Raw genomic sequence first — 56169 nt, forward strand, 5'->3', positions numbered from 1 at the left:
CTGGCGGCGTCTCAACCCTTGGGGGGATCGAATAGTCTTGGATGCGGACATAGAACCATATGAAATATATCGCCGCTCCGGCAAGCAAGACCGCGACAGTCGCAACGCCGAAAAGCGCCTTTCGGATCATTCGGCCCGTGCGCCTCTCAAACGCACGATGAATTCGATCAGATACGCCGTTACGAGGCTAAAAAGTATCAAGCCGTTCGCCGCGATAATGCCCGACAGCAGCCGCCAGTCTTTGCCGATCACGACATCGCCGAACCCGAGTGTGGTGAAGGACACTACCGAGAAATAGACAGCTTCTTCAAGCGTCTCGAATTGACCGAGCACAAGGAACGCGCCCGCCCAAACCCACACCGAGATCGACAAGGCCGCGAGCAGCCATAGGACAATCCCGGAAAGCGAGACCATAAGCCGCACGAAGGGATTACCGGAGATTAGCCACTGCCCGTTTCTGGTCAGCGTAGCGCTGGCGATGGCGATAAAGCCAACGGTTATAAAGATGGTTAGGCAGACCAGCGCCGAACCCAAGACTAGCTGAGCAAACATTTGTCGTAGACCTCTAGGACACGTCCGGAAGTGACTTCCTGATATGGGTTTGACTCATATGCATGAACGGTGTTAGATAACAGCGCTTAGATGTGTTGATGGGGATCGTCAGCGAATGAATGGGATACGGCCAAGCACAACTTGGCGCAGCTTTGTTGTTGCATTGTGCGTTGTTTTGTCAGGATGCGGCGCATCCGACATTGAAGAGCCAGAGATTATTCGCCCGGCCAAGCTGTTCACCGTTGAAGCAGCGAATAAGCGGCTGGATGTCAGCTTTCCGGCAATCATCGAGGCGCGCAGTTCCTCAACGCTAACGTTTCAAGTTGGAGGCCTGCTGGAAAGCTTCCCGATTTCCGAAGGTCAGCCGGTGCGCAAGGGGCAAGTGCTCGGACGATTGGATCAGCGTCGATACGCGAACGCTGTTTCCTCGGCTCAGGCACAGTTCGACAACGCCAAGAGCGAGTATGAGAGCGCGGCGGCTCTGCTTGAGCAAAACGCCATCGCGGCGATTACAGTCCAACAGCGAGAGGCGCAGCGCGATGTTGCCGCCGCCACGCTAGACAGCGCTAAGAAAGATCTGGCCGACACAATTCTGCGCGCTCCGTTCAGTGGGATCGTTGCAGCAAAGCTGGCCACGCGGTTTGAAAATATCAGCCCGCAGCAAGAGATCGTTACGCTGCAGTCGCAAGGCGCAGCTGAAGCGGTTGTGAGCGTGCCCGCCAGCCTCGTTGCTCGCTTTGCGGGGCGCGAGCCGACCAACGAATATGTCGTTCTTTCTTCCGCGCCTGATGTGCAGATCCCAGGGCGCTTTCTTTCCGCTCGAACGCAGGCGGATACGCAGTCCCAAACCTTTCGCGTGAAGTTTGCCTTCAGTCCGCCTCCCGGCGTCACGGTCCTGCCCGGCATGACCGCGACCGTTTATGTCGGGCGCGAACTGCTTGACGATGAGCTTGCTGGAGATGGCATTACAGTGCCCGTTGGTGCAATCCAGTCAGACGGCAAGAAGCGGTATGTCTGGATCGTTGATCGCAAGACCATGACCGTTTCGAAACGAGCCGTCACCGTTGCCAAAAGCGTGGGCGAAGAAATCGCCATTACCGATGGGCTTAAGACCGGCGAAACAATCGTTGGTGCCGGAGCTGCCTACCTTCATGATGGGATGAAAATTCGTCCCTACGACAGCTGAGGTCTGATCCGATGGGACCGGCTGAGTTTTCGATCAAGAACCGCTTGATCATGTTCATCATCATTGCGCTGGTAATGGTGGGAGGATGGTACAGCTATCAGAACATTGCGCGGTTCGAGGACCCTGAGTTCACGATCCGAACCGCGCAAGTGGTGACCCAATATCCCGGCGCAACGCCCGAAGAGGTCGCGAACGAAGTCACAGAGACACTCGAAAGCGCGATCCAGCAATTGGGGGAAGTCGACGAGGTGCGATCCGTATCCTCCGCAGGTCGGTCGGAAATCAGTGTCGATATTCTCTACAGCGCGTCCCCGAGCAAAGAGAGCCTGCAACAAATCTGGAGCAAGCTGCGCAACAAGGTGACCGATGCGACCGGGCAGCTCCCGCCCGGTGCCAGCACGCCCTATGTCGCTGATGATTTTGGCGACGTTTATGGCCTGTCTTACCTTGTAACCGGAGACGGGTATTCGTCCGCTGAAGTGTATGAATATGTCCGGTCGCTCAGGACAGACCTGCTTGAGGTTGATGATGTTGCCAAGGTCCAGCTGTTCGGCGCGCAACAAGAGGCAATTTATGTCGAGGTCTCGCGCGAAAGGGCCAACGCTCTTGGCCTATCAGTAGAGCAGATTTACGCTGACCTGGATCAGCAAAACTCGGTTGCATCGGCAGGAGACGTGCAGTTCGGTGATCGCCGAACCCGACTTCAGATCACCGGTGAAATCGCCTCGGTTGAAGCTATTCGCAACCTCGTGATTTCGACCGCGACGTCAGGGCAAATCGTGACCCTTCGCGACGTGGCAGACGTCACCAGAGGCTATATCGATCCGCCTGCGAACATCGTTCGCTGGAATGGCAAACCCGCTATCGCCATCGGCGTCTCGAACGTTTCGGGCGCCAATGTCTCGAAGATGGGCGAAGCGATCGATGCCAAGCTTGATCAGACCAAATCCTTGCGGCCACTCGGTATCGAAGTTCATGAGTTCTATCATCAGGGCAAAGTGACGACGGAGGCGGTCTCGAACTTCGCCGTCAATGTGGTCGCTGCGCTGGTGATCGTCTTGGTCACGCTGTTCTTCTTCATGGGCCTGCGGTCAGCGATCATCATTGGAGCAACGTTGATCGTGACGATTGCCGCCACGCTCGCCGTGATGTTCGTCTGGGGCATTCCGATGCACCGCATTTCACTGGGTGCGCTGATTATTGCGCTTGGCATGTTGGTAGATAATGCGATCGTGGTCACAGAGGGCATTCTTGTCGGCACGCAGCAAGGCCGCAAGAAGCTCGAGATTGCCAAGGAAATCGTAGAGCGCACGATTTGGCCGTTGCTCGGCGGTACACTGGTGGGCATCATCGCGTTTGCGCCGATCGGCTTTGCACCAGGGTCTACGGCTGAGTTTACCGGCGATCTCTTCTGGGTGGTGATGATTTCGCTGCTGTTTAGTTGGGTGTTTGCGATCACCGCGGTCCCGCTCTTCGCCGACCTTTTGTTCAAGGAAAGCGATGGGCCGGTCGAGGAAAAGCCCGAGCATCCGTTTTTCAAACGCTACCGGTCTTTGATGCGCGGAGTGTTGGCGCGCTCCAATTTGGCGATCCTCGCTGTTGTCGGGATGTTTGTTGCAGCGATTTTCGCGTTCAACTTCGTCAAATCCGGGTTTTTCCCGCCATCGACCAGCCCGCAGATCGTCGTCGATTTCTCGATGCCCGAAGGTACGGACATTTCGGTAACCGATGCGAAAATGCGAGAGCTGGAAGGCTTTCTGGATGGGATGGAAGGTATCAAAGGCGTCCAAACTCTCGTGGGTCAGGGCACCTTGCGGTACATGCTCGTCTATTCTCCGGAATCGCCAACATCGTCTTACGGGCAATTCCTGATCCGTACGGTATCATACGACGCGATTGCGGGTCTTCTCCCGCAGATACAACAGCACATCGATGTCAACTTCCCTAACGCTCAGGCAAAGGTGTGGCAATTCCAGCTTGGGCCGGGCGGTGGTTCTAAGATTGAGGCTGAGTTCTCAGGGCGCGATATTACGGTCCTTCGCGAACTGGCTGATAAGGCCAAGGCGATCATGGCCGCCGATGGCCGGGCGATATCGATCAAGGATGACTGGCGACAACCCGTCAGCGTGGTCGAGGTCATTTACGATGCCGACAGCGGCCGCCGTTTAGGCATTTCGCGCGAAGACCTCGCCAATGCTCTTCGCACCAATTTCTCCGGTCGAGACGTTGGGGTCTATCGCGAGGCTGATCAGCTCATCCGCATAATCTCGCGCGCACCTGAACGCGAACGGATCGATGAGGCGGCGCTTCAAGGGGTTCAGATTTTCAGCCAGACCAGCGGATCGGCTGTACCGATCCTCGAGGTCGTCGATGGTTTCGAAACGGTTTGGCAAAACGCGAAATTGCGCCGTGTCGACCGTGTTTGGACCATCAACGCTCAGGCCGATCCCTTGCCCGGAGAGCTCGCATCAACTCTTTTCGAACGCCTACGCCCTCAGATTGAGGAGATCGCACTGCCTGAAGGGTATGAGCTTAAATGGAACGGCGAGTTCGGCGACAGCGCTGAGGCGAATGAGAGCCTGGCTAGCACGCTACCGTTAGGCTTCCTTGCAATGGTTCTTGTCGTTGTGGTGCTGTTCAACGCGCTTAAACAGCCGCTCGTGATCTGGCTGATTGTACCTTTGGCCCTAATTGGCGTGGTCATCGGCCTGCTGGCCACCGACACCGCAATGGAGTTCATGGCGATCCTCGGCTTGCTCTCGCTATCGGGCTTGCTGATCAAGAACGCCATTGTTCTGGTTGATCAGATGGATCTGGAGATACGCGAGGGCAAACCTCGCTTCGATGCGGTGCTCGATTCCGCAGCAAGCCGCGTGAGGCCGGTGATGATGGGCTCTTTGACCACAGTGCTTGGCGTCATTCCCCTTTTCCTTGATGCGTTTTTCAAATCGATGGCGGTTGTTTTGGTCTTCGGGCTGACCTTTGCGACCTTGCTGACCCTCATCATTCTTCCGGTGTTCTACGCTAAGGCGTTTGGCATCACGCCCGATGAAACGGCGGACACTTCATCCAAAGGAGCGGTCGCATGAGCAAACAGCTTGCGCGCTTGGCGACCATTGCGCTGGCAGGAACACTCATCTCTGCCTGCACATCCGTGCGACCCGTAAACGATGCGCGTTCGGCGGAACTGACAGCTGGGAGTGTGCCTCCCAAACCCGACCAATGGACATCCGTCCGAGCACGGGTTGGTGAGGTGCAAGTAGGGTGGATTGCCGCCTTCAACGATCCAGTGCTGATCAAACTGGTTGAAGAAGCGCAGGTCAATAACCGCAACCTTCAGGCCGCCGCCGCAAATGTACGCCGCGCAAAGGCTGTCGTGCGGCAAGCGGGTGCGCCCTTGCTGCCTTTCGTCGATGGGAGCGCAGGAGCCTCTCGCCAAGAGACTTTGGACGGCGCAACCGGCCTTAACGCTGCACAGGCTCAGCAACGAGCCTTGCAGGGCATTGGCAATTTCACAAACTACAATGCGGGCCTTCAGGTTTCCTACGAAGTTGATCTCTGGAACAGGATCGAGGCGGGTCAGGCTGCTACGATAGCGAGCGCTCAAGCTGCTGAAGCCGATTACCGGTTCGCCCAGTATTCCATTGCCGCTTCTGTTGCACAGACATATTTCCTGATCATCGAAACCCGTCAGCAGGTCGAGGTCGCACAGGGTATTGTTGATGCGCTGACAGAGATTGTGCGGATCGTTGAATTGCGCTTCCAATATGGTTTTGCCTCGGAATATGATGTCTCGCTGGCGCAATCCGACTTGGCCTCCGCGCGGGACAGTCTCGCCACGGCTCAGAATGGTGAAATCGAAGCCCGCCGTGCTTTGGAAGCGCTTGTAGGTCGTTATCCAGCTGGTCTTTTGGAGACGGCCAGTGCTTTGCCCGCTCAACCGGCAGCGCCAGGGGCTGGACTGCCCTCAGAGTTGCTGGAGCGAAGGCCAGACGTGATCGCAGCCGAGCGCGATGTGGCGGCTGCGCTGAACGCATCGACACAAGCGCGCGCCGCTCGCCTGCCAAGCCTAACTCTGTCCAGTTCACTCGGGGGCGCTTCGTCTGAGCTGGAAAATGTCCTTGACCCGGCGAACGTCGTTTGGACGTTGGCGGGCAATCTGCTCGCCCCGATTTTCCGAGGCGGTGCGCTCGATGCTGCTGTCGATATCGCGGATGCCGACGTGGAGGCAGCGACCGCAATCTACGCTAACACAGCGATCAACGCCTTCACTGAGGTTGAATCCGCGCTGGATCGCGGCGTGTTTCTCAGGACGCGGCGATTGGCTTTGGAAGTGTCAGCCGATCGCTCGCGCAACGCGCTTAGGCTCTCCAATCTGCAGTACGGACAAGGCGAAATCGACCTGTTCGATGTTCTTGGCGTTCAGCAGCGGGTGTTCGGTGCAGAAAGCAGCCTTCTTGCGCTCAGGCGGGCGCAGCTCAACCAGTACATTGAGCTCAGCCTGGCCCTTGGTGGCGACTGGAGAGACGCAAGCCAGCAACCCTCAGGCGCAAGCGAATAACGCGCCATGGAAATGCTCAACGGTGTCCTTCAGCTTGACGACTTCGTTACGCTAACGCTCGGTATCATCGTTCTTTTTGTTGGTATCACTGTCACGAGCCGAATCGAGTTTCTCAAGAAATACAACATCCCGGAGCCTGTGACCGGCGGGATGGTGGCCTCAATCCTAGGCCTCGTTGCCTACCTTGTCTTTGGCCTTGAGATTGAATTCAGCCTCTACGCCCGAGACGTATTCCTGATCTACTTCTTCACGACTATCGGCATCAACGCCCGCTTCGCGCAGCTTTTGGCAGGGGGGAAACCGCTTCTCATTCTGCTGGGCCTGACGCTGGGCTATCTCGCGCTCCAAGATGTTGTCGGATTCGCAGCCGCCGCCGCGATGGGGCAACCCAGTGGGGTTGGCGTGCTCGTGGGTTCGGCATCGCTTGCGGGTGGCCATGGAACCGCGATTGCATGGGCGCCGACAATTTCTGATCAGCAAGGCGTGGGCAACGCGTTGGAAATCGGCGTGGCTGCGGCAACAATCGGGCTTGTGATCGCAAGCCTTTTGGGCGGACCAATCGCGAAATTCCTACTTACGCGTTTTGACCTCACCACCGATCACGAAGGGGACCTGGTGGTGGGTATCGAGCGCGACAAACAAGACGAAACTTCAATTACGCACCTAAATCTGATGGGAGCGATCCTGATCATTCACATTGCGATGATTTTGGGGTTTGTCCTGAATGAGATCATCGCGGGGCTAGGGCTTAAGCTGCCGCTGTTTGTCAGCTGCATGATGGTCGCCATCGCCATGACCAACACGATCCCATTGCTTTTCAAGCGCGTGGCGTGGCCCACTGGATCAAAGGCCCTCGCGCTGATTTCCGATTTCTCGCTCGGACTGTTTATCGCGATGTCGTTGATGGGAATGCAGCTTTGGGAAGTCGCGGGGCTGGCTGGGCCGCTGTTCGGTATTCTGGCGGCTCAGGTGTTGGTCGCGGTGCTTTTCATCCTGTTTGTGGTGTTCCCCTTGATGGGTAAGAACTACTTCGCAGCTGTGCTCTCCGCTGGCTTTGCTGGCTTCTGCCTTGGTGCAACGCCGACGGCGATTGCGAATATGTCCGCTGTGACCAAAACGCATGGGCCTGCACCCACGGCCTTTATCATTGTGCCACTGGTCGGAGCCTTCTTCGTCGATGTCGCAAACGCTTTCCTCATCCAGTTCTTTTTGACGCTGTAACACTCACATTCGGGAGTAAACGACATGACGCTACGCACGGTTCTCACTTTGGCGGCCGCTTTGTCCCTGGCCGGTTGCGCAACCAGCGGCCGGATTTTCTCCGACTATGATCAGACCCAGAGTTTTGCCGATTACAAGACTTTTGCATGGGCTGGCGAGGCTCCGATGGTCTCTGTGGACAATCGCGCTATTCCGCCAATGGTCACGCAAGAAGTCGCCGAGGCCATCAAGAGCGATCTGACCGCGCGGGGTTACGTATTTACGCAGGATGTGGCGCGGGCTGACTTTGCGGTGTCGTTCACGATTGGTACTCGTGATGGCGTCAACTCGATACAGGTCCCTGACTATTTCATGCAGTCACGTGCAGCATGGACGTGGGGGACACCCTATTGGCCGCGTATTCCGACCATGCCCGCAACCCGCACCGAATTGCGCGAGTACACCGAAGGCACCCTTGCGATCGACATTTACGATGTGGGACGCAAAGCGCCAGTTTGGCATGGCACGGGCCAACGAAATTTGACGCGGGCCGAGTTGCGAGGAGAGAGCAATACGGCAGCGCAAGATGTAAAGCTGATCCTTGCGGAATTCCCGCCTAGCTGAACCGATGAGCGAGCACTCCAAAGAGCAGACCTTTGCGCTTCTTAAGGATAGCCTTGATGAAGCGCAGATATCGGTCAGGGCGTATGACACCAAGGCGCAATTCGTCGGCGTGGGCTATATATTCGCTCTGAATGTGATCGGCGATATTGGGCGTATGGCCAATGATCCGGGCTCCGGGGATATAGTGACCATTGTGATCGCCTGGCTGCTGGTGATCCTGCCGATCGCGCTGTTTGGCTATGTGCTCTATCCGATGCGGAAATCGGCGAAGGAGCAAACCTCTGATGGCCGGTCACACATCTTCTATCTGCACCCAGACCGTCATGGATCGTCAGAGGCTTTGATCGCCGCAGCGGAAAGCTGCGATCCTGTCGACGAGATCGCCCATGAGCTGCTGCAAATCTCAATACTCAGGGAGAGCAAAAGAAAGCGCTTTGTCACCGCACTGGCAAGCGCCGGCGTCACATTCTCAGTGCTGTTCGCCAGTCAGTTGTTAGCAAGCGCCGGAACGCTCTAAGAACGGATGTGCGTTTTGAGCACGTCCAAGACCTTTGCGTCGGGCTTATCAACGCATTCCTGCATCGTGTTGACGACGGCGACCTGAACATCGCGAGGGGACATGGCTGAAACGCCTTTCTCGCCACGAGCGTAGCCGTAAAGCAGGACCATCGCGAAGCCTCGATCATCTTCATTAAGGGTAACAACATCCCAGCACCGAAGATCAGCCAGATCGAGCTTTTCGTCCGATTCAAGTCCGAGTGACGGCGCAGAGGTCTCAGCTTGCGTCTCTTGCGCAGAAGCCGCGCTCAACGTGATCAAGCTCCCTGCGAGGACCGCTCCAGCCAATAGTTTAGTCAGTTTCATCTCGTCCTCCTAGCGTCCGCCACGCATACACGCATCAAGCTCAAGCCGGTAAACCCGAGCTTTGCGTTTTTGTTCTTTCTTCGCTTCACTTCGCCGAGCAGCGCCAACGATCGCACCGATGATCGCACCGCGCCGCTCCGCTTTCTTTCGCTCTTTTTTGTTTTTTCCAGACAGCAAAGCACCCAGAGCCGAGAGGCCAGAGCCCTTGGCTGCTCCATCAAGGGCACCACCAGGTAAATAGCGATCGGGGACTCGGCCATCGTAGCCAGAAAAGGCACGCGCGCGCTCCTGACAGTAATCATATCGGGATTCGAGGTAACGCCCGTCGCGAGACTGTGCGGTTGCTGGCGACGCAAGCAAACCAATGATACAGGCCAAGCCCAGACCGGCTTTCAACATTCCACGATCCCCAAACTCCCGACTGTCAGGTTAGACTTCGTATGGCTCTGCGTTCATCTGCTTAGCGGTACGAGCTTCTACCCATCCTTCTCGATGGATCGTAGACGAAACGATGGCAAAGGCTATGTCCTGTAGGTCCACGACATGCGGTAACGACAATACAAAAAGGTGCATGAATGCGGGCGATAAAGACCGGCCAGATAATCAGCGATGAGATTGCAGTAGCGTTTCAGGAAGATGTGCGCGAATGTGAACGTGTAGCGAGGCTCAATGTGGTTTGCTTGCGATTTGCGTCGCTTCTTGGGGCTAAGGCCCTTGCCTATCATCACTTGCCCGCTATCGGCTCATCGGACCCCATCGGGCTCAATGTCATCTGCGTTGGCTTTCCGGCCGAGCTTGTAAGCCATTTTGAAGACAATCGGATGATCCGGATCGAACCGACCATTCATGAGGTGTTGTCGGGCGGCCAGGCCAAATGGTGGGACGACACCCCGCGCCCAACAAAATTGAGCAAGGCTGAGCGTGACTATCTGGAATTTGCGGCCAGCAAAGTTGGCGTTGGTATTCACGTCCCCGCATACGGCCCGAACGGACGGGAAGGGTATATCTCCATCGGCTTTGGGAAGTATCGACCCGACTTCGACAATAAGGCGATGATCACCATTCAGCTTTGCTGTCAGGTCGCGCATCAACGCTACTGCCAGCTCTTGTACAAGCCACTTCCCCAAAATGTGCGTCTATCCCCGCGCGAAAGGGAAATTCTGTCGTGGGTTGCAGAGGGCAAGAGCAACGGTGTCATCGCGGAAATCCTGCACATCACAGAAAGCAGTGTAATCACTTATCTGGAGCGGGCCTTTAGAAAACTGGACGTTGGAAACCGCGTGACTGCAACGCTGCGTGCCTCGACCCTTGGTGAATTGCGGCATAGGTAGCACGAGTGGCGCCACTTAGTGCATTGCTCTTTCGAAAGTACGCTTTCACTCCCAGCCCTTGTCGCAAAAGTGGTGCAGCAGCGAAGCTGCAAGCGGTCACTCAGAATTTCTGAGCAACCGCCTGAACGTCAGATCTCGGTCTTCTCTGCGAGAGACAGCGCATCTTCAATGTCGACCCCCAGATACCGGACTGTATTCTCAATTTTCGAATGCCCGAGCAGAATTTGGATTGCCCGGATATTGCCAGTTGCCTTGTAGATGATCGATGCTTTGGTTCTCCGAAGCGAGTGGGTACCGTATTCCTCAGGTCGCAGTCCGATCGCTTCGACCCACTCATCAACGAGCCGAGCATATTGGCGGGTGCTGAGATGGCGTGCATGGTTCACCCGGCTTGGGAACACAAAGTCCTCAACAGCACCGCCTCGAAGTTCGAGCCATGAAAACAGACTTTCTCGGGCGTCCTTGGCTATCTCAAATTGGACTGGCCGCCCTGTTTTGCGCTGAGTGATCGTTGCTCTCGTCCTGACTTCCGGCCCGCTAACCAGATCGCCAATCTTTAACTCGGCAAGGTCACACCCTCTGAGTTTGCTATCGATCGCTAGATCGAAGAGCGCTCGATCCCGAATGCGTTTCTCGCGATCTAGAAAGAAGCGGATCGCCCATATCTGCTTCTGATTGAACGGACGCTTGGGTCCGATCTTGGCACCGAAATTCCACGGCACTCTGCTTTGTGACGCCGGATCAAATCGTGAGTTAGTCATTGTCATTCTCCTTGGCCGGAATGGCCGCAGAGACTGTCCGCTTTCGGGCGCTAAGAATTCGGAACCTTGCGTCTTGGATTGGGGCGCTTTGCAGACATAGCATTCTCGCGGAAGCTCCAAAAAAATGAAGCGAAGTCGGGCGAAAGGGGCGCTACCCTTAGCACGGTGTCAATCGTTGAAACAAAGCAGCTTGTATGGCTCCTCCCATGCACTCCATGTCATAAGATGCGCATACGATTGTAGAATGAACTCCCGTAGCATTCTCGCGCAAGACTTTGTGCAGCGCCGAACCACTGATATCTTCCATCTCGATGCTTTTAGACGATCTCCTTCAGCGCTATTTCGCAACGCATGCTTGTCCTCGGTAAACCCTGACGTTTTGGCACATGGCCTTGAGCACTGCCGGGTGAATTTCTGACTGGAGCAGGATCGCGGCAAACGCTTCGCGTGTTGGTCGTTTCTGCATATGCTGGGAGCTACACCTGGCCTTGATGTAGCGTTCGAAGACGAGGATGATTGCGAGACGGTACGTAACTTCTTGGACCTTCTCGCAGCATCGCAAGAGGCGGAAGAGAATTGACCCGATCGGTCAACCACGAACTCCCTCCATCTTGTGCCCGAAACCAATCCGGCTTTTGTCGCGAACAGTCCTGAACAGCTCAGCTGAGGCCGGCAACGCGCGCTCGCGAAGGGCCGTGTTGGCAGCTGGGCTGCCTGCCCGCACCACCCCTTGCGAGCGGCGTTTCCCTTCGGTCTTTCAGACCTTCGGTGCCGTCCTCCCATGACCTGTTTCTTTCGGATGTCCGCAAGCCGGAGATGGTCTCCGGTCAAGCGCAAAAGGAGCATCATCATGACCAACATCGCAATCCTCACAGGCCGCCTCGCACGCGATCCTGAAACCCGTCAAACCAGTGGTGGAACAAGCATCACGGCGATCACCGTTGTCACCGATCGCCCGGCCCGAAACGCCGAGGGCAAGACTTACAAAGATGAGAACGGATACACCGCCAAGGAAAGCGAATTTCACCGCGTGACATGCTTCAACGGCCTGTCAAAAACCGTCGCCGAACACTGCACCAAAGGTCAGCTCATTTCGGTACAGGGCCGGATCCATTACACGCAGTGGGACGATGCCGATGGCGTGACCCGATACGGCACCGAAATTCTTGCAGACAAGGTTGAATTTCTGTCACGCGGGAAGGGTCCAAGCGAAGACTGACCCGTCCAAAACCCGATTACAATCCGAGGCTCTGCCACATGGTGGCAGGGCCTCTTTTTGTGCCTCTTTCTGAGCCGAATATTGCTCCTAAGGATCATGCCTCACCCCCGTGTTTTGCACGAGCAGTTTGGGGGCTTATGGTGGCCATACGTGTCCCCACGCGACACATAAGCAGAACATTGGGCCCAATTAACAAAACCGCTCAAGGCCGTCCGGCCAAGCGCCTTCCCATTTAAACGCCAAGAATCAGGCTGATAGATCGATTGCATTGTGCGGGGAGGGCGGGTACTTCAGTCCCTGCGTGGTATGCACACCGAACACGGCTGAGCCGTAGGTTGCTGCAGCGAGTTTATCATTTGCAAATAATGACTTAGCCGGAAGCTTCTGCTTGTTCTTTCACCTGCAGCGGACTGCAGTTTTTTGGCCAGTGTCTCACACTCATTGAAAATCAGTAAGTTAGCGCTGCAGCCGACTGCAGCCGCAAAACGGCTTCCAATGAAGATTATTCGCGCTATACTGTCCCGGCGATACCCAGACCATGCACAACCTTGAAGGTTATGTATGGTTACCAAATTACAAAGTGTCGGGGTTACTCTCAGCCCACACATCGTTGATCAGATCGACGAGCTTGCAAAGGCGCGCGGGGTTTCCCGCTCCGAAGCCATCCGAATTTCCGTTGATATCGGCTTACCGCTCCTGAAGCTTGGTATGGCTCTCAATACGGAACGCGCGCTCACGATCCTCGAACACACGCAGCTTGCGCTTTCTCTTCTGGTTGAGCGGCAATACCCCGAGGACGTCAACGAGCTTATCAATCAGGCGTTGTCCAACGTGCGTGAATATCATGCGTGAGGACATCCGCTTCAGCAAGAACGCAGCCACGCTTACGCACGATTCTGCGCGGGGACGAGTGAAGCGAAACGCGACCAATTTTACGCGCGGATCACAGCTCTTTCATCACGAAATCCTGATGACCTGGGCGGGGGTACGACTGCCCCTGATTATTTGGGCTGCAACGGCAATTATTCTGCTTTGTGGCCTCGGATTTTTCACCTTCAAGAACCATGAAGTGCAGCTCGTCCTGATGCGCCTCATGGCAGTCACCTGGAATTGGATGTCACTCGACCCAACCAAGGCTGTCAATCTTACCCTACCATCAGGTGATGTGGTTCGCGGGACGATGCAAATGGTGCCTTATCACCCTGCGGTTGAAGCCGCATGGGCGCGGGCAATTCAGGTGACAGTGTCAGCGCTCATTGGGGCATCGTTCATCTGTGTTCCTCTGACCATTTGGTTTGTCGATTTTTCCAATCGGCGCGGCTCTGATATTCTTACGGAACGCCACGAACGCGGCTCCGTCCTGGTTAACGACAGACAAACACTGGCGGATGCCATTGCGCGCCATAATTGGGCCCAGCACAGTCAGGAATGTCACGAACGCGACCCTTCCGAAGACCCTCGAAAAGTGCTTGAGGAAGACCTTAAAAGTCGTATCCGGCGCGGCTTTCACCAGCCCTATAAAATGGCCGGACTTCCGGTGCCGTGGCGCCTTGAGCAAAGCCACGCCATGTTCGTCGGAACAACCGGCGCTGGTAAGACAACCGAAATCAAGAAAATCATCGTCCAAGCGCGGGAGCGCGGGCATCGCTGCGTGGTGTTCGACCTCACGGGCGGGCTCGTCGAAAGCTTCTTCAATAGGGACACAGACGTAATCCTGAATCCCATGGATCAACGCTGTGAGCCTTGGTCGATTTTCAACGATTGCGACAATTACGCTGAGTTCATGAGCGCAGCCGCCGCGCTCGTTCCCAGTGGCCATAACGCTGAGGACGATTTCTGGCAGAAGGCCGCTCGCACGCTGTTCGTCGAAATGTGCATGAAAATGACCAAGATGGGCGTGCGCTCGAACGGTGGTCTCGCCTACTTTCTTATGCATTCAGACCTCAAGACAATCAGCCGACAGCTTGAAGGAACGATTGCAGGCCCGCTCATGTCTCCGTCGGCCGCCAAGATGGCTGAATCAATCCGCGCCACCTTCAACGCGAACGCCAACGTCTTCCGCTTTCTGCCCGAGCCTCCCAAGGGTGAAAAGGGATTCTCGATCAACAAGTGGATGACCGAGGACGTGAAGGAGGGCTCGATCCTTTTCATCACATCCAGCCATCCCGATCTTGTCCTCAATCGTCCTCTATTGACGCTTTGGATGGACCTCGCGGTCAACGCGCTCTTCCGCATGGGCCGCACCCGTAATCTTCGCACATGGTTTCTGATTGATGAGGTCCATGCGCTGCACCGTCTCCCTGCCATCGAGCATGGGCTTCAAACGGCTAGGGCCGTCGGCGGAGCTTTCGTTCTTGGGATGCACTCCTTTGGCGCTCTGAAGGACACCTATGGCGAAAACGGCGCTACCCATCTGACCTCGCTTGCAGGCACCAAGCTCATCCTCAAACTGGCCGATCACGAAACCGCAGAGCAATGCTCTGAATTCATCGGCCGACGTGAAGTTCGCCAGATGGATGAAGCCTATTCCTACGGGTACAATAACAGCCGCGATGCATCGACGATCACACCGCGAAAACAGATCGAAGAACTGGTTATGGCGGAAGACATAAAGGATCTCCCGAGCCTGCACGGCTTTATTAAATTCCCCGATGGTTTTCCCGCTGCGCGCATCAAACTGCGTTGGCGCGACTATGAGACGGTCGCCGAAGGCTTTCAGCGCGTGCGCGAGATGCGCGCCGCCGACTACAAACCAAGCGACAATGAGGCCGCGGAAATGGGAGTCGATGGGCGTGAGGGTGGCGGTCCGGACGACAAGCCCAAAAAGGTGATCGAAGCAGATGTTGAGCGAAGCGATGCCGAGCTTGCGGCGGAGCAGCTGCGCAAGGAAGTCGAAGGGTCTTTGGGACATGCGGTCGACGAGGCTGAGCGCGAGATTGCGAAACATGAGGACGGCCGCATCGATCCGGATGGCGCTAAGAACGCTGATGAGCACGTCGACCAATTCAGGTTCAAGAAAACGGGCGAAAAGGACTATCGAGAGCGTCAGAAACAGGTCCAGCGCGATAGCGAGGAACGATCCAACGCAAAGGACAAAACGGCACATTCGCGTGACCTGCACAGCCGTCAAGACAGGCAGGAAAGCGAACTGGCCAAGGAGAATTTGCGAGGCTTCGGCTCCGAGCGGAAAGACCGCGACGACTTCGGCATCGAAGACGATGACCAGGAGATTGGGCGGTGAACCAACCTCAACGCAGCAAGGACAATTCGTCAAACTTTAGAGCGGGTCTGGGAAGACGAATTCGCTCCGCCAGGGTTGCCCTCGGTCAAACGCAAGAGACACTCGCCAAACACCTCGGGATCGCACGTCAGACGCTCATCACCTACGAGAATGGCCAGACAGAGACGCCTAGCAGCATCCTGAAACGACTGTGCGACGACTTCGCTCTGGACGCGGCGTGGCTTCTCTTGGGCGATGTCTCACGCCCCATGTTCGCGCACGACGAAGCCAGGGTGGCTTGAGATGTTGTCGGTTGCTTCCGTGTCATCTGCCGGCGGCGCAGCGAACTATTTCGCAAAGGACGATTACTACGTTGGCGATGGACCGGCAGAGCTGAGCGAGTGGGGAGGGAAGGGTGCTGAGGCACTTGGACTATTAGGACCGGTGTCAAAGGAAGACTTCGAGAAGGTCCTCGACGGAAAGCTCCCGGATGGAACGATTGTCAACGCAAGTGAAAAACGGCGCGCGGGGATCGATCTGACATTCTCAATGCCCAAGTCAGCGAGCCTCATGGCTCAATTGGGCGGCGACAAGAGGGTGCTCGGAGCTCAACACGCGGCTGTTAAATCCGTGATGAGCTACCTCGAAAAGCACTTTGCAGAAGCGAGAGACTATTCGCGCAATCCGAAAGGGGAACCGATCAAAACCGGGAAGCTGCTCTACGCTCTTTTCCAACACGATACGAGCCGCAAGCTCGATCCTCAGAACCACACCCACGCCGTGATCGCGGCGATGACGCAAGACAAAGACGGCAACTGGAGAGCACTTTGGAACACAGAAATCTGGAAAAACAATTCCGTGCTCGGATCGATTTACAACGCGGCTCTCAGGACAAATTTGGAAAGGCTGGGATACCAGACCGAAATCACCGGGAAACACGGCCAGTTCGAAATCAAAGGCGTCTCGCGCGAGGTCATCGAAGCCTTTAGCCAGCGGCGCCAGGACATTCTCGCCGAAGCTGAGAAACAGGGGAAAGCGAAAAATGACCCAGAGGCCCTTCGAAGAATCACGAAAATGACCCGCGACCCAAAGCTAAATGCTGACGACAAGCAGCTGTTGCGCACCGAATGGAAAGAGCGCGCAGAAGCGCTGGGCTTCAATGCAAAAGAGCTTGTCGCGGCAGCAAAAGCCAGAGCGCCCAGTGCGGGGGAGAGACCGCTGGGTTCACCCGCGAACGTCCAGACCCTTATCAAGACAATCCGCGAGACAGCGAAAATATACACCCGCCCAGCGGACGAGTTGACAACCAACGGCCTTAAAAGGACGCTGCTCACCCCCACACAGTTGCGAACTGAGATGGCGACGGCGTCCGCCGTTCGGATCATCGGGGAGCGTGAAACCTCCTGGACCCAAGGCGAGCTGGTCAAGACGGCGCTCGACGTGGGCCTCAAAGGTGTCACCGCTGACGGTGTCGAGGCGCGCATGCGCAGCCTCATTCATGAAGGCAAGATGCTCGAGGGCGCCACCACGCGGCTCGACAAGGCGATTGAGAAATACACCACGCCCGAACACCAAATGATCGAACGTGCGACGCTTAGCAATGTCGCGGCCGGCAAGGGCGCCAGTCCAGGGATGATCGATGCGTCCGAAGCGCCGGGGCGGCTTAAGGAGGTGTCCGGGAGCCGCGAACTCAATGTTGAGCAGATAGCGGCCGGCACGCTTACGCTATCAAGCGATGACCGCACCGTCGTCATTCAGGGGGTCGCAGGAGCGGGTAAGACGACGCTGATCTCGGCCGTTGCAAGTGTCGCGCATCAGGAAGGCAGGCAGGTAATTGGCCTCTCCTTTGCCAACAAGATGGTCAGCGACCTTCGCAACGACACCGAAATACGCAATCCAGGAGGCGCGGTCGTCGAGGGCGGCATCGAGGCAAGGACCGTTTCGTCCTTCATCAACCAGCATTTGCGCGGTGCGCTTCACGGGTCAGGACCACGATACGAAGCCTCTCGCGAAGCGTTGGAGGGAAAGATACTCGTCCTCGACGAAGCCTCGCTCGTCGCCAACAAGCCAATGAACGATCTCCTCACCATCGCCAACAAACTCGGCGTCGAAAAACTCATCATGATAGGGGACAGAGCCCAGCTGCAGCCGATCGAGGCGGGCAAATCATTCTCGCTCATCCAAGCCGATAATCCGGCGATGGCGCGCCTCGATACAAGCCTGCGGCAGCGCACAGAGCATATGAAGGAAGCTGCAGGGCTCGCCCGCGCCGGAAACTTCAAAGAGAGCTTCGAGAGGCTTGGAGAGAGGGTTGTCGAGGCGGGCAAAGACCACCTTGAAGTGACCGCCAAGACATGGCTCGATCTTTCACCGGAAGACCGCGATCGCACCGCAATCTATTCGTCGGGTCGCGACGCGCGGTCACTCCTGAATCGAATGGTGCAAGACGGGCTGAGGGCAGAAGGCAAGGTCACCGGTGAGGGGCTTAGACTGACCACGCTTCTCCCAGCCCATGCCACCCACGAAGAGTTGCGCTATCCCGGAACTTACCGAGAGGGGCAGCTCCTGGAGGTAATGCGCCATAAGGCTCCGGGCGATCTCCTGCGAGGACGATACGATGTTGAAGGGGTCGATGGACAAGACCGAGTTCTGCTGCGCGACGAAAACGGGAAACTCCAAAGGTTAGACCCGTCCAGCATCGATCCTGCCGACAAGCGAGACGCTTTGCGCTTGTCCGAAAAGCACGAAGAAACAATCTTTGAAGGCGACAAGGTGCGCTGGACCGAGAAGGACGACGCCCGCAAGCTGATGAAGTCCGAAGAAGCCAAGGTGCTCGCAATCAAGGACGGCGTTGTCACCGTCGAAAACCGAAATGGCGACACCGTTGAGCTGAAACAAGACGACCGGATGCTTGAACGCATGGGGCTCGCCTACGCGCTCAATATGCATCAGGCACAAGGCGACACACGCGACATGGCGATCGGCGAGATGCACTCTTCCGCGCGTTACCTATCAAATGAACGGTTGGCGCTGGTGATGATGACCCGTGTGCGCGACGACATCACGATCGTCACAGATGACAAAAAGCGACTGCTCGCCCAGATCGGGCGCAATCCAGGCGACAAGACCAGCGCGCTTGAAACGCTTGGCGAGAAGCAGGTCGAACTGCCCAAAGAGGGCGGACCGGCTCGCGACTTTCATCCGAAGATTCCCGACCATCTGCGGAGCAGCGAAGACAAGCTATCACCGCTACCCAGCGTCGATCGCGACAGTTTGCGCGCCTTACCACAGATCGAGCTTCCCGAACGCAACATCGAACGCAGTCGATAGGAGGACCACGATGAACGACCAATCACAACGCGCGACGCAAGGCGAACCAGAAGGTAGGACCTTCGCCGAGCCGCACGCCAATGAGCCGATACTCTCAAGCATCGTAGAGCACGCCGGTCTGCAGGAAATCGCCTACGCAGTGGAGGGGCAGGATTATGTCGTGTGCGATGCGAGCGTGCATGGCGCCCAAGGATGCGCCGACAAACGAGAAGCCGCATCGCACCAACAGGTGACCGCAGAATGCGCAGCGCTGGGTCTTGCCATCCTCATGGCCGTGATGGTGGGGTCTTTAGCGGTCACCTTCGTCAACCTCATCACGAAACTCGCAGCACCGGTCGAAAAACATCGCGTTTGCGCGGTCTTCCCAAAACATCTCTTGCCAACAATCGAGCCTGAAGGAGAATCAAACCATGGCATTTGACTATGAAGACGCCGGAACATTCGGCAGCGAACGCGAAGCGAAAGACTGGGCGCATCGCAACAAGGTGGACCTGCGAGATCTGCACATCCGGAATCTTGGAGGCGACCGTGTCGAGGTCGGAATCCGAAAGAGCTCATACGACAAGAGCGAAGGTTACGACAATCGATACGGGCAGCGACGCGACGGATTTTGGCGCTGATGGCTGCTCACATCGATCAAGGTCGCAAGACTATCAAAAACAACTACGGCCTTCTGGCAGGAATTATCCAAGGGTGAAGAAATCGATGGCCGCCTCACATTTGCCGACGAGATGATCGCATCGCCGGCAGCAGCGCAAAACTGTTGCAAGATGAGTGCGCTGACGCACGAGTACATTGCGAAAAGCGAACATCCTTTGATCCGCCATCAAAGGAAGAGGTTCGAAATGATGCTATCGCTGCTCACGGACCGCTCAGCGAAACCGCTGCACTAGTGAAGAAACCGGAGGCAGGATTTCTTGAGCAAGGTGCCACGGATAGCCCTCAGATTTGGTCGAACTTTTTGCGCAGGCGTTGCCTAGCTCGGTAAACGCGGGTTTCGATGGCTTTTTCGCTAACCCCAAGCAGGCTGGCAGCTTCGGCCTGACTGCGCCCGTCTATGCTCACCAGTACGAGCGCTTCGCGCAATCGGATCGGTAGACGTTCGATCTCGGCTCGGAGCAAATCTAGCTCTTGTCGGTCCGCGGCTATATGCTCTGGGTTAGGTCTCTCGTCCCCAATGAGCGCGGCACCTTCTGACGATTCAACGCCGAAAAAGCGTTTGGCTTTCCTCGCTCTTAGCCGGTCGCGACATTTGTTGAGCACCGCCGTTGTTAGATATGGTCCAATCGGCCGGTCCGGGTCGAGACGATGCCTTGCGAGCCACACCGATGCTAGGCCATCCTGCACAGCGTCTTCGCCTGAATGCTGGGAATCCACCATCCGCGTAGCAAGCGCTATCAAGCGGCCAAGATGTGGCTCAACCAGCTTGCTGAAGGCTGCTCGGCTCCCCTGCGTTGCCTGCTGCACTAGCTTCGGCGGGCTATTGCCTTCAGTTGAAGACACCGACGATCAGTCGCGTGGACTGCGTGTCAGAGCTTGTGACACTTGCCGGTCGAATAGCTCTTGCTGTTCCGAACTGAGCAACTCGCGCATATCGAAAACGTGACGCACTGTCGCTTTCTGCAGTGCTCCCATCTTTTCGTGCACATCATCGATAGCCGCGCCAACTGCCGGACCGTAATCGTGTTCTGCTTCCATCGCCTTGGCAAGGCGCGCATTAGATGCGCGAAGCGAAGACTCGAGCTCTGCCTTTTGGATTGCATAACCGGATTCGAGTTCATCGAGCTTGGAAGACTGCTCGGCTGAGAGTTCCAATTCATCGTGCACGAATTGGTGCAGACCGCCAGTGCGCTCGTCTGCGTACCACTGGCCTGCTGCAAGCGAACCCAGGCAACCTGCCAATGCGGCAAGCAGTACGGCGAATATTATATGGTGTGTTTTCAAGGTTTAATGCCCGCCTTCGAGAAGCGCTGACGGAGACAACGTGTGACTTGTGTCAAAATCAGATGCAGCAACTTGAGGACTTGAGACGAGACCGTTTGGCCACGCGGTTGTGCCAACGCCGGTACCCAGTCCTATTATAAATAGGCCAGAAAAGAGCGCAGCGCGCCGCCGCCGATCAGCAATCTCTCCAAGCTGCCCGGCTCGTTGCCAGACCCCATCCATGAAGCCTTCGGGATGGCTGACGCTCGTCTCGGCGGCAAGAGAGGCAAGGGCGGAGTCGAATGATGGAGGCTCGATCATGTTACACTCTTAGTAGCTGGATGCCTTTCTATACGCGCTACTGCTCTCAAGCCCTTAGAATTTTTTGAGGGGTAGAACGGGTGCGTGCGTAGAGACGGTATGAGACAAACCTCTCAATTCAGCATCTTTGCCCTTCTGGTCGCGCTTGTTCTTGCCGTGCCGATCAGCGCGCACGAGGCGCATAAGAAGAATATGTCCGATGAAGAGATGGTAATGATGGAAGCTGGTCCGACCGACGTCGGGGACATGCACACCGTCGACCATGATGCATCCCCCGGGGCTGACCCGAATGTTGCCGATCCCGCGCAAACAATGACGCCGGCGCAGGTGATGCAGCAAAGGATCAAGGAAAATCGACTGTCGTCTTTCGGTGATTTGATTTCGAGGCTGCATCCCGCAGTCGTCCATTTTCCAATCGCGCTGCTTCTCCTTGCGGGAATGGCAGAGGTTGCGATGAAATGGTCTCCGAGTGTTAGCCTTCAATCAATTGTCAGACTTCTCCTAGCCTTCGGAACGATCGGAGCAATCATCGCGGTCCTCTTTGGTTGGTTTGCAGGAGGCTGGAGGCTCGACGATCAATCGTCCAATCTCGCAATTCATCGCTGGAATGGGACGGCCATTGCGGTCCTTGGCATTGCGGCTTGGACACTAGCAGTCCGCGATGGCGGTCGTACACGTCTGCGAATTTTGCTGGCGATCATCGCCGCAGCCATTCTCGTCCAAGGCTACTATGGTGGAGAAATGGCCCGTGGCCCCAACCATCTGGGGATCATCGGATGAGCGATTCCGTCAAGTCTGAAGAGGCGCCCACCTTCACACCCGCTTTTGGCAAAGGCTCGCCGACACCATTCTATGGCTCAGCCATCGGTTTGCTGACTCGTGAACAGGCATCTTTTTTGAGGGGCGACACTTATCCTATCGTACTAACCATTAGCGCCCTCTTTTTCCACGAATATGAGTAATGGGGAACACTTTGCCTAAACGCGAGCACCGCGACAAGACTAGCGACAAGCAATCGATAAGCCTTTTGGGCGGCGTTGCGATGGGAACTGGCGTGATGATTGGCGCTGGAATTTTCGCGCTTACAGGCCAGATTGCCGAACTTGCCGGCCCCCTGTTTCCGCTGTCCTTTGTTGCGGGCGCTTTGGTAACGTCGCTCGCGGCCTACAGCTACATCAAGATGTCGAACAAGTGGCCATCTTCTGGCGGGATCGCGATGATCCTTCAGAAGGCATATGGGCCTGGCGTGGTAGCGGCATCGGCGTCTTTGCTGATGGCTCTATCGATGGTTATCAATGAAAGCCTTGTTGCCAGAACCTTCGCCACATACGCGCTCCGTCCGTTTGGCCTCGAAACTACTGGTTGGTTGGTTTCTCTGGCAGCATTGGCACTCATAGTATTCGCCTACCTCGTTAACGCCGCCGGCAACAAATCGGTAAGCGGTTTTTCGGTCGTAATGTCTGCGATCAAGATAGGCGGGATCGTCCTCTTCGCCGTAGCTGCCATATGGGCTAGCGGCTTCTCTTCCGGCGCTTTTTCGCAAACGGTCTCAATGACTGGAGCGGAAGCCCTGCTCGCTTCGGTCGCCTTTTCTATACTGGCCTTCAAGGGCTTCACCACCATCACCAATAGCGGTGGTGAGTTGGTCGATCCGCACAAGAATGTTGGCCGAACGATCATGATTTCGATCGCCGTCTGCATCGTCGTTTATCTTCTTGTCGCGATTGCTGTTGGCTCAAGTCTGAGCATTGAAGACATTGCCAAGGCGCGTGACTATTCGCTGGCAGCCGCTGCGCGGCCCGCTTTGGGCGAGCTGGGCTTCTATTTCACTGTTGCGATCGCTATTGCCGCAACGACATCAGGCGTCATCGCCAGCGTGTTCGCCGTATCGCGCATGCTTACGATGCTGACAAAAATGAAGATGATCCCGCACAGCCACTTTGGCATGTCGGGTGGGATCCGGAGCCATATGCTGGTCTATACGGTCGTGGTCGCCGGAACACTTGCCGTCCTTTTCGACCTCTCGCGGATCGCTTCGCTGGGTGCTTTCTTCTACCTCGTAATGGACATGCTTATCCATTGGGGCGTCTTTCGCAATCTGCGCGAAGAAGTGGGCGCGCGCGCAAGCATCCTTCTCGCTGCATTAGCCGCAGATGCCGTTGTGCTGGCCGCCTTCACGTCGGTGAAATTGAAGAGCGATCCGGCTATCGTAGCTTATGCCGCTTTAGGAATTGCCACAGTCTTCCTTGCCGAGTGGTTCTACTTGTCGCGTAAATCAGAAGACCCCCGAGAAATCACTGGGCAGGGCGCGGCGGACGAATGATCGACGGTCCTGCTAACCCGTCCGTTCGTCTGCGGGCCTCCTGTCTTTCGTGAAACCAATTCGCAGCTACCCTGTAATCCTTAGGCACTCAAAACACCGCAACCGAGGCATTTCATGACGACAAAAACAGCTCAGGTCTATCGGATGGTTATGGAGGACCATGTCTGTCCCTATGGCATCAAGACGATTGATCTTCTCAAGCGACAGGGCTTCAAGGTGGAAGACAACCACCTGACCACCAGGAAGGAAACCGACGCCTTCAAGGAAAAACACAGCGTAGAGACGACGCCTCAGACATTTATCGATGAGAAGCGGATCGGCGGATATGACGACGTCCGTGAGCATTTCGGGAAAAGCCGCACGCAGCCCAAGGAAGGCGAGACCAGCTACCAGCCCGTTATAGCCATTTTTGCGGTGGCACTTTTACTAGCGCTCGGTTTGAGTTGGTCGTTCCTCGACACACCTTTCACCCTTCGCGCTGGCGAATGGTTCGTAAGCCTTTCGATGACTTTGCTCGCGCTCCAGAAGCTTCAGGACGTGCGCAGCTTCTCCACAATGTTTCTCAATTACGACCTGCTCGCTCAACGCTGGGTGCCCTACTCGTTTGTCTATCCGTTTGGCGAGGCAGCGGCAGGTCTCTTGATGACCGCTGGCGCTCTTGTCTGGCTGTCTGCGCCGCTGGCGCTGTTCATCGGCACAGTTGGTGCAGTCAGTGTGTTCAAAGCAGTCTACATCGATAAGCGCGAACTCAAATGCGCTTGTGTCGGCGGCAGCAGTAACGTGCCGCTTGGCTTCGTATCGCTGACTGAGAACCTGTTCATGATCGGAATGGGCTTGTGGATGGGGGCGAAGGCGCTGGGTTGGATCAGTGTCTGATCGTTCCGAAACTTCCCACACCGAGATTGCGGAAGATACTACCGCTTGGCGCGAAACCTACGACGCCAAAGCACGCTTCTACTCGCTCATGGCAGCTGGCTTTCGTGTCACCGGTGTTGTCCGGCAACGCCGCCGCATGATCGACGCACTCCGGTTGAATGAAGGCGACACCGTTGTCGATCTGTGCTGCGGATCGGGACAAAATTTCGCAGATCTCCAAAAGCGCGTTGGTGCGACCGGTCGGATCATTGGGATAGATATCTCTCGCAACATGCTCGCGATCAGTCGGGAACTGATCGACAGGCACGGTTGGCAAAACGTCGAGCTGATCGAGGCTGATGTGGCCGATTACGATCCACCCTTGACGATGAGCGCGGCGATTTCGACTTTCGGTCTTGATATCGTGCCAGGTGCGGAGCGCATCGTCGAAGATTTTTCTAACAAGATGCCTATGGGTACACGTCTGGGCCTTCTCGGTTCTCAGGAACCCGAGAACTGGCCCGACTGGCTCGTGCGCCTCGGCATCTGGATTAACAAGCCATGCGATATTGAGCGAAAACACCTCGCAATTCGGCCCGATAAAGCGGCGGCGCAGGCACTTGAGCAAGATCGGCGGCAGGACTTTTGGCTAGGGATCTTCTACTGGTCAGTCTGTCGCAAGATTAGCCGGGAACCTGGAACGGCGCGTGCAGAATGATGCTATCAGCGCCCTCATCCGCGGCCATATTGTTCCACTCGCGACTGCATCACTCTTCAGACGCCAGCTCTCTGGCGCTCTGTGGACCTATAGTGCTGAAATCAGTTTCGAAGGTACCGCACCAGAAGGGTAAACATGTTTACGACATGTTCTTGCCCATCCGCGTCAATCAGATTAACAGGAACTTATGCGTATAACCCGTTGCCTTGCCCATATCGCGCTTTGCGTTGGCTTGTTGTTTCAGATTTCCGTTCCGGCTGCGGCTTTGCCGCAAGCCGAGACGATGTCGGCAATGGATTGTGCGAAGATGAAACACCATGCTTCGCAAGGATCAGAGCATGCTGGTCATTCTGACGCCGCGGATGGCCAATGCGAGGACATGTCGCTGGCTTGTTTGGTATCAATGAATGCGGCTGCACCAGTCTTTTTGGGCAGCGAATTTACGCGGATCACTGACGAATTCTTCGCTAACCGTCTTCGATATATTTCCGAAGGTGATGCACAGCTCCTGAGCTGCCACTCCTCACCGGACTATCCGCCGCCCCGATTCTAACTCGATTGAAGAGAATAGCGGCGCATTGCGCCCTTTCTAAGTGCCGCCCGAGCGTATCGATGCACCCTTAGTTGCATCATTCAGCTTGCTGGCGCGCGGCATTCCTTTCGAGTGAGAATATTCCATGAGATGGTTCATAGGCGGAGTCCTTTTGGCGGCTCTATTGCCAACACAAATCGCATTTGCGCAGCCGCTTGCATATGAAGAGGCCTTGCGCGTTGCGCGGGAAGATCAGCCGCTTTTACAGGCCGGTGAAATGCGTGTTAGGGGATCGCGCGAAGCCTCAGAAGCAGCAGACGCGCTTCCAGACCCTATTCTGCGCGGCGGAATTGCCAATCTACCGGTGACCGGCCCGGTCGCCTTCGAACTGGATCGCCAGCTCCCCACACAGATCAGCGTGGGGATCGAACAACCAATACCAAACCTGGCAAGGCGCAGAGCACAGCTGGGTGTCGCGAGCTCTGATATCCGCATTGCGGAAGTACGACTGGGGGTTGCAGAACGCAGGATCGACGTCGCAACCGCACTGGCCTGGGTCGACCTCCATTACGCTCAGGAAAAACTTGCATTGGCGCATACGGCACTAAGCGATTTGCGCCGGCTCTTGCCCGTCGCCAATGCCGCTGTCGCATCGGGTTCTGCGCGGCCTGCCGAAAGCTTGGCCATCCGCCGCGAACTTCTCGCAATTGAAGATGCCGTTACGCGGATCGACGCGGAACAGGACGCGGCGCAGGCCGCACTTGCGAGCTTTACAAATATCAGTGAACCCTCGGCTTCGGGCAGCCCTCCCACGTTCGAGGTTGACCGCCAAGCTCTGCTGAGCCTGCTTGAGCTTAACCCGGAAATTCAATTGGCTGATGCGGAGAGCGGCCGCGCCGAAGCGGGGGTTGACCTTGCTCGCTCTGCATTGCGACCCGATTTTGGTGTGAGCGTCAATTATGGCCGGCGCGACCCTGGATTTGGTGACGCCCTGTCGGTTATGGGATCCGTAACTCTGCCAATTTTCACTGGGAAGCGACAACAACCTCGCATCCGGGCCGCCGAAGCCGGCGCCGCTGCTGCTCAGGCTGAACGCGCGGACCGTTTGCGCGCGCTGCAGGTTCAGTTTGAAACGGATTTGGCCGCTTGGCGAAGCGCCCAGCGTCAATGGGAGCGAGCGCGAGATGAGCTCCTACCGCTGGCACGCAGCCGAGTGGAATTCGAAACCGCCAGTTTCGCCGCTGAGCGTGCCGATCTCATTGATGTCATTTCGGCCAAAGCCGATCTCGCGCTGCTCGATCTGGAGATTCTCGAGCGAGAGGCCACCACGGTCGCAATGGCAGTAAAAATCAGACTCTATTATGGGGAGGCACGGCGATGACCGACGAGAAAGAACGTTTCACGCCGAAGCAGCGTGCTTACGGCGCAATGGCGGCCATCGCGCTTGTGAGCCTAGCTGCCGGATATGGCCTTTCCACGCTTGGCGGTCAGAGCGAAGTCATGTCAGACGGCGTCGCTGAGGGCGAGTGCGAGAACGTGCTTTATTGGTACGATCCCATGGTTCCCGGACAGCGCTTCGATGAGCCAGGCAAATCTCCATTCATGGATATGATGTTGGTCCCGAAATGCGCGGGCGAGTCTGCTACGGCAGGCGTTCAAATTGATCCAGGGCTGGTCCAGAATTTCGGCATTCGCACCGCGTCAGCCGATTTTGGAATCCTTGAGCCAGAGATAGTTGTATCGGGCACGCTTGCCTATAACGACCGCAGTGTTGCCTTGGTGCAACCGCGTGCCGGAGGCTACGTTCAGCGGACTTATGGCTTGGCACAGGACGACGTAGTCGCCCGAGGCGCGCCTTTGGTCGATATCCTTGTTCCCAGTTGGGGCGGCGCACAGCGTGAGTACCTCGCTGTTCTCGATACGGGCGACGCAGCGCTTACCGATGCGATGCGGCAACGGATGCATTTGCTCGGCATGCCCGAGGGCATCATCGCCTCTGTAGAACGAACGCGCCGTGCTCAGACGGTCATAACCATTACCGCGCCTTCGGGAGGCGCAATCACCTCGCTGGGGGTGCGCCCCGGAATGACTGTTTTGGAAGGAGAAACCCTCGCTGAGATAACCGGCTTCTCACCAATCTGGTTGGAGGCCTCCGTTCCTGAGGCACAGTCAGCAGACATTCGCGAAGGTCAGACCGTCAGCGCCTCTCTGGCAGCGTTTCCGAACGAAAAGTTTGCAGGCCGGATCATTGCGATCCTGCCAAGCGCAGATACCGCAAGCCGAACGCTCACCGTGCGAGCCGAGCTCCCGAATTCTCGCGGGAGGCTTAAGCCTGGTATGTTCGCGCGGGTCTCCCTCACGCCAAACACCCGCCGCGCTCTGCTTGTCCCGTCCGAAGCGATCATCCGCACCGGGCGCCGCAACATCGTGATGCTAAAACAAGATGAGGGCGCATTTCTTCCCGCAGAAGTCGAGATCGGGCGCGAAGCGAATGGCCAAACCGAAGTTCTCGCAGGTCTGGCACAAGGCGAACAGGTCGTGACCTCGGGTCAATTCCTGCTCGATTCCGAAGCAAGTCTTTCAGGCATCGAAATCCGTTCGATCGATGGGGTCATGCCTGATGCGTCCAAAAACGAACAGGCTGGCAAGAGCTACAAGGCCACGGGCCGTGTGACCAAAATCGCCGGAGATAAGATAACGCTGGATCACGCTCCTGTGCCGGAATTGAATTGGCCCACGATGGTGATGCCCTTCGAATTAAATGAAACGTCGCTGGCTGGCGAAATAGAGGTTGGAGACGAGGTCGAATTCACCTTCACACAGCACGATACCGGACCGCGCATTGTGTCGATCAGGAAGGTTGGCCGATGATTGCCCGGATTATCGACCTCTCGATCGCCAATCGGTTTTTCATCGTTTTGGTCGCAATCGCTGTCACGCTCGCCGGTTTCTGGGCGGTGCGTGCGACCCCCGTGGATGCGATTCCAGACCTGTCAGATGTACAAGTCGTGGTCCGTTCGAACTATGCAGGCCAGGCTCCGCGCATCGTCGAAGACCAGGTCACCTATCCGCTGGCTACCACCATGCTTTCCGTTCCGGGAGCAAAGACTGTGCGCGGCTATTCGATGTTCGGCGATAGCTTTGTCTATATCATCTTTGAAGACGGAACCGATCTCTATTGGGCAAGATCGCGCGTTCTCGAATATCTCAACCAAGTCGAGAGTGAACTGCCAGAGGGCGTAACCACCGCGCTTGGGCCGGATGCGACCGGGGTAGGGTGGATCTATGAATACGCTCTGGTCGACCGGACCGGAGGCAACGATCTTGCAGGGCTAAGGAGCTTGCAAGACTGGTTCCTGCGCTACGAACTTCAAACCATTCCCGGCATCGCCGAAGTAGCGAGTGTCGGCGGAATGGTGAAGCAGTATCAGGTAGTGCTGGAACCCTATCGGATGGCATCACTTGGTGTCACCCACAGTCAGGTCGTGCGTGCGATTCAGGCAGCCAACCAGGAAGCCGGCGGATCCGTTGTAGAAATGGGGGAAGCCGAGTTCATGGTCCGTGCGTCGGGCTATATCGAAGGTCTCGATGACTTTCGTAATATCCCGCTGAAGACGGTCGGCAATGGGATTCCAGTCACCCTTTCTGATGTCGCGACGGTCCAGCTGGGCCCTGAAATGCGCCGCGGGATCGCGGAATTGAATGGGGAAGGCGAAGTCGCGGGCGGCATCATTGTCCTACGCCAAGGCGAAGACGCGCGCGCTACGATTACAGCGGTCGAAGAGAAACTCGAAGTGTTGCAGGCGAGTCTGCCTGAAGGGGTCGAGATCGTCACGACCTATGACCGTTCACAACTGATCGATGCCTCCATCAGCAATTTGACCAGTAAGCTGATTGCCGAGTTCATTATCGTTGCGCTGGTCTGCGCGCTCTTCCTTTGGCACATGCGCTCTGCCCTGGTTGCGATTATCACTCTGCCATTGGGCATCCTCGCCGCGTTTATCGTGATGCGCTTTCAGGGTGTCGATGCAAACATCATGTCGCTGGGCGGTATCGCGATTGCCATCGGAGCAATGGTGGATGCAGCGATCGTGATGGTCGAGAATGCGCACAAGCACATTGAACATTGGGAACGAGACAATCCGGATTCCGAGCTGTCGTCTGGTGAACGGTGGCGGCTGGTCGCTGACGCATCGAAAGAAGTTGGGCCTGCTTTGTTTTTTAGCCTGCTGATCATTACCCTCTCCTTCCTGCCGGTGTTCACCCTGCAGGCCCAAGAGGGACGCCTGTTCTCCCCGCTTGCCTTCACCAAGACTTACGCAATGGCGGCGGCAGCGATCCTGTCGGTGACCCTTGTTCCGGTTCTGATGGGATGGCTGATCCGGGGTAAGATACCATCTGAAGATTCCAATATCCTCAATCGGTGGCTGACAGCGGCCTACCGCCCTGGCCTCGACTGGGTCATGAGCCGCCCAAAGACAACGCTGGTGATCGCAGTGCTGGTCTTTCTCACTGCCTTGATCCCCTTTAGCCGCTTGGGCGGTGAATTCTTGCCTCCTCTTGATGAAGGAGACTTGCTCTACATGCCCAGCGCCCTCCCGGGATTGTCTCCTGGAGAAGCGTCGAAACTTCTTCAGCGGACTGACCGGCTCATCAAGTCGGTGCCCGAAGTCGAGACCGTATTCGGCAAGGCTGGCCGCGCAGATACGGCAACCGACCCCGCGCCGCTCACGATGTTCGAGACCACCATCCGCTTCAAGCCGCGTGAGGAATGGCGTCCGGGTATGACGCCTGAAAGGCTCGTCGAGGAGTTGGACCGGGCGGTGCAGGTTCCAGGTCTTGCCAATGTCTGGGTACCTCCAATCCGCAACCGCATCGATATGCTGGCCACAGGGATCAAAAGCCCCATCGGGGTCAAGGTCTCCGGTGAAGATCTGGCGGAAATCGAACGCGTGGCGCTTCAGATCGAGAATGTTGCCAAAGGGGTCCCGGGCGTTAGCTCGGCGCTGGCAGAGCGTCTATCTGGCGGGCGCTATATCGATGTAGACATCGATCGGGTCGCGGCGTCCCGCTACGGATTGAATATTGCCGATGTCCAACAGATCGTCTCCGGAGCCATAGGCGGGGCGAATATTGGGCGCACGGTCGAGGGGCTGGCTCGCTATCCAATCAACGTTCGGTATCCTCGCGAAATCCGCGACAGTGTGGAAGAAATCAGCGCCCTTCCTGTGCTGACCCCCGGTGGACAGCAGATCACACTCGGGACGGTCGCGCGGGTGAGCGTGAGCGATGGACCTCCAATGCTTAAGAACGAGCAGGGCCGCCTTGTCAGTGCGGTCTATGTCGATGTGCGCGGGCGTGACCTAGCCTCAGTAGTGGGCGACTTGCAGGCTGCCGTTGCAGACGGCGTTGATTTGCCCGCAGGGGTAAGCCTCTCATACGCAGGGCAATTCGAATATCTCACCCGGGCCTATGAGCGTCTGCAGGTCGTCATTCCGGCGACGCTCGGTATCATTTTCCTGCTGCTTTATCTGATCTTTCGCCGTGTGGATGAAGCGATGTTGGTTATGGGAACTTTGCCGTTCGCCCTCACAGGCGGTTTCTGGCTGCTGTATCTCTTGGGCTACAATCAGTCGGTCGCAACAGCCGTCGGCTTCATCGCCCTTGCCGGTGTCTCAGCAGAGTTCGGCGTCGTGATGCTGATCTATCTAAAGGCCGCGATGGAGCGACATTCCGGTGAGCCAACTGCGGAATCCGTTACCAAATCTATTAGGGAGGGCGCGCTTCTTCGCGTTCGGCCGAAGGCGATGACCGTTGCCGTCATTCTGGCTGGCCTGTTCCCAATCCTAGTTGGCACGGGGGCAGGTTCTGAAGTTATGAGCCGGATCGCCGCGCCGATGATCGGCGGCATGATCACCGCGCCCTTGTTGTCCATGTTCGTACTACCCGCCGCTTACCTCTTGATGCGGCGCCCCCGGCCTGAACGGCCATCACAATCCGAAGGAGAAGAAGAATGCGTTACACAACCCGCTTAACCCTAATGGTTGCCCCATTGATGTTGGCAGCGTGCGACAGCAATGCAGAAATGGGTGAGCACGAAGGCATGACAATGGACGACAGCTCCATGCCAGGCATGCATGACGGCATGGAACAAGGCGTCACCCTCAAGACGGCGAGCGCTAGTGGCACTGTGACTGCCATCGACGCCGAAGCAGGCACAGTTACGATCGACCATGAGGCGGTTCCAGAGCTCGAATGGCCCGAGATGGTCATGGCTTTTGACGCCACCGAGGAAGTTCGCGGCGACGTCGCAGTCGGCGACACTGTCACGTTCGAATTCAGCACCGGCGAAGAAGGCAACACAGTCACTTCGATCACAGTGCAATGATCAAGGGCAAGTGAGCTGGCCCACCAAGTGCCAACCCTAGGAATGGAGATGCCAAATTGCCAAAACCCGTGATGCTGCGCTTCGCCAAATGGCACATCTGGCTAGGTTGGCTGGTGGGAATTCCGATTTTGATGTGGATGGTGAGCGGCCTGTTTATGGCCGCTCGCCCGATCGAGGAGGTGCGTGGCAATCATCTGCGCATTGCCTCTGATCAGCCCGCCTTTTCTTTGCCGTCCCATATGGTCCCAGAGATCGATCACCCGGTGAAAGAAATGCGCGCCTACATGCAGAATGGGCGAGCGGTTGCGATGCTGACCGCGCTCGATGGAAGCGTTACCCGAATTGACCTGGAAAACGAAGTCCCTCTGCCGTCAGTTGACGAAGCTGGAGCTCGGTCAATCGTCGCCGAACAGATTGTAGGTGGAAACGATGTGAGTACCGTGCGCCTATTCGAGTCCAATGAAGTACCTTTTGACTTCCGCCGTCAGCTGTCCGTCTGGCAGCTTACTCTGGACGATGGAACGCATATTTATGTCGGTCGCGATACAGGTCAGATCGAGGCGGTCCGCACACGCTGGTGGCGAGCATTTGATTTCATGTGGGGGCTTCACATCATGGATTTGCGCACGCGAGAGGACACGAGCCACCCGATACTAATTCTATTCGCCGCACTCGGTGTCGCCGCAAGTATTCTCGGATGCATTCTCATGTTTCGCAGGCGCAAAGCCCGCGTCATTGCCAAATAGGCGAGCCAAGAGCGAACGAGCGAGTTGTCTGAGGAATAAGGCGATAGGGTCAGGAGCGGTCAGTTTTGGTTACGGTGCCCAACCTCACGAATGGAACTGTTACCAGACTCGGCGCTTTCGTTCTCAATTGCAGACTTCTCAAAGATCCGAGAAGACTTGGAAGCCAACATCCGAGGCATAATAAACCGCGATCGCGATGATCACCGGCGCCCCGCGCATATAGTTCGCTTGCCATCTGAGCCAGGTTTTCGGCAGGAACAACGCTTTGTCGAGGCCAGTCTCAAGTGCGGGACGCCATCGACCAGTGCGCCAATCATCCGCAGTGACAAGCACAGACAGGACGGCGCAGATCAGCGCCATGATACCAACCGCGATATAGATCGAGGTCCAGGCGATCAGGGAGTCGTGCTTCATATCCGGGACGTACCGAAATCTGCGCCCCTTGTCGTCCGTGAACTTCGAAAACGGCGGCGGATCGCTTGATTGTTTTGTAGGCATTCCGTGGTTGCGTGCCGGTAGAGCTCGGCAGTTACCTCAACGCGCGGTCGGCATCACCAATAGCTTCGCGCTGGGCCTCGATGCGCGCATGGTTCTCGGCAATCGCAGTCGTCGCCCGCTTGGCAAGACCCTGGCACAGTCCTTCTCTCAAGGGCTCGAATTCCCCCTCACAAGCCGCCATCACTTCGAAGAGCTGAACGGCCAAAGCAGTCGCCACATGGGCCGTGGTTTCACAGCAGGGATCTTCATACGATTCCGGGCTTTCAAAGCAACGCATCGCGATCTCTGCGCGGACCGGGTCGATCCTAAGTCTCTTTCTAAGCCTTACGACTTCATCGAACTCCAATTTGCCTTGCTCGATGCGCTCGTAGAACCGATGGCGGTGGCTGCTCTTAACAACCCCCTCATTGACGAGGCATCTGATGCTGACGCCTTGCTTCTTCATTTGAAACCTTATGAGGATGGCATTTTCACGGTGCACCTGAGCGCACGATTTTTCCTCAACACTCCCTGGCCCCTGATACATGATCCTTCCTTATACACAGGCTATGCACATGCATACTGTGGATAAGTTTAGAGGGGATTGGCAAGGAAAAATTTACTCTGTTGCGATCTGCATTGCGCAGTAGATGACCGTTTCCCTGACACCGCAATGGCTTATACCGCGCTCGCACAAGCTGGCTCGAAACATGTCGAGCTCTTTGTTGAGACGCTTGGTTAGTCTCAGATTGATAGGAATTGGGCCGCCCAGTGGCGGGTCTTCCCCGAAGCCTTCAGGCAGCGCTGCGCTCTCGGGTTCCACTGTTTCCAGAGCGGTCGTAATGACGTCGCTAAGCCTTTGAAAGCGCTCTTCTCGCAGGGTCAGAGCCTTTACGGCTTCCGCCATGACCTCGAGACCCTCTCTGCTGACCATAAGCTTGTGATTGACGCTCGGCTCGGCGGCCATTGGCGAGTTCCTCCTATCTTATCGTTCTTGAGGAAGCGTCTTTCGCACCTAACCTATCTCTGGTCGAGGCAGCCGATTCGAAAAATCTTCATGCTGGTTATGCCCGCAGGCCACGTGGCCACAAATAGTACCCACGTGGATCGGTATTCATGACCACCCAGCTCTGAATACAACACCACTTGGCTACGCCATTGAGACCAAGTGGTTCGTTTTTCAGCACCAACCGGGTTCGAAAATAGTGATTCGGACAATTCAAACGCAAGTTGTTGAGACGAACGGGTTGAGAAAAAACTGTCGAAGTCGCCCTTTTGATTGCGACGCCATTAGCGTCTCTCGTCAAACCAGAAGGGAAAGACAATGAATGCACTTGCTCTGAAAAAGCCCGAATTGAAAAAGGCCGGCTCTACTCTTGCCGTCGCCGCAGCCGCGGCCGCTGGTATGAGCGTTCTGGGCGTGGATGCCGCAATGGCCGGCACCGACACCACGTTCGATACAGCTCTGACCACGTTCACGAATTTCCTGGAAGGCTCGGGCGGTAAGATCATTACCGTCTTGTCTCTTGCAGGCGGGATCGTTGCGCTCGCTTCAGGTCGCTTTTCGATGGGTCAGATCGCCATTCCGGTCGGTGTCGGCGTTGGCGCTGGCACCGGTGTGCCGATCGTCACGTCGACGATCACCGGAACGGTCTGATCTGGCGATCCGACTTTCACCAACTGGTGGTGCGCTGCTGACTGCTTTGCGGATGACGGCCACCTTCCTTTTTGGCGGAGCTGACTTTTGGACCAGTATTCCATCCCAAAGCATCTTGATGATCCGGAGTTAATCGGATTTTGGACGCTCGACGAATTCCTCGTGATGGTCATTCCGTTCGCGTGGGGAATTCTCGCACAGCATATCGTAATCGGCCTTATCTTGGCCATCGCTGCGTGGTTTGGGTATCGCAAACTTAAAGCCGGGCGCTCGATGTATTGGGTGCTGCATTTTGGCTACTGGCATCTGCCAGGGGAATTCTTCGGTCTGAAAGTCGCTCCGCCATCTCATCTTCGCGTGATGGCGGGCTGATATGGAACTTTCTCTTGCACACGAGACGTCTCAAAAGACGCTTAAACAACGCAATCTGCTGGCGCTGATCTGCGTCGTCCTCGGTATATTGGTCGTGGTGATGTTCACGGCAGCCTCGACCCGGGACCGGGAGATTGTGCTGCAGCCGATCCTTCCGAGCACAATGACGCTCAGCTCTTCAGCTGTCACTCAAGAATACCTCGAAGCCGTTACCAGAGACACTGCGCAGCTTGCGCTCAATCGTTCACCTGAAACGCTTCAGTACTGGCTCGATGGGATCGTCAAGATAGCTGCGCCGGAATCGCGCGGGGCTCTCAAAGCCGATCTGATGAAGATTATGCAGGAGCAGCAGGGGTCGCAGGTCACCCAGTTCGTGACGATCGACTGGATCAAGACCGATCCTGAAGGTCTCACAAGCCAGGTCGGCGGCGTCCTCCATACGATCGTCGGATCACGCGATGTGCGCCGCGAACACAAGATTTTCGAATTCCATTGGAAATACACCGGCGTGTCGCTTCGCCTCAAAGGCTTTGGCGTGGTCGTGAAAGAGGGAGAGGACAAATGAACCTCGTTGTCTCGTCACTTGTGATCGCCTCAGCAAGCATGCTTGCATCGCGCATCGATTGCCAATTCGCCCGTCTGAGCGGCACGGCAATGATTGCCAGCGCTCTCGCATTTGCGGCAACTCCAGCTTCTGCCCAGGAACACATTCTTGCGGTAGATAACGGTGAGGTTAACTGCCAGGCATCGAAGTCTGATCTTACGCGCATCGCGCTAAAGGATGACCAATTCGTATCGGTTTCGCGCGTCCAGTCGGGGGTGCCGAGCGAAGACTTCTCCATCGTGCACGAGCCAACGCGTGGTGATCTCTATCTCTCGGTCCCGCAGGGCTATTCCAAACCCAACATTTCCTTCTTTGGCACCACCCAGAAGGGCTTCGTCTACAAGTTCGATTGTCGGATAGTCGGGGCGGGCGCTCTTCAGGTTTTCGTCGCAAATGCGGACGTTGAGAACCCTATAGCCCCGGCTGAAACGCTTCAGGCCTTTGCGCCTCTTGAAGATCGCGCTGTCGGCCTTGTCCGGGCGATGTTTGAGCAACGTCCTGTCACAGGCTTCAACATCAGCGATGCCCCGAGAGCTCCGGTGAATGTCGGCGACCTCAAGGTCCAGCTGATCACAGAATATCAAAGCCCGACGATGACAGGCAAAGTGCTGCGCATCGAAAACACCGGCGAGGCTCCTCTCATTCTCAATGAGCAGCTGATCGCGGGCGATGGCGCGATTGCCGTCACGATCTCCAATCCAAACCTCGAGAGCGGGCAGGCTACTGCTGCTTACGTCGTGGTCCCCTCAGGAAAGTAAAGCTCATGGATTTTCTGAAGCGTAAACCAAAGAACCTCGATGGGGCCGAAGTCGACCAGCACGATCTGCTTGATGCGACGGGCTCGATTGCCGAGAATTCACAAGTTCAGAAGCGTCAGAAAATGCTGATGCTCGGTCTGGGCGGTGTGATTGCGATCGCTGGCGCGATGTATGTCCTCGACACCGATGACACGATTGATGAGGCGATGGCCGATGGCACGGAAACAACTGTGTCGACCGATGCCTTGATGAACCGTCAGCGTGTCGATCAAGAGTGGGTCGCGATGTACGAGGGTGAGATCAATACGCTCGACACTCGCGTCAAAGGAACGGAAGCTCAAGTTGCTCAATTGGCCGAGCTCAAGAGCGAAGTCGAACAGCTCAGAGGCGCCAATGCGGAGATGGCGCGGGACGGCCAGCGGGTGCTGGAAGCTTATGAACGTGAAAACCAGCAGCTGCGCCAACAGGTGCAGCGCGGGAACGCCCGGCCAACAGCGCCGGGTCCGGTCGCCGCCGCGCAGGCCTTGGGTGTGCCCCCCGCTCAAGGTGCTGCTGCGGCGGCGCCAACGCCGCCTCGCCGCTCGAACGATGTCCAGATGGTGTCGTTCGCGGCTGAGGATGGGACAGCATCGCGCATCGATCCCTCGAACTCACCTGCCGTTTATACAGACTCTCCCAATTATCTCCCGCCCAATTCGATCGCGAAGGCGACCGTGGTGGTCGGGGTAGATGCCACGACGAATACGCGCAGCCAGAGCGACCCTCTGCCGGTCCTGCTGCGTGTCACGGGGCCAGCGCGCTCGGTCTATGGGGAAGGGAAGCTCCTCGCCACCCGCGTGCAGGGCTGCATGGTCAATGGCGCGGCCTATGGCGATCTCTCGAGTGAGAAGGTCTACGTCAAACTCCAGCGCATGACCTGTGCGCAGCCGGGCGGGCGGTTTGCGGTCTCCGAGGTTAAAGGCTTCATCGCCTTCGGCGGCAAGGTGGGGGTTCGCGGACGGGTCGTGAGCCGTGAAGGCGGTTTAACTACTCAAGCCTTTATCGCGGGGCTCTTCGGAGGCGTCGGCAACGCCTTCCAAGGCGCCAACCAGATCCCGCGTATCGCCAACGAGCCCGTTCTGCCGTCGGTGGAGGATGTGGGCATTCAGGCAATCGGCGGCGGCGCGGCCAATGCCGGCAACACCTTATCCGAATATCTGATCGAGCGCGCCGAGCAATATCAGCCGGTGGTCGAGATGCCAACCGGGGCCGAAGTCGAGGTCGTGTTCCTCGACGGCACATTTATTCGCAACTGAGGAGATATGTGATGAAGAAGTTCACGCCACTGGCTAAGACTACCGCCGCGATAGCCATCCTCGCTGCAGGCAGCGGGGTTGCTCTGGCCGCCTCGGCGCTCGTCTCTCCAACGGACACGAACGTGGCCAAGGCGCTCGCCGAGCGGTTGCCCAAGACCGAGATCACGGCCGTTGATTGCGCCAGAATTGATGGCGTGTGCGAGGTCCAGGCCAAGAAGAACCTATTCTATGTCGACGAAGGCGCACGATATCTCATCATCGGCCGTGTCTATGACATGGAAACCAAGCAGGACCTTACCGCCGCGCGTCTCCTCGAGATGAATCCCGATATGCTGGTCGGGGGAGGGGGCGCTGCTCCCAACACGGATCAGCATACACCGAAGCAGGGAGCCAAAGCCTCGCAGATAGACGCGCAAGTCGACCCTGCTGCGCTTGCTGCCTTACCGAAGATTGGTGCCGTCACAAGGGGGCGAGGTTCGAGGACGCTAACTGTCTTCAGCGACTTTCGCTGTGGGTACTGCAAGCGTCTTCACGAGACGCTTGAGACGCTCGATGTGAAAGTGGTTGAGCGTCCGATCTCTGTCCTCGGCACTCGCCCAATTTCCGAAGCGGTGATTTGCTCGCCGGACAAAAAGCGCGCGGTGAATCAAGCCTATGATGGCGGGTCGATCACCACTGGAGGCGACTGCGACACGTCGGGCCTCGATGCCAATGAAGCCTTTGCACGCCAGCACGGCTTCACCGGCACTCCTGTCATCGTACGCGAGGATGGCGCTGTGGTTCACGGCTACCGCCCCCGCGAATTCCTCGAAAACTGGATCAAAGGGAATGCGTCATGACAAGGAAGTCAATTATCGCGCTTGCAGCACTCGCCGCAGCTCTTGGAGGTTGCACGACTTTCGGCACGAACATCAACGGCAGCTTCCGATGCGACGCCCCCAATGGTGTTTGTGCGCCCTCGACCGTGATCGATGACAATGCGCTTGCAAGGATCGAAGAGACCAGTTCAACCGATTTGCTTAATCCCGTTGGTCCGTACCAGATGGACGATGGCATCGACACGCCTGTCCACACCATCGCGGCTGCGAATACTCCGGCGGTTTCACGGCCTGCGCCGAGTTATGAGCTGTCCGTCGTATTCCCCGCATATACCGATGCATCGGGAGTGTCTCACGCTCGCCGTGTCATACGAACCCAAGCGGGTTTGCCAGGGCGCGGTGATGCGATGGATGCGATGGCCCAGCGCGGCGCTCAATCGTCTCGCAATCGCGGTCTTTTGGCCGCTGCTGAAAGCGCGCCTCCGTTTCTCGCAATCGCGCCCAGCGTTTCCGGTGCATCGCTTCCGCCCGCGAGCGATGAAACCACCATTTCGGTCGCTTCTGCTGACGCGCCCAATCCCATCCAGGAAATCGAGGCCAAGGTGAAGGAGCGCCTGTCCGCTCAGCAGAAGGCGCGCCTTCAGGCCACCCCTTTTCCTGGCACCGTGGAGTAAACCGCGATGGGCAACGTCCTCAACAACATTGTCGATCTCGTCGTTGGCGACAGTCGCAAGCCGGAGCAAAATGCACGGCCAGCGGCGATACCGATGCTCTCGCATTATCTCGGCTACCGCTCGTTCGACGAGGACAAGCGGATCTTCCATCAAGTCCGCTCCAAGGGATTCATTCTTGAGCTCGCTCCCTTAGTTGGTGCGAATGATCGCGTCAGTGACATGATCGGCTCGATCTTCTCCGACATATTGCTGCCAGGGACCAAGTTCAGCGTGACGAACTATTCAAGTCCGCGGGTTGCCGAGAAACTGCAAGTCTGGGCGTTGCCGCGGTTCAAAGCCTCGGGCGTGTTCCAGACCCTAGCTCGCCACCGGCTCGACAAGCTTACGGGCGGCGCGTGGTCGACGCTGGCCAGCGACGGACCGTTTTTCGTACGCAATTTTCGGGTCATTATGTCGGTTGGGGCTACGGATGGGTCATCGCTTTCGAGCGAAGATCTGCTGACCATGCGCGACGGGATTATCTCCGCGCTGGAATCGATCGACGTTCCGGTCAAGGAATACGAGCCGACCGATCTCATCCGGTTGTTCGATGAAATGCTTGCGCCTTCAACCGGGGCTGGCGACGAGGTGCCCGGCTACAATCGGTTCGATCCGATTAACGAGCAATGCGTTCGCCGCGACCTCGTGACGCATGTCGAAAGGGATCGCGTGATCCTTCATGCGCAATCTTTGCGCCCGACCGGTGCTACAGTCGAAGGCGTGCCCGAAATGAAGGACTTCGTGCCGGAGCGCTTCGATATCCGCACAATGGCCGTGCGCAATTTCCCTGATCGCTGGGCCCCGTGGGACACTCAGAAGATGATCGGCGATATCTTCAATCCCAAGCTCAGCCTGCCGTGCCCTGTTCTCCAAACAGTCTGCGGGATCATCCCGAGCCAAGAATCCTCCGAGGGCAAAGCGGGATATAAGCATGCGCGGACTACTTCTCTCGCGGAAGGGAAGGGCGTGAAGCTGGTCCCAAAGCTGCGAACTGAGGCGAGCGAGTGGGAGTTTGTCCAGGACCGTGTGAAACAAGGCGAGAAGCTCATCCAATGCTATTATGCGGTTACGATTGTTTCTCCGAAGGGGAGGGGGGAGCCCTGCGAACGGACACTTAAGGCGCTGTATAAGGCGAGTGGGTGGGACCTCATCGATGAGACCCATATCCAGCTTCCGGCCTTCATGTCGCATTTTCCGCTAATGGTCGCGGATGGGCTCGACCATGATCTGAAGCGCATGAAGCGGCTGCGCACGATGCGCTCAGCGAATGTTGCCGCGATCGCGCCGATCCAGGGGGAATATGTCGGCGGGAATATTCCCCATTGCTTGTTCATCGGGCGGCGCGGTCAGCCGCAATTCTGGTCCCCGTTCCAGAATTCAGCCGGCAACCACAATGTCGCGATTGCAGGCAAGTCGGGTTCAGGCAAGTCGGTGCTGCTGCAGGATCTCACCGCGAGCTTTGCTGGCGTCGGGGCCAAGACCATCGTCATTGATGACGGGCGCAGCTTTGAACACATGGCCAAAGCGCTTGGCGGAACCTTCACCGAGTTCAAGCTCTCGTCGGGCATTTCGATCAATCCGTTCCGCATGATCGATGAAGAGCTCGCGGAAGGGGACGACGATTACCTCGTCGATTGTCTTGCCATGCTCAAGTCGATCATTTCGCAGATGGCGCGCAACGAAACGCGCCTCAACGATACCGAGCGCGGGTTGATAGATCAGGCGGTCAACGTGGTCTGGGATGCCCACGGCCGTGACGGGACGGTCGACCACGTGATCGCTGCGCTTAAAGAGGCTGAACACCCCTACGCCTATGATTTGGCCACGTCGCTTTTGCCTTTCGCGTCAAGTGGGACATTCGGTCGGTTCTTTCTTGGCGATGCCAATCTCGATCTTTCGGCTGATCTGACGGTGTTCGAGCTCTCGGACCTCGCAACCCGCGAGGAGCTGCGCGGTGTGGTGCTGACCTCGATCATGTTCATCGCCTCGCAAGTCATGCGCCGCATGGATCGCGCGACGCCTAAGCCGCTTATCATCGATGAGGCCTGGCAGATGCTGAAGGGCGGGGCGATGGCTGACTTTGTCGAGACCTATTCGCGCACATGCCGAAAATATGGCGGCTCGCTCATCACCGCGACCCAATCGATCCACGATTATTACAAATCAGAGGGCTCGCGCGCCGCGCTTGAAAACTCCGACTGGTTCTTGATCCTTCAGCAGAAGGGCGAGACGATTTCGGACTTCCGGAATTCGGATCGCTTCGAGATGGACGGAATGACCGAGGCGCTGCTGCGAAGCCTGAAGCGCAACGGGATCGATTATTCGGATATCTTCATTCGGGGTCCCGACACCGAAAGTGTTGGGCGTCTCGTACTCGATCGGTTCTCAGGAACGCTTTATTCCTCCAGCCCTGACGTTTTCGCCGAGATCGAGGATCTCGTTCACTGCGGCTGCACTATGCAAGAAGCGATTGAAGCGGTCGCATTCCCCGATGTGGCTCCCTTGCGGGAGGCGGCGGAATGAACACCCTGTTTAATCAGAGCATCGACGAACGCCACCAACAACGCAGGCAGGACGCGTTGCTTGTGAGTCTCCGGCTTGCTGGTTGGATCGCCACGACCGTGATGGCTACGCTGGGCGTTGCGACACTGTTCTTCTGGCTTCTCGGGAGCTTCACGCTGTCCGGCACAATGCTTCAGGTTGACAATCTCGCCTCGCGCTATCTCGAGGCGGACGCGGCGCGGCAGGCGCAGTTTCACATGATTGTGTGCTCCGTCCTCGGCATTGCTTTTGCCCTCATCAGTTTCTTCCGGCGCGCGAGCCTTCGCGCTGCCTTTGACGCCAAAGGAGCTGACCATGAATGACCTTTTTGAGCATGCGGACAACCCAGGCAAACCAGCGCCACCGCCGTCGGTTGTGAAACCTGTGCGCCGTTTTGCGGGAATGTCGCCGCGCGAAATTGTCATGCTGCTGGCGGCGATTGCGATCTTCATCTGGGGTGCATGGGTTACCAAGAACCTCGTTACGGAAGACGCCAGCGAACCAGAATTCGTCCAGCTGCAGCTGCAATCGATCATCAGCGAATATCTTACAGCTCAGGCGCGTTCGAGCGCCGATGAGCAGACCGCAGCTCAGCAAACCGGCATGTTCATGACCACACTGGATCACACTGTCGCTGATCTGTCTGAGAGCGGCAAAGTCATCCTGGTTGATGAAGCCGTTATCGGAGGGGATATTCCCGATGTGACCGAAAGCGTGAAGGCGGCTGTCTACGCCAAGGTCCCGCGCCCGCAGATCGCGCAAGCGCCGAACGGGGAGCAGTCATCTCAGGCCGCTCGCGTTCAGAGCGAAATGCAGGCCTTCATGGCATCCAGTGAGGGAGGCGAGGGTGATGGCGCGCGCTAAGACCGGGTGGCCCAAGACCAAGCGTCTCTCGACCAAAGGCAAACTTCTCGCGGTCGCGGCTCTTTGCGGCGTGGTCGGCGCGGTGAGCGCGCTCGATGAATGGTCGCAGAGCCACGCCTTGATGATCAACGCGACGGATTCGCTGCCGAATTGGGCTTTCCTTGTTTCCGGCGGCGGCTTTCCGAAGCGCGGCGATTACGTGATCTTCCATCCAGGCTATGACCCGGTCACCAAGAAATATTTTGGTGATGAACCCGAAGCCTTTGCTAAGATCGCGTTCGGCATACCCGGCGATATCGTGAGCCGCGAAGGCGGCGATGTCATGGTGAATGGCGAGCGTATCGCATCGCTCAAACCCCTCACCAAAAACGGCGACCCGCTTACTAAAGGCCCCGTAGGCGCCGTGCCCAAAGGCTGCGTCTTCGCGGCCACTCCGCATAAGGATGGGTTCGACAGCCGGTATTCGCATATCGGGTTTGTGTGCCGTGACCGACTGGTCGGCACCGGGCAGCCAATCCTGTGAAGCGCCGCTTCCTTCTTGCCGCGCTACTGGCGCTGGGCGCTTCGGCAAGTGCGTCTCCGTCTCCGGCAGCGCAGGCCGTCGATCATGGTCAGATGGGTCAGACGTGGCCCATCATAGAACCTGATCTTATGTCGATTATCAAAGCGCGCCTCGATCATGCGCAAGCCACCGGCAAGCTCGATGAGCTCAACCAGCGCTTTATGGCCAAGGTCAAACAGCGCGTGATGCGTCCGGTTCCTGTAAGCGGTATTGCGCGCGCCGAGGTAACCCGCAGCTGGGAGTTCGATCCTTCGATCGTGGTTGAGAACGACATTCGCGATCACAAGGGCAATCTCATCGCGGCTGCTGGCCAGCGTGTGAACCCGCTTGCCACCTCAGTGCTCAGTAAGGCCCTCGTCTTCGTCGATGGCGATGATGTCGAGCAGGTCGAATGGGCCTTGCAGCACGGCTCCGAGCCCCAAGCGAAGATCATCTTCGTCGACGGTTCTCCGTTTGAATTGATGAAAACGCACCAACGCCGTTTCTATTTCGACCAGGACGGAAAGCTCACCAGCCATTTTGGGATCACGCGCACCCCCGCGCTTGTCGAACAACAGGGCGAGGTTTTGCGTGTGACCGAGCAGGCGATTGCGCGGAAAGGAGCAGGGGCATGAGCCGCTTCGCCGATATGATGCCCGTGCCGTTGGCCGCGCCTGAAACACGAGAGCTCCGCAAGGCGCGCTATCGAACGACCGCATCGTGTGTCCTCGTTGCGACCATCGTTTTGTTCTTTGGGCTGCTACGTTCCGCCATCGGCTCCTTCGCGCTTCCGCTTCTAGTCGCTGGTGCAACCTATGCTCTTGTCCAAGGCTGGTTGTGGCTCAAGGCCAAGGACGCGGCCGACGATGCGTGGCTCTTCAGGGAGAGAGACGATGCTGCGTAAGCTCCTTGTTCCATTGGCTGCGCTCGCGGCGCTTGCAATGTCAGCTCCTGCTTCGGCCGAGCTCCCAACTGGCCAAGGCCGCTGCTCCGGGTCCTTCGTCAATCCGATAACCGATGTGTGCTGGGGCTGCATGTTCCCGCTTTCGCTCGGATCGCTCAAGATCTGGCCGAGCTCGCGCGCGGACACCAAGAACCCGGATCTTCCCATCTGCGCGTGCGGAACGCCGGTGCCGCGTATTGGTCTTGCCATGGGCTTCTGGGAGCCGGTGCGTCTGATCGACGTCTCGACCAAACCCTGGTGCTTTCCCAATCTCGGCGGCATCAAGCTCGATCCCGGCTTTCCCATTGGCAACGGCTACGCCTCCAACGTCTCGCAGATCGGCGGACAGTCGCAGATGACGGCGAAGTACCACGTCCATTATTACATCTATCCGCTCCTCTACTGGCTCGAGGTCGTCACCGATTTCCTATGCCTTGAAGCGAGCTCTTTCGACATTGCCTATATGAGCGAAATCGATCCGCTCTGGCAGGATGACGAGCTGACCGCATTGCTAAACCCCGAAGCAGCGCTCTTCACCACACCGATCGCGCAGGCTGCGTGCTCAGCCGATTGCATCTCTGCGACGGCAAAGCTGCCGATCGACGAACTCTTCTGGTGCTCTGGTTGCCAGGGTCCCATGTACCCGATGAACGGCAATATCGGTGCGAATATCGGGATCAAGCAATCCTCACGCCTCGCAGCCGAGCGCATGGTCTTCAAGATGCACCGTCAGGGACTGGCCTGGGGCACGAGCGGATCAAAGGCGCTGTGCTCCAAGTACATCATGCCGATCCTGAAAAAGAGCCAATACCGTCTGCAACAGGTCAATCCCACGCCCATGGTGAGTGGGCGCGAGAGCTGCTCGCCGATTGGCGCGACCACGATCCTGCCCAAGTCGGGACAGGTCTATCCAGTGAAAGGAGAAGATGTCGGCTTCCTCCTGTGGCGCAAGCGCAATTGCTGCGTGCTTTGAGAGGAGGGGGGATATGAAACTCAACCTTGTGCTGGGAACTGCCGCGCTGACCGCTCTTGGCGGTGTGACGATGGTCTTTGCGCAAAGTGTTGATGGCTTCGATCCCAACGCGATCGAAGCGCGCGCGGATGAGTTTCGCGATGACGCACAAGCCCTATTCGACTACGCGACGACAAACAGTGAAACGCACCGCGAGGAAGCCGAGACGGTTGTCCAGGACGGTTACGCCGCGATCGAGGACCTTGACGTCTCCGAGATCGCAGGCGGTGATGGCCCATTTGATTTCGACGAAATGGTTGCTGGTGCTAAGGCTGGCATAGCGAGCCCCAAGGGCGCGCCGCTCTTTATCGCGTTTGCCAGCCTCTCCATGCCGGAAGAAGCGTTGTCGCAGATGATTGCTGACACCACCAAAGCAGGCGGTGTCGTCGTTTTCCGAGGGTTTGCAGCCGACAATCCGCAGGACTTCATCACTGGAATTCGCAATGTGGTCGACCAGGCGGGCGCAAGCAATGTGGCGATTGATCCACGTTTATTTCGGTCATTTGGTGTGGACCGTGTGCCCACCTATGTCGCGCTTTCGAGTGATTTCGAACCGTGCGACCAGCTTGATTGCGTTACCAGGCCGCCGCCGCATGATCGCATCGCGGGCAATGTCAGCGTCGCTTACGTTCTTGAGACCTTTGCCGATGCCAATGGTCCGGGCGCGCCCGTTTCGCGTCTCGCGCTGTCGAATATTCGGGGGACGCGATGAATGGCCTGCGCTTGCCTGTTGTGTGCGCTGCGCTTCTCGCGACCGGTCAGCTCGCTCATGCTCAGATGACATCCTCGGAAGCGCGCGCCGAAGGCGAAGCGCTGGGCGAGGGGGTGCGGGACAGTACGAACGATTCCATTCTTGCCTCCGGCGCTGAAGCTGAAGTGCCCACATATGGCGGCACCGACTTTCCGCACTTGGACTATGTCGAAGACCCGGTTGGCTTGAGCACAGCCGGTGAAGCGCAGCGATATCAGGAAAATTACCAAGTGGTGGTTGACCCTTATCGCACCACGTTTGATCCGGCGACGATCGACTTATCGTCCGCTCAGGCCATCGAGGCTGATCCCGATACATATCTGGGGCCGGGTGGAGGCCCAAGTGGCTCATCTGGAGCCTGCAATCCGCTCCCTCCGGGTGGCGGCGGGACCACCACGTATCTGGAAAGCTGCAATCAGGGGTCTGAGCCCTATGATGAAGCCAGGACCTGCGCGGCGCCACTCAATGTCCAGGTTACCGGACGAATAGACTATCTGCACGAGTGCACGAGCTATTCGATCTTCCACGTAAATTATATTCCTGAGGCCTGCACCTCGTTAATCACGGATGCGAATTCTCAAGGGGCAAGTTGTCGGCGTGAAAGCAGTCGCCCCGGCCCCATTATTTGCCTTCAGGGAACGATCAACGACTGCACAGAACCCGAGCCCACGACTATCGACACATTCGCTTGCGACGAGCCGCTGTCCGGTTGGGCGTATCGCGAGCGCAATACACTGTCGATCGCTAGCGAAAGCGTTGACGAGAGCATTTGTCAGAGCGCGAGGGGAAATGCGACTTGTTCGCTCGAAACCGAAGTCTGCGTCTCACCCAATGAGACGCGCAATATCAACGGTCTTGACGTCACCCGCGCCTGTTGGGAATGGGAACGCACCTATCAGTGCCAGGACGTTAATCCTGCAAACGATTGCGGCGATTTAGACGCCCGTCCCGAGTGCACATACAGCCATGATGATTGCCTGAGCTATGACGCCGACGGCGTAACCTGCAACGTCTACGACCGCTGGTACCAATGCAGCACGGGGAACACGGGCGCAGCACCGCTGCCAGCCTATGTCTGCGCAGGTGATCTCTATTGTATCGATGGAGAATGCACCAGCATCGAGCGCGAAGCCTCGACGGAGTTCAAGGACGCGATGGTCGCCATGAACGCCATGGGCGAGCTGCGCGATGAGTTCGATCCGGGCGCGCTGAAGATATTCAGCGGCGAAAACCTCAAATGCACCAAGAAGCTGTTCGGACTCTCCAACTGCTGCAGCGGGAAAGGCGTTCCGCTCCTCACACCGTTCTTGTGCAGCAGCGAAGATCGCGACGTCGACACAAAGGACGACGAAGGTCTCTGCTACAATGTCGGTACGTATTGCTCGAACAAGATCCTCGGCGTCTGCACCACCAAGAAGCAGTCCTATTGTTGCTACGGCAGCAAGCTCGTTCGCATCCTCAATGAGCAGGGCAAGGCACAGCTCGGAATGGATTGGGGCGAGCCCAAGGAGCCCGACTGCGAAGGGTTTCTGATTGCGCAGTTCCAGCAGCTCGACTTGAGCCAGATGGATTTTGCGGAAGTCTACGCCGAGTTCGTGGACGCAGCCAAGCTGCCTGATGAGATCGAGATGTCGATCCAAATCCAAGAGAAAATTGAGAATTATTACAACCTCCACGGAGGCGTTTGATCGTGCCGGGTGCCGATATCCTTGCCATTGAAAGCGGCGATCCTTTTCCGCCCGCTCAAGTGCTCGATCTTGCCGTGAGCGTCGCGATCGGCCGCGAGCTTGCAACCAGCGAGGAGGAAATGCTCGCTCTGATCAGGCAGTGGTTTTTGCGGCCCGCGAGCCGCTCCGAGCTAAGCGCCTCGCTTGCCCGGCTGCAGGGCAAGGGCTGGTTCCAGCCCTCGAGCGGTGAGGGGCTCGATTTCTGCCTCACCGAAGCCGGCGTTGATGCCGCCACGACATTGTCCGGCGGAATGATCCGCATGATCGACCGCGGCCGGGGGAATTTCAAGACGGCCTTTCTCCTCCAGATGCTCGATCTCGAAAAAGGAAAATGCCCATGAAAAAACTAGCTGTTCTCAGCCTCGCCGCGATAGCAGCGACCGTAACCGGACCCTCGCTCGCGCAGACTGTCGCGAACCAGGATCGCGATGAGTTCTATTGCGAAGAACGCAAGCTAGGGAGCTGGTTCTACTGCAACTCGGAAAAAGCGAAGCGCGAGACGCGCGAACGCGCTGCCGCAGCTGCGCCCTCGCCAGAACCGGCGATGAAGCGCATGGAGGCGATCACGCAGCAGCTCGATGAATTGAAAGCGCGGGCCATTCTTGATCCGACGCAGGACAATATCGTCAACTACATTCGCTTTCAGCGCCAGCAGCTCGATCGCGCCTCAACCTTCGCCGATGTCTGGAGCCGGGCGCTCTGGCAAAACCCGGAGCTCGATTACACGCTTCAGCGGCCTGTAGGGACGCTTGCCAAGCAAACCTGGCTCGAAGACCGGCGCGATCAGCGCACCGGCTCAATGGAAGCCCTGACGCAGCGCTACGGCGTCTTCTATTTTTACTCTTCCACTTGTTCGGCGTGCCGAACCTTTTCGCCCGTCATGCGCGCTCTGTCGGACCGGTACGGTCTGGAGGTGCTCGCGGTGTCGATGGATGGCGGCCCTAACGAGCACTTCCCGAACTTCGTGATCGACCAGGGCCAGTACCAGCGCATGGGACTGCAGGGCGGCACGGTGCCGGCGACTGTTCTCTTCGACACGCACACCGAACAGCCGATCCCGATCGGATACGGCGTCATGGCTGCTGACGATGTGATGCAGCGCATTTTCTCTCTCACCCAGCTCGAACCAGGGAGCGACTACTGATGGATCAGCAAAGTAACGGCGGCGTGGCCGCACGGATCGCAAAGTGCGCATTCTGCAGAGGAGGTGTGGCTCTCTCAGCTCTGGCCGCTGTGAGCATGGCTGCTACCCCCGTCAGCGCGAATGTTGGCGGCGAACTCAATGACTTCTTCGATGACATGGGCGCGGCGGCCAATGTCACGGGACCGGTGGCCTACCAAGGACAGCAAGCAGGCTATTATTCAGGCGGGAACATCTGGACCCGGTTTCCGCAGAAGAATGTGGACCCGGTCAATCTTCAACTCCCATCGATCAAAGCGGGTTGCGGGGGCATCGATGTATTCTCTGGCTCGTTCTCTTTCATCAACACCGATGAAATCGTAGCGATGCTCAAGGCCACCGCCAACAATGCGCTCGGCTTTGCCTTTCAGCTCGCGATCAAATCGATCAGCCCGCAGATCGCCGCGACCATCGAAGAGATGGCGCAGAAAGCCCAGCAGATGAACCAGTTCAATATGAACAGCTGCGAGGTGGCGCAGAACCTCGTTGGCGGTCTGTGGGGCAAGTCCGACCGCATGTCCTCGGAGATATGCAAATCCGTTGGCAACAGCCAGGGTCTGTTCTCCGATTGGGCGAAGAGCAGGCACGAGTGCGGTACGGGCGGCCAACGATCATCGACCATTCAAGCCAACAGCGACCCCGATATTCCGGCCGAAAGCTACAATTTCACCTGGGAGATGTTGGACGAGAGCTATCCGAGCTTCTCGGTCGAGTTTCGCGAATATCTCATGACATTCGTTGGGACGATCATCTTTTACCAGGATGGCGACCCGAGTGGGAACACGGGGTATCAGTTCGTCGGAAACGCTAACAGCGATCTTCTGACGGCGCTGCTCGATGGCGGCAGCGCGGTCGAAATCCTCGATTGCGACACGCCTGACAAGTGCCTCAATCCAACCAAGCAGACACTCACCATTTCGAGTTCTGAAGCCCTCAAACCGCGCGTTCGCACGATGATCGAGGGCATCAACACCAAGATCCGGACCAACGCTGCGCTGAACGGTGACGAGATCGGGTTGCTGGGCGCGACGACCATCCCCCTCTACAAGATCATGACGGTCAACGCCGCCGCCACGCTTGGCGGCATGACCAATAACGACATGAACGAGCTCGCCGAAGTCGTCGCGGTCGACTTGCTCGAGACGCTCGCTCAGCAGCACTACAATCTGGCGATACGCGGTGTCGGCACCTTCCAGAACGGCCAAGAAGATGCGGTCGAACAGTGGCGCGAGCAAATCGCTGTGGCCGGCGAGGTTTTGCGCGACAACTCGGAGAAGATGACCGCGCGGCTAAGCCGCACGCAGATGATCGTCGAGCGCGCGGTCTTCCTTGAAAGCACGCTGCGTAACAATCTCTCCCCGCAAATGTCGTCGGCGCTGTCTTTCAGCACCGCGCTTTCGAACCAGGGCATCCAATAAGGACGCTATGCCATGCTGGAAATCTTCACGACCGGTGGCGGTGAATACGTCGTAAACGTCTTCAATGCCGTCAGTGCATGGACCGGAGGAGGGGGCTTTCGCTCTCTGCTTACGGTCGTGATGGTGATGGGCCTCATTTACAGCCTTTTGGTTGTTGCGTTCAGCTTGAACTGGCGTGCTTGGCTCAACTGGTTCTTGGGGGCGACCTTGATGTTCGGCGCACTCATTGTTCCGACCACCACAGTGAAGGTCACCGATCGGCTTAATCCATCTCTGGCGCCCGCCACCGTCGCCAATGTTCCGGTGGGTCTCGCTCTCGTTGCATCGATCAGCTCCACGGCAGGCGACTGGCTCACGCGCACCGCCGAGACCGTCTTTGTCATGCCTAATTCGCTGCAAATGTCGAACAACGGGATCATATATGGAGCTAGGCTCTGGGACCGCACGCGGGACTTTCGGATCAAGGATCCGCGCATCAGCGCTAATCTCGACGAGTATTATCGCCAATGTCTGTTATACGATATTTTGCTTGGGTTCGAAGATTTCGACACGATCGCTAATTCTGACAATATCCTCGTCGATATGGGCCCGGGATCGCCGGCTCGCGCGATGACGCAGATCCCGGTGTCGGGACCGTCGACGATTGTCACCTGTCAGGCCGGATACACTGAATTGCAGACGGCGATGGCGGCTTACACGGAGCTTGGTCTTGAGGAAGAGGGCCGAAAAATGTTCCCCGGTCTGACGCCGGCCGCAGCCAAAGCGAAATTGGTGGCGGACATGCCGGTGATCGCGAACCACTTCCATGGAAGCTCGCAAACCGCGCAGCAAGTCTTCCAGCAGCGCTCGCTTGTCGATGCGTTCCTGCAGGCCCGCGCCAACCTGTCCGCAGCCGATGGCGACACCTTCGCTATGCTCCGTGCCGAAGAACAGGCTCGCAACACCTACAGCTCAATCGCTCAGCAAGCGATGACCTGGGTCCCGCTCCTCAACATCGTGCTCACGGTTGTGTTTTACGCGATGTTTCCGGTCATCTTCCCGCTCTTTCTCTTTCCGCGAACCGGCGTCACGGCTCTCAAAGGCTACGTTACAGGTTTCTTCTATCTCGCCGCATGGGGTCCGCTTTATGTGGTCTTGCATATGTTCATCATGGATCGTGCGGCAGACTCGCTGAACGCCACCGCGCCAGGTGCGATCACGATGGCTGGCATGGCGGGCATTGATGCCGTCAACGCGGATACGGCGACCATCGCTGGCTTCCTGATGATGTCGATCCCGTTCCTCGCCGCCGGCATGGCGCGCGGCGCGATGGCAGTGTCTTCTCAGGCGACCTCCATGCTCGCGCCCGCGCAGGCGGCGGCCGAAGCGGCGGCTGTCGAGCGCACCACCGGCAATTATTCCTACGGGAATGAGAGCTTTATGAATCTCTCAAGCTTCAATCGTCAGTCGAACCAGTGGAACACCGCGCCGTCCTACACCGGCGGTGCGATCATGATGAGCAAGGTCAACGACAACGGCACGTTCATCAAGCGAACCGCCGATGGCTCGACCGTGTTCGACACATCGCCCGGCATGAGCCGCCTTGCCTTTGGCGCGTCGCTCAGCCAGTTCAACAACGCCGAACGCCAGCAGACACTTTCCGAGTTGGAAACGGCGCGCTCGACGCTCAGCGAGGAGCGCTCGCGTGCCATTTCATTCCTTGATCGCACCTCGAGCCGTCAGACAAGCGGCGTGCGCAATTCCAGCGGAAGCGAGAACACGGCAGGGTTCCGGTCGGGCGAGAATCTGCAACGCTTCGACAATCAGTCGCTGGATTCACGGGATGGGATTATTGAGAGTGATCGGGTCACAAGCTCACAGGGCGATCAGCAGACGAGCACGGATAGGCACGAGACAACACAGTCCGGAAATGCTGGCGTTGGTGGGACCGTTGGCCGCGGTAACTCCACCGGTCGCGCAGGTCGCGGCTCCGGTGCGGGACTTAACGGCGGTGCGCAGGTCGGCATTAATGGCGGGCGGGTTCGAACGGATTCTGTGAATCGTGGAAGCGACCGTACGATCGGGCGGGGTTTCGAATCCTCGACCTCGGATAACCGTTCCAACGGGTCGAACGCCACGCAAGACGCTGGTAGCTATTCTCAGAGCGGGAGCTTCAACCGCAGCGAAGGATACTCGGACAACTCTTTCTCCAGCGAACGAGCGCTTGAGGAAGTCCGCCGCATTGACGAGCGCATTGCCGAGATCGACGAGCTATCCACCTCGCTCAGCAACAATACGTCGTCGCGCGATGGTTATGGCTCGAATGTAAACTTCGATATGAGCCAGATCGTCGCGAGCCGCTATCAAGAGAAGGCGGCCGAACTGGGCATCACGGCGCCAAGCCTCGCAAGAACGGATTACACCCCGCAGGAGCAGGCAGCCCATGAAATCGTCGCCCGCGACATCATCTCGGACTATTATGATGAGCGCGTCGCTCCCTACCGGGATCTTATCCCTGACGAAGGCAGCGTGGTTGGCAACGTATCCGGCCCGGGCCAATTCAGCGAGGCGGATCTGCGCTCCAAAACTCCTGCGCCCTCATATGGCGGACCACGCAGCCTCGTCAGCGGCTCTGCCGACGAATCTATAGGCGAGCGGATTGATGAAGGCGCGGAAGGTTTGGGTGATCGCTATGAAAGCAATGGATCGCGTTATGGCGAGCGACGTGAGGAGTTCGATCGGAGCCGCGAAGGTCTAGGTGGGGCAGACGACAGGTTCGACGAGCGCTTCTATGATCGCGATCAGCGGGAGAGAAGTCCGCTGCACAGACGCCTTCGCGGTGATGAACAGTGAGCTACTAGCTCGCCAATCCGACCAACAGGAGGATTGCCGCAATCAGCACACCGAAGCCTATCTCGAAAACACTGAGAGTAGAGAAAGTCTCGTATATGTCCTGACGATTGTCTTCTGGGAGACTACGATAACCATCATTCACCGATGCACCTTCGGACGGATCGCCGGTCCTCACCGCATATTCGACTGGCGTTTCATTTCGATGAGGATCGAAGTTATCCATCGCTTTTCTCCTACGTTTTCGTTAGCATTTAAGAGCGTGACAGGCAATAAAAGTCGTGTTTTTGCGGGAAGAATCGGGGGGCAACGCGAGACCTACTCGACCTTCGATTTGAGCGCAGTGCTAAGTTGAGGAACTCGAGGGGGCGGGACATGTCGAAAAGGCAGGCCGTTTGGACACAATGCAATCGAAGATCGATGCGACTTATATAGATTTGCGCGAGAAGATCCTGTTCGGAGAGCTTGAACCCGGCTCGCCGATGACGTTCGAGCATATTGTTCAGCATACCGGGGTCTCGGCATCCATGGCGCGCGAGCTCATCCTTTCATTGGGGGCGGGCGGGTACCTCACTCGGCGCGGAAGAGGGCATGTCGTTTCGTCATTCACCAAAGAACAGGTTGAGGAATGGCGCCTAGCGCTAGGGGCGATCGTCGAGATTGGCGCGCTGCGCCTGGCCCTTGTTGGTGGTGAAACGCTCGATGCAGCCGAGCAATTCCTCAACGCCAATGTTCGCGACCTCTCCCACAGGCAAGAGGACTTCTTCCTGGGAGCTGTCGCGTTCACTACGATCATTCTGGGGGGAAGGGGCAGCGCACTCTCACAATTGGTCGAGCAGTTCATCCCGCAGGCGTTTTTCCGCCTGCAATGGCTGTCGGATGTTTACGCTGAGCGCACGGGCTATCTGGTCGAAGCCTCCGATCGCTATCTCGAAGCCGCGCGGGCAAAGGACATGGAGGGGGTGCGGCAGGCGAGCCGCTCTTTCTTCGATGGGACCGCGCCGGCGCTGCACAAACTGGCCGATGAGATGGCTGCGGGATCATACCCGCCCAAAGACAGGCACGATGGTTTCCATACGATCGAGCCGAAAATCACCGGAGCGCCGACCTATGCCGGTAGCGCAAGGGCTATGACTCCCCTTTTAAGCCCGCTCGGCGAGCGAGAGTTCGACGCCCACCCGTTCTAAGCAGTGCTTTAACATTGGGCGGCTTCTGCGATCAGCGGCTGCGCCGGATGCACTCGCATGGCGACTGCCGCCGCAGCGCAGGTCCTGACCTCGCTCTCGCCGATGTGACCAAACATGGCCTGCGCGGACTGGACCATGCCATCCAGATGCCGCTCGTCTAGCCTGTTCGAGTGGGCATAGATCTGTGCGACGCTGGCTCGCTTTGCATATTCCTCGAGCGTGTGGCGCTCTCCAGTCGCGGCCACAACCGCCATCATCATTTTTTGGTGAGCGAGGAGGGCTGCCAGTGGTTTTCCGGACCCAGCGACGGTCTCGAACGCTCGAACCCGCTTGCGCAATTCAGGAACCGCAGGGGTACAGTTCATCGAGGAGAGCCGGACGATGGCAGTCGTTTCTATCCCCGCGAGCGCAGCCTGTTCCTCCCACAGCTGTGTCTCTGTTGGGCGATACCATTCGAACCTGGTTATGTTGGTGCGGATGAACCCGAAGCTGCGCAGCTCGCCGAAGGCATATTCACCCCAGGCAAGGTCTTTGTCTGCGGCTTTCGCCAAGGCTTCGGGGGAAGGGGTGAGCGGAATGCCTTCGCCTTGCGCAATCGCTCGCCTGAATGTCTCAATCTCGGAATCTGCAGCTTTAGCCAGTTTCTCGATGGCGACGCGGTATAGCTGATCGACTCCTTCACTCATGGTCAAATGATAGCAGCCTGGTTGCGGTCATCAATCGGGCTTGGGCCAACTGCCGCCGTTTACTTCCTGCTCGTAGTCGCTGATCCGCTTCCATTCGATTGCCGTCTCATCGAAGGTATCATTCTCCAGAATGCGCGTGCAAATTGCATCGAGCTCTTCGGCGTCCGCTGGGATGGTTCTCCTAGTCCGATAAGCGTGGACCGCCTCCACAAGGCGCTTCAAGTCGTCATACTGCCCCATTCACTGTCTTACCCACCTGTTTCATATCTCTTATTAGACTACCGCAAGTATTAAAGAAAAATACGGTCCAACATGGTATCAGGTTCCAGAGCATTCGAGATGGGAACCAATCGCATCGGAGCGACCTCGAAGCGACGTCAGATTCGACTGCATCTCCTCCCCGTGCCTGATGGGCAGGGGCGTGAGAGAAAGCCTCAAATCCCCTAAGTCGCACGAGAGCAGAAGACTTTTCGTTTTTGTCTGGCTGAGCCAACGACAAGAAATCCCGTGAGGTTCTGCGGAAACCGAGTTCTAGGTTCGCTAATTGCGCAGCACTTCCTCCAAAATGCGGACTAGGTTCAGCCGTTTGGCCGTGGGAAGTGCGTTCAGATTTTGCTGCTTCCACAAGACCGCTGGGAGGTCCTTCGCATGGGGAATATCCAAAAGCTGCCAATCAGGGTCGCCGGCTTTGAAGCCGATCAAAAATTCTCGATGCTCCTCCGGCATGCCATCGACCATTTGGGCGACGATGGCCTCGCGCGTTTCCTCGAGTGCGGCAAGCTCGATTGGCTCTTGCGTCATCCCAACCAGCCCGCGCTTGAATTCTTCTGCTAACGGTTTGCGGACCGGCGCCAGAGTTTCCGCCATGGGGCGGTTGTGGCTGATGAGATAGACAACAAAAGCCTGTCGCAGAGCATCGTCGATCCCTTCGTTGGCCAGTAGGTCTCGGACATCGAAGAGATCGCGCGGATGCTGGCGGTCAAGTGCTGCGACAATCTTGCCAGCGTAGAGATCTGCAAAGGAAACGATTTGCATTTCGGCGAAACCAAAGGCGTCCTCGACCGCCGGCGCAACGCTTCTCAAGACGGGGTCATGGACCGTTCCGCGTAGGACAGGTGTCACCTCGATTTTGATCTGGACGC

General features: G+C 57.3%; 60 protein-coding genes and 1 pseudogene (2 of these 61 cut by a window edge). 47 read left to right on the forward strand and 14 right to left on the reverse strand.

Annotation, left to right across the window (positions count from 1 at the left end; translation table 11 throughout):
- Together EH31_RS09585 and EH31_RS09590 are read right to left on the reverse strand one after the other, a co-directional pair.
- Window positions 1-130, reverse strand: partial view of a DUF4403 family protein gene (locus EH31_RS09585; protein ID WP_034959927.1) — the beginning only. The gene continues 1376 nt to the left of window position 1, outside the view; the window shows 130 of its 1506 coding nt (coding positions 1-130); its start codon is at window positions 128-130; its stop codon lies beyond the left edge, outside the window.
- Window positions 127-552: a potassium channel family protein gene (locus EH31_RS09590; protein WP_034959928.1), complete on the reverse strand. Its 426-nt coding sequence runs from the start codon at window positions 550-552 to the stop codon at window positions 127-129. Before EH31_RS09590 ends, EH31_RS09585 begins: the two co-directional genes overlap by 4 nt.
- 115 nt (window positions 553-667) lie before the next feature.
- On the opposite strand from EH31_RS09590, the gene EH31_RS09595 reads away from it, so the two are divergent.
- Genes EH31_RS09595 through EH31_RS09620 form a run of 6 tightly spaced genes read left to right on the forward strand, consistent with a single transcriptional unit; the run spans window position 668 to window position 8640 of the window.
- On the forward strand, window positions 668-1738 hold the full coding sequence (locus tag EH31_RS09595) for an efflux RND transporter periplasmic adaptor subunit (protein ID WP_034959929.1): 1071 nt from the start codon (window positions 668-670) through the stop codon (window positions 1736-1738).
- 11 nt (window positions 1739-1749) lie between these two features.
- Window positions 1750-4827 (forward strand): efflux RND transporter permease subunit, encoded by a 3078-nt coding sequence (locus EH31_RS09600; RefSeq protein ID WP_034959930.1) that lies wholly within the window; start codon window positions 1750-1752, stop codon window positions 4825-4827.
- Complete coding sequence (locus EH31_RS09605; protein ID WP_051699115.1) at window positions 4824-6299, forward strand: efflux transporter outer membrane subunit; 1476 nt, start codon at window positions 4824-4826, stop codon at window positions 6297-6299. Before EH31_RS09600 ends, EH31_RS09605 begins: the two co-directional genes overlap by 4 nt.
- 6 nt (window positions 6300-6305) lie before the next feature.
- Window positions 6306-7520: a sodium/glutamate symporter gene (gene gltS, locus EH31_RS09610; RefSeq protein ID WP_152553526.1), complete on the forward strand. Its 1215-nt coding sequence runs from the start codon at window positions 6306-6308 to the stop codon at window positions 7518-7520.
- A 24-nt stretch (window positions 7521-7544) separates the two neighbouring features.
- Window positions 7545-8123: a DUF4136 domain-containing protein gene (locus tag EH31_RS16910; RefSeq protein ID WP_051699117.1), complete on the forward strand. Its 579-nt coding sequence runs from the start codon at window positions 7545-7547 to the stop codon at window positions 8121-8123.
- A gap of 4 nt (window positions 8124-8127) precedes the next feature.
- Window positions 8128-8640 carry a Pycsar system effector family protein gene (locus EH31_RS09620; protein ID WP_034959931.1) on the forward strand — a complete coding sequence of 171 codons (513 nt, stop codon included), beginning with the start codon at window positions 8128-8130 and terminating at the stop codon, window positions 8638-8640.
- On the opposite strand, the gene EH31_RS09625 is transcribed toward EH31_RS09620, so the two are convergent.
- Window positions 8637-8987: an HdeA/HdeB family chaperone gene (locus EH31_RS09625; RefSeq protein ID WP_034959932.1), complete on the reverse strand. Its 351-nt coding sequence runs from the start codon at window positions 8985-8987 to the stop codon at window positions 8637-8639. The genes EH31_RS09620 and EH31_RS09625 overlap by 4 nt on opposite strands.
- Before the next feature lie 9 nt (window positions 8988-8996).
- Window positions 8997-9386 (reverse strand): hypothetical protein, encoded by a 390-nt coding sequence (locus EH31_RS09630; protein ID WP_034959933.1) that lies wholly within the window; start codon window positions 9384-9386, stop codon window positions 8997-8999.
- A 176-nt stretch (window positions 9387-9562) separates the two neighbouring features.
- On the opposite strand from EH31_RS09630, the gene EH31_RS16915 reads away from it, so the two are divergent.
- On the forward strand, window positions 9563-10318 hold the full coding sequence (locus EH31_RS16915; RefSeq protein ID WP_051699118.1) for a helix-turn-helix transcriptional regulator: 756 nt from the start codon (window positions 9563-9565) through the stop codon (window positions 10316-10318).
- Window positions 10319-10446: 128 nt separating this feature from the next.
- Here the strand turns inward: EH31_RS16915 and EH31_RS09640 are convergent, their stop codons facing one another.
- The gene (locus tag EH31_RS09640) at window positions 10447-11079 is read right to left on the reverse strand and encodes a tyrosine-type recombinase/integrase (protein ID WP_034960182.1); all 633 of its coding nucleotides are present in this window, start codon (window positions 11077-11079) and stop codon (window positions 10447-10449) included.
- A 311-nt stretch (window positions 11080-11390) separates the two neighbouring features.
- Here EH31_RS09640 and EH31_RS17860 point away from each other — a divergent pair.
- The 8 genes and pseudogenes from EH31_RS17860 (at window position 11391) to EH31_RS09675 (ending at window position 19468) form a co-directional block, all read left to right on the forward strand.
- Window positions 11391-11659, forward strand: a pseudogene (locus tag EH31_RS17860) (hypothetical protein).
- Between the two features lie 270 nt (window positions 11660-11929).
- Window positions 11930-12298: a single-stranded DNA-binding protein gene (locus EH31_RS09645; protein ID WP_034959935.1), complete on the forward strand. Its 369-nt coding sequence runs from the start codon at window positions 11930-11932 to the stop codon at window positions 12296-12298.
- A gap of 561 nt (window positions 12299-12859) precedes the next feature.
- Entirely contained in the window at window positions 12860-13150 is a 291-nt protein-coding gene (locus EH31_RS09650; RefSeq protein ID WP_034959937.1) for a ribbon-helix-helix domain-containing protein, read from the forward strand.
- Window positions 13151-13268: 118 nt separating this feature from the next.
- Window positions 13269-15539 (forward strand): type IV secretion system DNA-binding domain-containing protein, encoded by a 2271-nt coding sequence (locus tag EH31_RS09655; protein ID WP_241765886.1) that lies wholly within the window; start codon window positions 13269-13271, stop codon window positions 15537-15539.
- Window positions 15536-15820 carry a helix-turn-helix domain-containing protein gene (locus tag EH31_RS09660; protein ID WP_051699119.1) on the forward strand — a complete coding sequence of 95 codons (285 nt, stop codon included), beginning with the start codon at window positions 15536-15538 and terminating at the stop codon, window positions 15818-15820. The genes EH31_RS09655 and EH31_RS09660 overlap by 4 nt, the downstream gene beginning before the upstream one ends.
- Window position 15821: 1 nt before the next feature.
- Entirely contained in the window at window positions 15822-18848 is a 3027-nt protein-coding gene (gene mobF / locus EH31_RS09665; protein WP_034959939.1) for a MobF family relaxase, read from the forward strand.
- A 10-nt stretch (window positions 18849-18858) separates the two neighbouring features.
- A complete protein-coding gene (locus EH31_RS09670) occupies window positions 18859-19269 on the forward strand; it encodes a hypothetical protein (protein WP_034959941.1) in 411 nt (136 codons plus the stop codon).
- Window positions 19259-19468: a hypothetical protein gene (locus EH31_RS09675; protein ID WP_034959942.1), complete on the forward strand. Its 210-nt coding sequence runs from the start codon at window positions 19259-19261 to the stop codon at window positions 19466-19468. The genes EH31_RS09670 and EH31_RS09675 overlap by 11 nt, the downstream gene beginning before the upstream one ends.
- A 322-nt stretch (window positions 19469-19790) precedes the next feature.
- On the opposite strand, the gene EH31_RS09680 is transcribed toward EH31_RS09675, so the two are convergent.
- From EH31_RS09680 to EH31_RS09690, 3 genes are read right to left on the reverse strand one after another with little or no spacing between them, the layout of a single operon-like run.
- Window positions 19791-20351 (reverse strand): RNA polymerase sigma factor, encoded by a 561-nt coding sequence (locus tag EH31_RS09680; protein WP_034959943.1) that lies wholly within the window; start codon window positions 20349-20351, stop codon window positions 19791-19793.
- 6 nt (window positions 20352-20357) lie between these two features.
- On the reverse strand, window positions 20358-20792 hold the full coding sequence (locus EH31_RS09685; RefSeq protein ID WP_034959944.1) for a Spy/CpxP family protein refolding chaperone: 435 nt from the start codon (window positions 20790-20792) through the stop codon (window positions 20358-20360).
- Window positions 20793-20795: 3 nt separating this feature from the next.
- Window positions 20796-21092, reverse strand: coding sequence for a hypothetical protein (locus tag EH31_RS09690; RefSeq protein ID WP_034959945.1), 297 nt, complete (start codon window positions 21090-21092; stop codon window positions 20796-20798).
- 99 nt (window positions 21093-21191) lie between these two features.
- Here EH31_RS09690 and EH31_RS16920 point away from each other — a divergent pair, with 99 nt between their 5' ends.
- The 10 genes from EH31_RS16920 to EH31_RS09745 all read left to right on the forward strand — a co-directional run bounded on the left by EH31_RS16920 (window position 21192) and on the right by EH31_RS09745 (window position 32654).
- Window positions 21192-21872, forward strand: coding sequence for a DUF2231 domain-containing protein (locus EH31_RS16920; RefSeq protein WP_051699121.1), 681 nt, complete (start codon window positions 21192-21194; stop codon window positions 21870-21872).
- The gene (locus tag EH31_RS09700) at window positions 21869-22054 is read left to right on the forward strand and encodes a hypothetical protein (RefSeq protein WP_034959946.1); all 186 of its coding nucleotides are present in this window, start codon (window positions 21869-21871) and stop codon (window positions 22052-22054) included. Before EH31_RS16920 ends, EH31_RS09700 begins: the two co-directional genes overlap by 4 nt.
- On the forward strand, window positions 22054-23415 hold the full coding sequence (locus EH31_RS09705; RefSeq protein ID WP_051699123.1) for an APC family permease: 1362 nt from the start codon (window positions 22054-22056) through the stop codon (window positions 23413-23415). The genes EH31_RS09700 and EH31_RS09705 overlap by 1 nt, the downstream gene beginning before the upstream one ends.
- 114 nt (window positions 23416-23529) lie before the next feature.
- Window positions 23530-24291, forward strand: coding sequence for a MauE/DoxX family redox-associated membrane protein (locus tag EH31_RS09710; RefSeq protein WP_034959947.1), 762 nt, complete (start codon window positions 23530-23532; stop codon window positions 24289-24291).
- Entirely contained in the window at window positions 24284-24988 is a 705-nt protein-coding gene (locus EH31_RS16925) for a methyltransferase domain-containing protein (protein WP_051699125.1), read from the forward strand. Before EH31_RS09710 ends, EH31_RS16925 begins: the two co-directional genes overlap by 8 nt.
- A 677-nt stretch (window positions 24989-25665) precedes the next feature.
- Window positions 25666-26901, forward strand: coding sequence for a TolC family protein (locus EH31_RS09725; RefSeq protein ID WP_034959950.1), 1236 nt, complete (start codon window positions 25666-25668; stop codon window positions 26899-26901).
- Window positions 26898-28391, forward strand: a complete 1494-nt coding sequence (locus EH31_RS09730) for an efflux RND transporter periplasmic adaptor subunit (RefSeq protein WP_034959951.1) — start codon at window positions 26898-26900, stop codon at window positions 28389-28391. The genes EH31_RS09725 and EH31_RS09730 overlap by 4 nt, the downstream gene beginning before the upstream one ends.
- Complete coding sequence (locus EH31_RS09735; RefSeq protein WP_034959952.1) at window positions 28388-31555, forward strand: efflux RND transporter permease subunit; 3168 nt, start codon at window positions 28388-28390, stop codon at window positions 31553-31555. Before EH31_RS09730 ends, EH31_RS09735 begins: the two co-directional genes overlap by 4 nt.
- Window positions 31534-31908 carry a copper-binding protein gene (locus EH31_RS09740; RefSeq protein WP_241765888.1) on the forward strand — a complete coding sequence of 125 codons (375 nt, stop codon included), beginning with the start codon at window positions 31534-31536 and terminating at the stop codon, window positions 31906-31908. Before EH31_RS09735 ends, EH31_RS09740 begins: the two co-directional genes overlap by 22 nt.
- 71 nt (window positions 31909-31979) lie before the next feature.
- Window positions 31980-32654 carry a PepSY domain-containing protein gene (locus EH31_RS09745; RefSeq protein ID WP_034959954.1) on the forward strand — a complete coding sequence of 225 codons (675 nt, stop codon included), beginning with the start codon at window positions 31980-31982 and terminating at the stop codon, window positions 32652-32654.
- 138 nt (window positions 32655-32792) lie between these two features.
- Here EH31_RS09745 and EH31_RS09750 read toward each other — a convergent pair whose 3' ends face one another.
- Window positions 32793-33068 carry a hypothetical protein gene (locus EH31_RS09750; protein ID WP_034959956.1) on the reverse strand — a complete coding sequence of 92 codons (276 nt, stop codon included), beginning with the start codon at window positions 33066-33068 and terminating at the stop codon, window positions 32793-32795.
- A gap of 37 nt (window positions 33069-33105) precedes the next feature.
- Here EH31_RS09750 and EH31_RS17865 point away from each other — a divergent pair, with 37 nt between their 5' ends.
- Entirely contained in the window at window positions 33106-33723 is a 618-nt protein-coding gene (locus EH31_RS17865; protein WP_206742022.1) for a hypothetical protein, read from the forward strand.
- A gap of 27 nt (window positions 33724-33750) precedes the next feature.
- Here the strand turns inward: EH31_RS17865 and EH31_RS09760 are convergent, their stop codons facing one another.
- The gene (locus tag EH31_RS09760) at window positions 33751-34098 is read right to left on the reverse strand and encodes a hypothetical protein (RefSeq protein WP_034959958.1); all 348 of its coding nucleotides are present in this window, start codon (window positions 34096-34098) and stop codon (window positions 33751-33753) included.
- A gap of 357 nt (window positions 34099-34455) precedes the next feature.
- On the opposite strand from EH31_RS09760, the gene EH31_RS09765 reads away from it, so the two are divergent.
- From EH31_RS09765 to EH31_RS09860, 20 genes are all read left to right on the forward strand, one after another.
- The gene (locus tag EH31_RS09765) at window positions 34456-34788 is read left to right on the forward strand and encodes a hypothetical protein (RefSeq protein WP_034959959.1); all 333 of its coding nucleotides are present in this window, start codon (window positions 34456-34458) and stop codon (window positions 34786-34788) included.
- 87 nt (window positions 34789-34875) lie between these two features.
- Window positions 34876-35160 carry a type IV conjugative transfer system protein TraL gene (traL, locus tag EH31_RS09770; protein ID WP_034959961.1) on the forward strand — a complete coding sequence of 95 codons (285 nt, stop codon included), beginning with the start codon at window positions 34876-34878 and terminating at the stop codon, window positions 35158-35160.
- A 1-nt stretch (window position 35161) separates the two neighbouring features.
- Window positions 35162-35725 (forward strand): type IV conjugative transfer system protein TraE, encoded by a 564-nt coding sequence (locus EH31_RS09775; protein WP_034959962.1) that lies wholly within the window; start codon window positions 35162-35164, stop codon window positions 35723-35725.
- Window positions 35722-36522 carry a type-F conjugative transfer system secretin TraK gene (locus EH31_RS09780; RefSeq protein ID WP_034959964.1) on the forward strand — a complete coding sequence of 267 codons (801 nt, stop codon included), beginning with the start codon at window positions 35722-35724 and terminating at the stop codon, window positions 36520-36522. The genes EH31_RS09775 and EH31_RS09780 overlap by 4 nt, the downstream gene beginning before the upstream one ends.
- Window positions 36523-36527: 5 nt before the next feature.
- Complete coding sequence (locus tag EH31_RS09785; protein WP_034959966.1) at window positions 36528-37817, forward strand: TrbI/VirB10 family protein; 1290 nt, start codon at window positions 36528-36530, stop codon at window positions 37815-37817.
- Window positions 37818-37828: 11 nt separating this feature from the next.
- Window positions 37829-38656: a DsbC family protein gene (locus EH31_RS09790; protein WP_034959968.1), complete on the forward strand. Its 828-nt coding sequence runs from the start codon at window positions 37829-37831 to the stop codon at window positions 38654-38656.
- Window positions 38653-39309, forward strand: coding sequence for a hypothetical protein (locus EH31_RS16930; RefSeq protein WP_051699126.1), 657 nt, complete (start codon window positions 38653-38655; stop codon window positions 39307-39309). Before EH31_RS09790 ends, EH31_RS16930 begins: the two co-directional genes overlap by 4 nt.
- A 6-nt stretch (window positions 39310-39315) precedes the next feature.
- Window positions 39316-41871, forward strand: a complete 2556-nt coding sequence (traC, locus tag EH31_RS09800; RefSeq protein ID WP_034959969.1) for a type IV secretion system protein TraC — start codon at window positions 39316-39318, stop codon at window positions 41869-41871.
- Window positions 41868-42212: a hypothetical protein gene (locus EH31_RS09805; RefSeq protein ID WP_051699128.1), complete on the forward strand. Its 345-nt coding sequence runs from the start codon at window positions 41868-41870 to the stop codon at window positions 42210-42212. Before traC ends, EH31_RS09805 begins: the two co-directional genes overlap by 4 nt.
- Complete coding sequence (locus EH31_RS16935) at window positions 42205-42753, forward strand: TrbI F-type domain-containing protein (protein WP_051699129.1); 549 nt, start codon at window positions 42205-42207, stop codon at window positions 42751-42753. The genes EH31_RS09805 and EH31_RS16935 overlap by 8 nt, the downstream gene beginning before the upstream one ends.
- On the forward strand, window positions 42740-43276 hold the full coding sequence (locus EH31_RS09815) for a S26 family signal peptidase (protein ID WP_034959971.1): 537 nt from the start codon (window positions 42740-42742) through the stop codon (window positions 43274-43276). Before EH31_RS16935 ends, EH31_RS09815 begins: the two co-directional genes overlap by 14 nt.
- Window positions 43273-43929: a type-F conjugative transfer system protein TraW gene (gene traW / locus EH31_RS09820; RefSeq protein ID WP_034959972.1), complete on the forward strand. Its 657-nt coding sequence runs from the start codon at window positions 43273-43275 to the stop codon at window positions 43927-43929. Before EH31_RS09815 ends, traW begins: the two co-directional genes overlap by 4 nt.
- Entirely contained in the window at window positions 43926-44198 is a 273-nt protein-coding gene (locus EH31_RS09825) for a hypothetical protein (RefSeq protein ID WP_034959974.1), read from the forward strand. Before traW ends, EH31_RS09825 begins: the two co-directional genes overlap by 4 nt.
- Window positions 44188-45210: a conjugal transfer pilus assembly protein TraU gene (gene traU / locus EH31_RS09830; RefSeq protein ID WP_034959975.1), complete on the forward strand. Its 1023-nt coding sequence runs from the start codon at window positions 44188-44190 to the stop codon at window positions 45208-45210. Before EH31_RS09825 ends, traU begins: the two co-directional genes overlap by 11 nt.
- Window positions 45211-45223: 13 nt before the next feature.
- Window positions 45224-45961 (forward strand): type-F conjugative transfer system pilin assembly protein TrbC, encoded by a 738-nt coding sequence (trbC, locus tag EH31_RS09835; RefSeq protein ID WP_034959977.1) that lies wholly within the window; start codon window positions 45224-45226, stop codon window positions 45959-45961.
- A complete protein-coding gene (locus tag EH31_RS09840; RefSeq protein ID WP_034959978.1) occupies window positions 45958-47688 on the forward strand; it encodes a conjugal transfer protein TraN in 1731 nt (576 codons plus the stop codon). The genes trbC and EH31_RS09840 overlap by 4 nt, the downstream gene beginning before the upstream one ends.
- A 2-nt stretch (window positions 47689-47690) precedes the next feature.
- Window positions 47691-48068: a hypothetical protein gene (locus tag EH31_RS09845; protein ID WP_152553527.1), complete on the forward strand. Its 378-nt coding sequence runs from the start codon at window positions 47691-47693 to the stop codon at window positions 48066-48068.
- Window positions 48065-48871 (forward strand): conjugal transfer protein TraF, encoded by an 807-nt coding sequence (locus EH31_RS09850; protein ID WP_034959980.1) that lies wholly within the window; start codon window positions 48065-48067, stop codon window positions 48869-48871. Before EH31_RS09845 ends, EH31_RS09850 begins: the two co-directional genes overlap by 4 nt.
- On the forward strand, window positions 48871-50325 hold the full coding sequence (locus EH31_RS09855) for a conjugal transfer protein TraH (RefSeq protein ID WP_081853325.1): 1455 nt from the start codon (window positions 48871-48873) through the stop codon (window positions 50323-50325). Before EH31_RS09850 ends, EH31_RS09855 begins: the two co-directional genes overlap by 1 nt.
- Window positions 50326-50337: 12 nt before the next feature.
- Complete coding sequence (locus EH31_RS09860; RefSeq protein ID WP_051699130.1) at window positions 50338-53157, forward strand: conjugal transfer protein TraG N-terminal domain-containing protein; 2820 nt, start codon at window positions 50338-50340, stop codon at window positions 53155-53157.
- Between the two features lie 4 nt (window positions 53158-53161).
- Here the strand turns inward: EH31_RS09860 and EH31_RS09865 are convergent, their stop codons facing one another.
- Window positions 53162-53380, reverse strand: coding sequence for a hypothetical protein (locus EH31_RS09865; RefSeq protein WP_034959981.1), 219 nt, complete (start codon window positions 53378-53380; stop codon window positions 53162-53164).
- A 178-nt stretch (window positions 53381-53558) separates the two neighbouring features.
- Here EH31_RS09865 and EH31_RS09870 point away from each other — a divergent pair, with 178 nt between their 5' ends.
- Complete coding sequence (locus EH31_RS09870) at window positions 53559-54341, forward strand: GntR family transcriptional regulator (protein ID WP_034959982.1); 783 nt, start codon at window positions 53559-53561, stop codon at window positions 54339-54341.
- Between the two features lie 8 nt (window positions 54342-54349).
- Here the strand turns inward: EH31_RS09870 and EH31_RS09875 are convergent, their stop codons facing one another.
- From EH31_RS09875 to EH31_RS09885, 3 genes are all read right to left on the reverse strand, one after another.
- Entirely contained in the window at window positions 54350-55027 is a 678-nt protein-coding gene (locus tag EH31_RS09875) for a hypothetical protein (protein WP_034959983.1), read from the reverse strand.
- Window positions 55028-55057: 30 nt separating this feature from the next.
- Window positions 55058-55267: a hypothetical protein gene (locus EH31_RS09880; protein WP_034959984.1), complete on the reverse strand. Its 210-nt coding sequence runs from the start codon at window positions 55265-55267 to the stop codon at window positions 55058-55060.
- 300 nt (window positions 55268-55567) lie between these two features.
- Window positions 55568-56169, reverse strand: partial view of a nucleotidyl transferase AbiEii/AbiGii toxin family protein gene (locus EH31_RS09885; protein WP_034959985.1) — the 3' portion only. 316 nt of this gene lie beyond the right edge of the window; 602 of the gene's 918 nt are visible here — the last part of the coding sequence; the start codon falls outside the window, past its right edge; the stop codon is at window positions 55568-55570.

It is taken from the genome of Erythrobacter longus (assembly GCF_000715015.1).
Classification (GTDB): domain Bacteria; phylum Pseudomonadota; class Alphaproteobacteria; order Sphingomonadales; family Sphingomonadaceae; genus Erythrobacter; species Erythrobacter longus.

Excerpts from the sequence above, each read along its gene's own strand:
- EH31_RS09590 (WP_034959928.1), bottom strand. The coding sequence starts at position 552 with ATGTTTGCTCAGCTAGTCTTGGGTTCGGCGCTGGTCTGCCTAACCATC.
- EH31_RS09595 (WP_034959929.1), top strand. The coding sequence starts at position 668 with ATGAATGGGATACGGCCAAGCACAACTTGGCGCAGCTTTGTTGTTGCA.
- EH31_RS09600 (WP_034959930.1), top strand. The coding sequence starts at position 1,750 with ATGGGACCGGCTGAGTTTTCGATCAAGAACCGCTTGATCATGTTCATC.
- EH31_RS09605 (WP_051699115.1), top strand. The coding sequence starts at position 4,824 with ATGAGCAAACAGCTTGCGCGCTTGGCGACCATTGCGCTGGCAGGAACA.
- gltS (WP_152553526.1), top strand. The coding sequence starts at position 6,306 with ATGGAAATGCTCAACGGTGTCCTTCAGCTTGACGACTTCGTTACGCTA.
- EH31_RS16910 (WP_051699117.1), top strand. The coding sequence starts at position 7,545 with ATGACGCTACGCACGGTTCTCACTTTGGCGGCCGCTTTGTCCCTGGCC.
- EH31_RS09620 (WP_034959931.1), top strand. The coding sequence starts at position 8,128 with ATGAGCGAGCACTCCAAAGAGCAGACCTTTGCGCTTCTTAAGGATAGC.
- EH31_RS09625 (WP_034959932.1), bottom strand. The coding sequence starts at position 8,987 with ATGAAACTGACTAAACTATTGGCTGGAGCGGTCCTCGCAGGGAGCTTG.
- EH31_RS09630 (WP_034959933.1), bottom strand. The coding sequence starts at position 9,386 with ATGTTGAAAGCCGGTCTGGGCTTGGCCTGTATCATTGGTTTGCTTGCG.
- EH31_RS16915 (WP_051699118.1), top strand. The coding sequence starts at position 9,563 with ATGCGGGCGATAAAGACCGGCCAGATAATCAGCGATGAGATTGCAGTA.
- EH31_RS09640 (WP_034960182.1), bottom strand. The coding sequence starts at position 11,079 with ATGACTAACTCACGATTTGATCCGGCGTCACAAAGCAGAGTGCCGTGG.
- EH31_RS09645 (WP_034959935.1), top strand. The coding sequence starts at position 11,930 with ATGACCAACATCGCAATCCTCACAGGCCGCCTCGCACGCGATCCTGAA.
- EH31_RS09650 (WP_034959937.1), top strand. The coding sequence starts at position 12,860 with ATGGTTACCAAATTACAAAGTGTCGGGGTTACTCTCAGCCCACACATC.
- EH31_RS09655 (WP_241765886.1), top strand. The coding sequence starts at position 13,269 with ATGACCTGGGCGGGGGTACGACTGCCCCTGATTATTTGGGCTGCAACG.
- mobF (WP_034959939.1), top strand. The coding sequence starts at position 15,822 with ATGTTGTCGGTTGCTTCCGTGTCATCTGCCGGCGGCGCAGCGAACTAT.
- EH31_RS09670 (WP_034959941.1), top strand. The coding sequence starts at position 18,859 with ATGAACGACCAATCACAACGCGCGACGCAAGGCGAACCAGAAGGTAGG.
- EH31_RS09675 (WP_034959942.1), top strand. The coding sequence starts at position 19,259 with ATGGCATTTGACTATGAAGACGCCGGAACATTCGGCAGCGAACGCGAA.
- EH31_RS09690 (WP_034959945.1), bottom strand. The coding sequence starts at position 21,092 with ATGATCGAGCCTCCATCATTCGACTCCGCCCTTGCCTCTCTTGCCGCC.
- EH31_RS16920 (WP_051699121.1), top strand. The coding sequence starts at position 21,192 with ATGAGACAAACCTCTCAATTCAGCATCTTTGCCCTTCTGGTCGCGCTT.
- EH31_RS09700 (WP_034959946.1), top strand. The coding sequence starts at position 21,869 with ATGAGCGATTCCGTCAAGTCTGAAGAGGCGCCCACCTTCACACCCGCT.
- EH31_RS09705 (WP_051699123.1), top strand. The coding sequence starts at position 22,054 with ATGGGGAACACTTTGCCTAAACGCGAGCACCGCGACAAGACTAGCGAC.
- EH31_RS09710 (WP_034959947.1), top strand. The coding sequence starts at position 23,530 with ATGACGACAAAAACAGCTCAGGTCTATCGGATGGTTATGGAGGACCAT.
- EH31_RS09725 (WP_034959950.1), top strand. The coding sequence starts at position 25,666 with ATGAGATGGTTCATAGGCGGAGTCCTTTTGGCGGCTCTATTGCCAACA.
- EH31_RS09730 (WP_034959951.1), top strand. The coding sequence starts at position 26,898 with ATGACCGACGAGAAAGAACGTTTCACGCCGAAGCAGCGTGCTTACGGC.
- EH31_RS09735 (WP_034959952.1), top strand. The coding sequence starts at position 28,388 with ATGATTGCCCGGATTATCGACCTCTCGATCGCCAATCGGTTTTTCATC.
- EH31_RS09740 (WP_241765888.1), top strand. The coding sequence starts at position 31,534 with ATGCGTTACACAACCCGCTTAACCCTAATGGTTGCCCCATTGATGTTG.
- EH31_RS09745 (WP_034959954.1), top strand. The coding sequence starts at position 31,980 with ATGCTGCGCTTCGCCAAATGGCACATCTGGCTAGGTTGGCTGGTGGGA.
- EH31_RS09750 (WP_034959956.1), bottom strand. The coding sequence starts at position 33,068 with ATGAAGCACGACTCCCTGATCGCCTGGACCTCGATCTATATCGCGGTT.
- EH31_RS09760 (WP_034959958.1), bottom strand. The coding sequence starts at position 34,098 with ATGGCCGCCGAGCCGAGCGTCAATCACAAGCTTATGGTCAGCAGAGAG.
- EH31_RS09765 (WP_034959959.1), top strand. The coding sequence starts at position 34,456 with ATGAATGCACTTGCTCTGAAAAAGCCCGAATTGAAAAAGGCCGGCTCT.
- EH31_RS09775 (WP_034959962.1), top strand. The coding sequence starts at position 35,162 with ATGGAACTTTCTCTTGCACACGAGACGTCTCAAAAGACGCTTAAACAA.
- EH31_RS09780 (WP_034959964.1), top strand. The coding sequence starts at position 35,722 with ATGAACCTCGTTGTCTCGTCACTTGTGATCGCCTCAGCAAGCATGCTT.
- EH31_RS09785 (WP_034959966.1), top strand. The coding sequence starts at position 36,528 with ATGGATTTTCTGAAGCGTAAACCAAAGAACCTCGATGGGGCCGAAGTC.
- EH31_RS09790 (WP_034959968.1), top strand. The coding sequence starts at position 37,829 with ATGAAGAAGTTCACGCCACTGGCTAAGACTACCGCCGCGATAGCCATC.
- EH31_RS16930 (WP_051699126.1), top strand. The coding sequence starts at position 38,653 with ATGACAAGGAAGTCAATTATCGCGCTTGCAGCACTCGCCGCAGCTCTT.
- traC (WP_034959969.1), top strand. The coding sequence starts at position 39,316 with ATGGGCAACGTCCTCAACAACATTGTCGATCTCGTCGTTGGCGACAGT.
- EH31_RS09805 (WP_051699128.1), top strand. The coding sequence starts at position 41,868 with ATGAACACCCTGTTTAATCAGAGCATCGACGAACGCCACCAACAACGC.
- EH31_RS16935 (WP_051699129.1), top strand. The coding sequence starts at position 42,205 with ATGAATGACCTTTTTGAGCATGCGGACAACCCAGGCAAACCAGCGCCA.
- EH31_RS09815 (WP_034959971.1), top strand. The coding sequence starts at position 42,740 with ATGGCGCGCGCTAAGACCGGGTGGCCCAAGACCAAGCGTCTCTCGACC.
- EH31_RS09825 (WP_034959974.1), top strand. The coding sequence starts at position 43,926 with ATGAGCCGCTTCGCCGATATGATGCCCGTGCCGTTGGCCGCGCCTGAA.
- traU (WP_034959975.1), top strand. The coding sequence starts at position 44,188 with ATGCTGCGTAAGCTCCTTGTTCCATTGGCTGCGCTCGCGGCGCTTGCA.
- trbC (WP_034959977.1), top strand. The coding sequence starts at position 45,224 with ATGAAACTCAACCTTGTGCTGGGAACTGCCGCGCTGACCGCTCTTGGC.
- EH31_RS09840 (WP_034959978.1), top strand. The coding sequence starts at position 45,958 with ATGAATGGCCTGCGCTTGCCTGTTGTGTGCGCTGCGCTTCTCGCGACC.
- EH31_RS09850 (WP_034959980.1), top strand. The coding sequence starts at position 48,065 with ATGAAAAAACTAGCTGTTCTCAGCCTCGCCGCGATAGCAGCGACCGTA.
- EH31_RS09855 (WP_081853325.1), top strand. The coding sequence starts at position 48,871 with ATGGATCAGCAAAGTAACGGCGGCGTGGCCGCACGGATCGCAAAGTGC.
- EH31_RS09860 (WP_051699130.1), top strand. The coding sequence starts at position 50,338 with ATGCTGGAAATCTTCACGACCGGTGGCGGTGAATACGTCGTAAACGTC.
- EH31_RS09865 (WP_034959981.1), bottom strand. The coding sequence starts at position 53,380 with ATGGATAACTTCGATCCTCATCGAAATGAAACGCCAGTCGAATATGCG.
- EH31_RS09870 (WP_034959982.1), top strand. The coding sequence starts at position 53,559 with ATGCAATCGAAGATCGATGCGACTTATATAGATTTGCGCGAGAAGATC.
- EH31_RS09875 (WP_034959983.1), bottom strand. The coding sequence starts at position 55,027 with ATGAGTGAAGGAGTCGATCAGCTATACCGCGTCGCCATCGAGAAACTG.
- EH31_RS09880 (WP_034959984.1), bottom strand. The coding sequence starts at position 55,267 with ATGGGGCAGTATGACGACTTGAAGCGCCTTGTGGAGGCGGTCCACGCT.